The organism is Okibacterium endophyticum (assembly GCF_054780075.1).
In genome coordinates this window covers 1-56,354 of record NZ_BAAGXA010000004.1, presented here as the reverse complement: position 1 = coordinate 56,354, position 56,354 = coordinate 1, and the positions used below count along the sequence as shown (strand labels likewise).

General features: G+C 65.8%; 55 protein-coding genes (1 of these 55 running past the window's edge). 18 read left to right on the top strand and 37 right to left on the bottom strand.

Annotation, left to right across the window (positions count from 1 at the left end):
* Positions 1-928: the 5' portion of a 3-phosphoshikimate 1-carboxyvinyltransferase gene (aroA, locus tag ACYVF5_RS02710; RefSeq protein WP_460943072.1), read on the bottom strand. Its footprint begins 470 nt before the window's first position; only the first 928 of its 1,398 coding nucleotides appear in the window; its start codon is at positions 926-928; its stop codon lies beyond the left edge, outside the window.
* A 161-nt stretch (positions 929-1,089) separates the two neighbouring features.
* Here aroA and ACYVF5_RS02705 point away from each other — a divergent pair, with 161 nt between their 5' ends.
* Positions 1,090-1,821: a sigma-70 family RNA polymerase sigma factor gene (locus tag ACYVF5_RS02705; RefSeq protein WP_460943070.1), complete on the top strand. Its 732-nt coding sequence runs from the start codon at positions 1,090-1,092 to the stop codon at positions 1,819-1,821.
* A complete protein-coding gene (locus ACYVF5_RS02700; protein ID WP_460943068.1) occupies positions 1,818-2,060 on the top strand; it encodes a zf-HC2 domain-containing protein in 243 nt (80 codons plus the stop codon). Before ACYVF5_RS02705 ends, ACYVF5_RS02700 begins: the two co-directional genes overlap by 4 nt.
* A 241-nt stretch (positions 2,061-2,301) precedes the next feature.
* Here the strand turns inward: ACYVF5_RS02700 and ACYVF5_RS02695 are convergent, their stop codons facing one another.
* Positions 2,302-6,030, bottom strand: coding sequence for a multifunctional oxoglutarate decarboxylase/oxoglutarate dehydrogenase thiamine pyrophosphate-binding subunit/dihydrolipoyllysine-residue succinyltransferase subunit (locus tag ACYVF5_RS02695; protein WP_460943066.1), 3,729 nt, complete (start codon positions 6,028-6,030; stop codon positions 2,302-2,304).
* 133 nt (positions 6,031-6,163) lie between these two features.
* On the opposite strand from ACYVF5_RS02695, the gene guaB1 reads away from it, so the two are divergent.
* The 3 genes from guaB1 to ACYVF5_RS02680 all read left to right on the top strand — a co-directional run bounded on the left by guaB1 (position 6,164) and on the right by ACYVF5_RS02680 (position 10,199).
* Positions 6,164-7,603, top strand: coding sequence for a GMP reductase (guaB1, locus tag ACYVF5_RS02690; protein WP_460943064.1), 1,440 nt, complete (start codon positions 6,164-6,166; stop codon positions 7,601-7,603).
* A gap of 149 nt (positions 7,604-7,752) precedes the next feature.
* Positions 7,753-9,153 (top strand): hemolysin family protein, encoded by a 1,401-nt coding sequence (locus tag ACYVF5_RS02685; RefSeq protein WP_460943062.1) that lies wholly within the window; start codon positions 7,753-7,755, stop codon positions 9,151-9,153.
* Entirely contained in the window at positions 9,150-10,199 is a 1,050-nt protein-coding gene (locus ACYVF5_RS02680; RefSeq protein ID WP_460943060.1) for a hemolysin family protein, read from the top strand. Before ACYVF5_RS02685 ends, ACYVF5_RS02680 begins: the two co-directional genes overlap by 4 nt.
* A gap of 201 nt (positions 10,200-10,400) precedes the next feature.
* Here ACYVF5_RS02680 and ACYVF5_RS02675 read toward each other — a convergent pair whose 3' ends face one another.
* Positions 10,401-11,495 (bottom strand): NADH:flavin oxidoreductase/NADH oxidase, encoded by a 1,095-nt coding sequence (locus ACYVF5_RS02675; protein WP_460943058.1) that lies wholly within the window; start codon positions 11,493-11,495, stop codon positions 10,401-10,403.
* Positions 11,496-11,556: 61 nt separating this feature from the next.
* On the opposite strand from ACYVF5_RS02675, the gene ACYVF5_RS02670 reads away from it, so the two are divergent.
* Positions 11,557-12,399 (top strand): ADP-dependent NAD(P)H-hydrate dehydratase, encoded by an 843-nt coding sequence (locus ACYVF5_RS02670; protein ID WP_460943056.1) that lies wholly within the window; start codon positions 11,557-11,559, stop codon positions 12,397-12,399.
* Between the two features lie 41 nt (positions 12,400-12,440).
* Here the strand turns inward: ACYVF5_RS02670 and ACYVF5_RS02665 are convergent, their stop codons facing one another.
* Positions 12,441-12,602 carry a hypothetical protein gene (locus ACYVF5_RS02665; RefSeq protein WP_460943054.1) on the bottom strand — a complete coding sequence of 54 codons (162 nt, stop codon included), beginning with the start codon at positions 12,600-12,602 and terminating at the stop codon, positions 12,441-12,443.
* 57 nt (positions 12,603-12,659) lie between these two features.
* Here ACYVF5_RS02665 and ACYVF5_RS02660 point away from each other — a divergent pair, with 57 nt between their 5' ends.
* The gene (locus ACYVF5_RS02660) at positions 12,660-13,922 is read left to right on the top strand and encodes a glycosyltransferase 87 family protein (protein WP_460943052.1); all 1,263 of its coding nucleotides are present in this window, start codon (positions 12,660-12,662) and stop codon (positions 13,920-13,922) included.
* Between the two features lie 2 nt (positions 13,923-13,924).
* Positions 13,925-14,233, top strand: a complete 309-nt coding sequence (locus ACYVF5_RS02655; RefSeq protein ID WP_460943050.1) for a thiamine-binding protein — start codon at positions 13,925-13,927, stop codon at positions 14,231-14,233.
* 3 nt (positions 14,234-14,236) lie between these two features.
* Here the strand turns inward: ACYVF5_RS02655 and ACYVF5_RS02650 are convergent, their stop codons facing one another.
* From ACYVF5_RS02650 to ACYVF5_RS02630, 5 genes are all read right to left on the bottom strand, one after another.
* Positions 14,237-14,884, bottom strand: a complete 648-nt coding sequence (locus ACYVF5_RS02650) for a response regulator (RefSeq protein WP_460943048.1) — start codon at positions 14,882-14,884, stop codon at positions 14,237-14,239.
* Between the two features lie 26 nt (positions 14,885-14,910).
* A complete protein-coding gene (locus tag ACYVF5_RS02645; RefSeq protein ID WP_460943046.1) occupies positions 14,911-16,071 on the bottom strand; it encodes a hypothetical protein in 1,161 nt (386 codons plus the stop codon).
* On the bottom strand, positions 16,068-17,261 hold the full coding sequence (locus ACYVF5_RS02640; protein ID WP_460943044.1) for a sensor histidine kinase: 1,194 nt from the start codon (positions 17,259-17,261) through the stop codon (positions 16,068-16,070). The genes ACYVF5_RS02645 and ACYVF5_RS02640 overlap by 4 nt, the downstream gene beginning before the upstream one ends.
* A gap of 47 nt (positions 17,262-17,308) precedes the next feature.
* Positions 17,309-18,514, bottom strand: coding sequence for a homoserine O-acetyltransferase MetX (gene metX, locus ACYVF5_RS02635; protein WP_460943042.1), 1,206 nt, complete (start codon positions 18,512-18,514; stop codon positions 17,309-17,311).
* Between the two features lie 149 nt (positions 18,515-18,663).
* Complete coding sequence (locus ACYVF5_RS02630; protein ID WP_460943040.1) at positions 18,664-19,989, bottom strand: bifunctional o-acetylhomoserine/o-acetylserine sulfhydrylase; 1,326 nt, start codon at positions 19,987-19,989, stop codon at positions 18,664-18,666.
* Between the two features lie 155 nt (positions 19,990-20,144).
* Here ACYVF5_RS02630 and ACYVF5_RS02625 point away from each other — a divergent pair, with 155 nt between their 5' ends.
* From ACYVF5_RS02625 to ACYVF5_RS02610, 4 genes are all read left to right on the top strand, one after another.
* Complete coding sequence (locus ACYVF5_RS02625; RefSeq protein ID WP_460943038.1) at positions 20,145-20,933, top strand: SDR family oxidoreductase; 789 nt, start codon at positions 20,145-20,147, stop codon at positions 20,931-20,933.
* A 9-nt stretch (positions 20,934-20,942) separates the two neighbouring features.
* A complete protein-coding gene (locus ACYVF5_RS02620; protein WP_460943036.1) occupies positions 20,943-21,656 on the top strand; it encodes a Type 1 glutamine amidotransferase-like domain-containing protein in 714 nt (237 codons plus the stop codon).
* Positions 21,653-22,393 carry a uracil-DNA glycosylase gene (locus ACYVF5_RS02615; RefSeq protein ID WP_460943034.1) on the top strand — a complete coding sequence of 247 codons (741 nt, stop codon included), beginning with the start codon at positions 21,653-21,655 and terminating at the stop codon, positions 22,391-22,393. The genes ACYVF5_RS02620 and ACYVF5_RS02615 overlap by 4 nt, the downstream gene beginning before the upstream one ends.
* 147 nt (positions 22,394-22,540) lie before the next feature.
* Positions 22,541-23,119, top strand: coding sequence for a GNAT family N-acetyltransferase (locus ACYVF5_RS02610; protein ID WP_460943032.1), 579 nt, complete (start codon positions 22,541-22,543; stop codon positions 23,117-23,119).
* Between the two features lie 65 nt (positions 23,120-23,184).
* Here ACYVF5_RS02610 and ACYVF5_RS02605 read toward each other — a convergent pair whose 3' ends face one another.
* The 4 genes from ACYVF5_RS02605 to ACYVF5_RS02590 form a co-directional block, all read right to left on the bottom strand.
* The gene (locus ACYVF5_RS02605) at positions 23,185-23,985 is read right to left on the bottom strand and encodes a hypothetical protein (RefSeq protein WP_460943030.1); all 801 of its coding nucleotides are present in this window, start codon (positions 23,983-23,985) and stop codon (positions 23,185-23,187) included.
* Positions 23,982-24,899 (bottom strand): ABC transporter ATP-binding protein, encoded by a 918-nt coding sequence (locus tag ACYVF5_RS02600; RefSeq protein WP_460943028.1) that lies wholly within the window; start codon positions 24,897-24,899, stop codon positions 23,982-23,984. Before ACYVF5_RS02600 ends, ACYVF5_RS02605 begins: the two co-directional genes overlap by 4 nt.
* On the bottom strand, positions 24,896-25,258 hold the full coding sequence (locus ACYVF5_RS02595; RefSeq protein WP_460943026.1) for a GntR family transcriptional regulator: 363 nt from the start codon (positions 25,256-25,258) through the stop codon (positions 24,896-24,898). The genes ACYVF5_RS02600 and ACYVF5_RS02595 overlap by 4 nt, the downstream gene beginning before the upstream one ends.
* A 133-nt stretch (positions 25,259-25,391) precedes the next feature.
* Positions 25,392-26,255, bottom strand: coding sequence for an endonuclease domain-containing protein (locus ACYVF5_RS02590; RefSeq protein ID WP_460943024.1), 864 nt, complete (start codon positions 26,253-26,255; stop codon positions 25,392-25,394).
* 283 nt (positions 26,256-26,538) lie between these two features.
* Between ACYVF5_RS02590 and ACYVF5_RS02585 the strand changes: the two genes are divergently transcribed.
* Positions 26,539-27,969, top strand: a complete 1,431-nt coding sequence (locus ACYVF5_RS02585; protein WP_460943022.1) for an amidase — start codon at positions 26,539-26,541, stop codon at positions 27,967-27,969.
* A gap of 17 nt (positions 27,970-27,986) precedes the next feature.
* Here ACYVF5_RS02585 and ACYVF5_RS02580 read toward each other — a convergent pair whose 3' ends face one another.
* The 5 genes from ACYVF5_RS02580 to ACYVF5_RS02560 are packed head-to-tail and all read right to left on the bottom strand — an operon-like array spanning position 27,987 to position 33,005.
* Positions 27,987-28,775: an ABC transporter ATP-binding protein gene (locus ACYVF5_RS02580; protein WP_460943020.1), complete on the bottom strand. Its 789-nt coding sequence runs from the start codon at positions 28,773-28,775 to the stop codon at positions 27,987-27,989.
* On the bottom strand, positions 28,772-29,599 hold the full coding sequence (locus ACYVF5_RS02575) for an ABC transporter ATP-binding protein (protein WP_460943017.1): 828 nt from the start codon (positions 29,597-29,599) through the stop codon (positions 28,772-28,774). Before ACYVF5_RS02575 ends, ACYVF5_RS02580 begins: the two co-directional genes overlap by 4 nt.
* A complete protein-coding gene (locus tag ACYVF5_RS02570; protein WP_460943015.1) occupies positions 29,596-30,528 on the bottom strand; it encodes an ABC transporter permease in 933 nt (310 codons plus the stop codon). Before ACYVF5_RS02570 ends, ACYVF5_RS02575 begins: the two co-directional genes overlap by 4 nt.
* Complete coding sequence (locus tag ACYVF5_RS02565) at positions 30,525-31,475, bottom strand: ABC transporter permease (protein ID WP_460943014.1); 951 nt, start codon at positions 31,473-31,475, stop codon at positions 30,525-30,527. The genes ACYVF5_RS02570 and ACYVF5_RS02565 overlap by 4 nt, the downstream gene beginning before the upstream one ends.
* A 30-nt stretch (positions 31,476-31,505) precedes the next feature.
* Complete coding sequence (locus tag ACYVF5_RS02560; protein WP_460943013.1) at positions 31,506-33,005, bottom strand: ABC transporter substrate-binding protein; 1,500 nt, start codon at positions 33,003-33,005, stop codon at positions 31,506-31,508.
* Between the two features lie 237 nt (positions 33,006-33,242).
* Between ACYVF5_RS02560 and ACYVF5_RS02555 the strand changes: the two genes are divergently transcribed.
* Complete coding sequence (locus ACYVF5_RS02555) at positions 33,243-33,755, top strand: SIP domain-containing protein (RefSeq protein ID WP_460943012.1); 513 nt, start codon at positions 33,243-33,245, stop codon at positions 33,753-33,755.
* 49 nt (positions 33,756-33,804) lie between these two features.
* Positions 33,805-34,644, top strand: coding sequence for an aldo/keto reductase (locus ACYVF5_RS02550; protein WP_460943011.1), 840 nt, complete (start codon positions 33,805-33,807; stop codon positions 34,642-34,644).
* 7 nt (positions 34,645-34,651) lie between these two features.
* Here ACYVF5_RS02550 and ACYVF5_RS02545 read toward each other — a convergent pair whose 3' ends face one another.
* The 5 genes from ACYVF5_RS02545 to ACYVF5_RS02525 all read right to left on the bottom strand — a co-directional run bounded on the left by ACYVF5_RS02545 (position 34,652) and on the right by ACYVF5_RS02525 (position 40,316).
* A complete protein-coding gene (locus ACYVF5_RS02545) occupies positions 34,652-35,026 on the bottom strand; it encodes a Fe-S oxidoreductase (protein WP_460943010.1) in 375 nt (124 codons plus the stop codon).
* Positions 35,023-36,447, bottom strand: a complete 1,425-nt coding sequence (locus tag ACYVF5_RS02540; RefSeq protein ID WP_460943007.1) for a dihydrolipoyl dehydrogenase family protein — start codon at positions 36,445-36,447, stop codon at positions 35,023-35,025. Before ACYVF5_RS02540 ends, ACYVF5_RS02545 begins: the two co-directional genes overlap by 4 nt.
* A 53-nt stretch (positions 36,448-36,500) precedes the next feature.
* Positions 36,501-37,319 carry an arginase family protein gene (locus ACYVF5_RS02535; protein WP_460943005.1) on the bottom strand — a complete coding sequence of 273 codons (819 nt, stop codon included), beginning with the start codon at positions 37,317-37,319 and terminating at the stop codon, positions 36,501-36,503.
* Between the two features lie 135 nt (positions 37,320-37,454).
* The gene (locus ACYVF5_RS02530) at positions 37,455-38,186 is read right to left on the bottom strand and encodes a PspA/IM30 family protein (RefSeq protein ID WP_460943003.1); all 732 of its coding nucleotides are present in this window, start codon (positions 38,184-38,186) and stop codon (positions 37,455-37,457) included.
* A gap of 84 nt (positions 38,187-38,270) precedes the next feature.
* Positions 38,271-40,316 (bottom strand): TPM domain-containing protein, encoded by a 2,046-nt coding sequence (locus tag ACYVF5_RS02525; RefSeq protein ID WP_460943001.1) that lies wholly within the window; start codon positions 40,314-40,316, stop codon positions 38,271-38,273.
* A gap of 200 nt (positions 40,317-40,516) precedes the next feature.
* On the opposite strand from ACYVF5_RS02525, the gene ACYVF5_RS02520 reads away from it, so the two are divergent.
* A complete protein-coding gene (locus ACYVF5_RS02520; protein WP_460942999.1) occupies positions 40,517-41,359 on the top strand; it encodes a DUF3097 domain-containing protein in 843 nt (280 codons plus the stop codon).
* 68 nt (positions 41,360-41,427) lie between these two features.
* On the opposite strand, the gene ACYVF5_RS02515 is transcribed toward ACYVF5_RS02520, so the two are convergent.
* The 12 genes from ACYVF5_RS02515 to ACYVF5_RS02460 all read right to left on the bottom strand — a co-directional run bounded on the left by ACYVF5_RS02515 (position 41,428) and on the right by ACYVF5_RS02460 (position 54,502).
* The gene (locus ACYVF5_RS02515) at positions 41,428-44,250 is read right to left on the bottom strand and encodes a lamin tail domain-containing protein (RefSeq protein ID WP_460942997.1); all 2,823 of its coding nucleotides are present in this window, start codon (positions 44,248-44,250) and stop codon (positions 41,428-41,430) included.
* A 216-nt stretch (positions 44,251-44,466) separates the two neighbouring features.
* Positions 44,467-45,117, bottom strand: coding sequence for a hypothetical protein (locus tag ACYVF5_RS02510; protein ID WP_460942995.1), 651 nt, complete (start codon positions 45,115-45,117; stop codon positions 44,467-44,469).
* Between the two features lie 135 nt (positions 45,118-45,252).
* Positions 45,253-45,738 (bottom strand): SRPBCC family protein, encoded by a 486-nt coding sequence (locus ACYVF5_RS02505; protein ID WP_460942993.1) that lies wholly within the window; start codon positions 45,736-45,738, stop codon positions 45,253-45,255.
* 5 nt (positions 45,739-45,743) lie between these two features.
* Positions 45,744-45,908: a hypothetical protein gene (locus ACYVF5_RS02500; protein ID WP_460942991.1), complete on the bottom strand. Its 165-nt coding sequence runs from the start codon at positions 45,906-45,908 to the stop codon at positions 45,744-45,746.
* A 313-nt stretch (positions 45,909-46,221) separates the two neighbouring features.
* Positions 46,222-47,631: an aldehyde dehydrogenase family protein gene (locus ACYVF5_RS02495; protein WP_460942989.1), complete on the bottom strand. Its 1,410-nt coding sequence runs from the start codon at positions 47,629-47,631 to the stop codon at positions 46,222-46,224.
* On the bottom strand, positions 47,628-48,902 hold the full coding sequence (locus ACYVF5_RS02490; RefSeq protein ID WP_460942987.1) for an NAD(P)/FAD-dependent oxidoreductase: 1,275 nt from the start codon (positions 48,900-48,902) through the stop codon (positions 47,628-47,630). Before ACYVF5_RS02490 ends, ACYVF5_RS02495 begins: the two co-directional genes overlap by 4 nt.
* Complete coding sequence (locus ACYVF5_RS02485; protein ID WP_460942985.1) at positions 48,899-49,099, bottom strand: ferredoxin; 201 nt, start codon at positions 49,097-49,099, stop codon at positions 48,899-48,901. Before ACYVF5_RS02485 ends, ACYVF5_RS02490 begins: the two co-directional genes overlap by 4 nt.
* Positions 49,096-50,208 (bottom strand): aromatic ring-hydroxylating oxygenase subunit alpha, encoded by a 1,113-nt coding sequence (locus ACYVF5_RS02480; RefSeq protein WP_460942983.1) that lies wholly within the window; start codon positions 50,206-50,208, stop codon positions 49,096-49,098. Before ACYVF5_RS02480 ends, ACYVF5_RS02485 begins: the two co-directional genes overlap by 4 nt.
* 102 nt (positions 50,209-50,310) lie before the next feature.
* The gene (locus tag ACYVF5_RS02475) at positions 50,311-51,126 is read right to left on the bottom strand and encodes a helix-turn-helix domain-containing protein (RefSeq protein ID WP_460942981.1); all 816 of its coding nucleotides are present in this window, start codon (positions 51,124-51,126) and stop codon (positions 50,311-50,313) included.
* 90 nt (positions 51,127-51,216) lie between these two features.
* A complete protein-coding gene (locus ACYVF5_RS02470; protein ID WP_460942979.1) occupies positions 51,217-52,695 on the bottom strand; it encodes an APC family permease in 1,479 nt (492 codons plus the stop codon).
* Between the two features lie 68 nt (positions 52,696-52,763).
* Positions 52,764-54,167: a flavin monoamine oxidase family protein gene (locus ACYVF5_RS02465; RefSeq protein WP_460942977.1), complete on the bottom strand. Its 1,404-nt coding sequence runs from the start codon at positions 54,165-54,167 to the stop codon at positions 52,764-52,766.
* Positions 54,164-54,502, bottom strand: a complete 339-nt coding sequence (locus ACYVF5_RS02460; RefSeq protein ID WP_460942975.1) for a cupin domain-containing protein — start codon at positions 54,500-54,502, stop codon at positions 54,164-54,166. Before ACYVF5_RS02460 ends, ACYVF5_RS02465 begins: the two co-directional genes overlap by 4 nt.
* A 114-nt stretch (positions 54,503-54,616) precedes the next feature.
* Between ACYVF5_RS02460 and ACYVF5_RS02455 the strand changes: the two genes are divergently transcribed.
* Complete coding sequence (locus ACYVF5_RS02455) at positions 54,617-55,207, top strand: TetR/AcrR family transcriptional regulator (protein ID WP_460942973.1); 591 nt, start codon at positions 54,617-54,619, stop codon at positions 55,205-55,207.
* 30 nt (positions 55,208-55,237) lie between these two features.
* Here ACYVF5_RS02455 and ACYVF5_RS02450 read toward each other — a convergent pair whose 3' ends face one another.
* Positions 55,238-55,618 carry a hypothetical protein gene (locus tag ACYVF5_RS02450; protein ID WP_460942971.1) on the bottom strand — a complete coding sequence of 127 codons (381 nt, stop codon included), beginning with the start codon at positions 55,616-55,618 and terminating at the stop codon, positions 55,238-55,240.
* A gap of 132 nt (positions 55,619-55,750) precedes the next feature.
* Between ACYVF5_RS02450 and ACYVF5_RS02445 the strand changes: the two genes are divergently transcribed.
* Entirely contained in the window at positions 55,751-55,984 is a 234-nt protein-coding gene (locus ACYVF5_RS02445) for a hypothetical protein (protein WP_460942969.1), read from the top strand.
* 71 nt (positions 55,985-56,055) lie between these two features.
* On the opposite strand, the gene ACYVF5_RS02440 is transcribed toward ACYVF5_RS02445, so the two are convergent.
* On the bottom strand, positions 56,056-56,354 hold a 299-nt coding region (locus ACYVF5_RS02440; protein WP_460942967.1), incomplete at its 5' end, for a hypothetical protein.

Genomic DNA, 56,354 nt, shown 5'->3' with positions numbered 1-56,354 from the left:
CCGTGGCGCCGAAGCGGGGCAGGATCTCGGCGAGTGACGCACCGACCTGTGTTGTGGCATCCGGCCACCCGGGAATCGAGACCGAACCGCCGGCGACGAGCGCCGCTGTGAGGAAGGGCGCCGCGTTCGAGAGGTCCGGTTCGATCTCGACGTCTCGTGCACGGATCGTCGACGGCTCGACGATCCACTCGCCCTCCGCGGGCGAGGCGACGACGACGCCTCGTGCGGCGAGGGCGGCGATGGTCATCTCGATGTGGGGAAGACTCGGCAGGCGTTCGCCCTTGTGCCGCAGGTGGAGTCCGTTCTCGAATCGTGCGGCGGAGAGCAGGAGCCCGGAGACGAACTGACTCGACCGGGAGGCGTCGATGGTCACGTCTCCGCCGGCCACAGAGCCCGTGCCGTGCACGGTGAAGGGGAGCGCGCCGCGCCCGTCGTCGTTGATGTCGACCCCGAGTGCTCGGAGTGAGGCGATCATCGTCGACATCGGCCGGCCGCGTGCCGCGTCGTCCGCGTCGAAGGTCGTCGGGCCGAGCGCGAGCGCGGCGACCGGGGGGACAAAACGCATAACGGTTCCGGCGAGTCCGCAGTCGACCGTCGTCGACCCGCTGAGCTCTGACGGTGTCACCGACCAGTCATTGCCGAAACGACCCTGCGAGGGCACCTCGGTGACCTCTGCGCCGAAGGCGCGCAGCGCGTCGACCATGTTCTGGCTGTCGCGGGAGTGCAGTGGGGCACTGAGTGTCGACGGACCGTCTGCGAGCGCGGAAAGCACGAGTTCGCGATTCGTGAGGGATTTCGAGCCCGGGAGCTCGACGACCGCGTCGAGGGGCGCGGTCGCCACGGGAGCAGGCCACGGTCCGTTTGCCGACGTGGTGTCGCTGTCGCCGAAGATATCGAAGTCCGGCGCGGAATATTGAGACTCAAGCATCGTTGTCTAATGTATCGGCGTTTCAGACGAGGGAGGTATGCCGAGTGGCGATGAATCTTCTCGAACGCCCGATCGTGGCGCGGCCGGCGGTTCCGTTTGCCTCGCCAGGCGCCGTGTCATCGGCCCCCGACGTCGAGCTGCCGGAAGTAGACTGGCGGGCGATGACCGATTCAGGTGAGAACCCCACCCCACGCTCCGGCGAGCCGCAGGACGATCAGCCGGCCACCCGGACGCAGGCAGACATGCCCACCAGTCCAGACGAGCGGGCGGTGGATGAGCAGCGTGCAGCGCAGCCGCTGTCTGCGCGCGAGAGGCGTTCGCTCTTCGAAGAACAGGCACTTCCGTTCATCGATCAGCTGTATGGCGCAGCGATGCGGATGACCAAGAATCCCGCAGACGCGCAAGACCTCGTGCAAGAGACGTTTGTGAAGGCATTCGCCGCTTTCGCCCAGTTCACCCAGGGGACGAACCTCAAGGCGTGGCTCTACCGCATCCTCACCAACACCTACATCAACACGTATCGCAAGAAGCAGCGAGAGCCGTATCAGGGCACCATCGACGAGCTCGAGGACTGGCAGCTCGGCGGAGCAGAATCGACGACGGCGCGTGCGAGCCGTTCGGCAGAGGCAGAGGCCATTGACCGTATGCCGGACAGTGCCGTCAAAGACGCACTCCAGACGATCCCAGAGGACTTTCGACTCGCCGTGTACTTCGCGGATGTCGAGGGATTCGCCTACCAGGAGATCGCTGACATCATGAAAACCCCGATTGGAACCGTGATGAGTCGCCTGCACCGTGGCCGGCGCATGTTGCGGGAACTTTTGGCTGATTACGCCCAGGATCGTGGCATCAGCGCGAGCGCCGCCACGAAGGGGGCAGGAGCGAAACGATGAACGATTGCGGATGTGAGAAAGCCAGGCGGGACCTCGAAGAGTACCTGCGTCATGAGATATGCACAACGAGCGAGTCTGACATTCGTGAGCATTTGGAGCATTGCGCGGCCTGCCGTGACGAGGTTCTGCTCGCGCGCACCTTGACCGATGCGGTTGCGCGTGCGTGCCGTGAGAGTGCGCCCGAGGACCTCAAGGTGCAGGTGCTCGCGAAGCTGCGGGCCGCCCAAGCGACGCACTGACGCTCCAGAAGCTCGCGCGGCTCCAGGTGAGTCCGCGCGCGGCGCACAACAGAACACCCGGCCGCTGAACGCACCCGGGCGTCTGGTCTCGCTGTGTTCCTGGCGCGTGTGGCCTGCGGCTTCAGAGGCAGCTCAGGGTTTTTCAGAGGCTGAGCGTTTCAGAGGCTGAGCGTTTCAGAGGCTGAGCGTTTCAGAGGCACAGTGCTTTCAGAGGCACAGTGATCTCAGAGGCACAGTGCTTTCAGAGGCTCAGGGCGCGGTTCATGATGTCGCTCTGCTCCACGGCGTGGCGTTTCGCCGAACCGGTGGCCGGCGAGGCAGAGGCGTGCCGGCTGACGACGCTGATCGCCCTGGTGCCGAGGTGCTTTGACGCCTCGAGCGCGATGAACGGCCACGCCCCCTGGTTCTCGGGCTCGTCTTGCACCCAGACGAGTTCGGCATTGGGGTACGCGTTCAGGGTGTCGACGAGCTCTTGCTTCGGCAACGGGTAGTACTGCTCGAGGCGCACAAGCGCGATCCGGTCGTTCGGGTTCTTCTTGAGCTCTGCGACCAGGTCCCAGTGGATCTTTCCCGAGTGCAGCAGCACACGCTTCACAGCCGCTTTGTCCGTGATCCGCGAATCGTCGAGCACCGGGTCGAACCGGCCTGACGTGAAGTCGGCGAGGTCGCTTGTCGCACCGCGCAGGCGCAGCATAGCCTTCGGCGTGAACACCACGAGCGGCCGCCTGGGCCTCGCGTAAGCCTGCCGGCGGAGCAGATGGAAGTACGACGCGGGGGTCGACGGACGCGCGACCGTCATGTTGTTCTCGCCGCAGAGCTGCAGGTACCGCTCGATCCGCGCTGACGAGTGGTCGGGGCCCTGACCTTCATAGCCGTGCGGCAGGAGCAGCACAACACTCGAGCGCTGCCCCCACTTCTGCTCGGCGCTCGACACGAACTCGTCGATGATGGTCTGCCCGCCGTTCGCGAAGTCCCCGAACTGCGCCTCCCAGAGCACAAGGGCATCCGGTCGCTCGACCGAGTAGCCGTATTCGTAGCCCATCACCGCGTATTCGCTGAGCAGGGAGTCGTAGATCCAGAATCGGCCCTGGTTGTCAGAGACGTTGGCGAGCGGGAGCCATTCCTGTCCGTTCACACGGTCGTGGAGCACGGCATGCCGCTGCACAAAGGTTCCTCGACGCGTGTCCTGGCCGCTCATCCGCACGGGTGTGCCCTCGACAAGCAGCGATCCGAGCGCGAGGAGTTCGCCGAACGCCCAGTCGATGTTGCCGTTGCGGCTCATGTCGTGGCGCTTGTCGAGCAGCTGTTGCAGCTTGTTGTGCACGGTGAAGCCGGCCGGCTTGTTCTTGAAGGCATCGCCGATGGTATGGATGACCGATTCGGAGACACCCGTCGTCTCTGGCTCACCGCTGTAACCGTCGTCGTCCTGTTCGCTCACGATGACCGGTGTCGACGCCGTCTGTGCGGCGTGGGTCTCCATGAATGCACGCTCGAGGCGGTCCTGAAAGTCTCGGTGCGCCGCCTCGTATTCGTCTGGCGTGATGTCTCCGCGCCCGATGAGCCCTTCGGTGTAGAGCTTTCGCACACTTCTCTTCGCCTCGATGAGGTTGTACATCAGAGGCTGTGTCATCGAGGGGTCGTCGCCCTCGTTGTGCCCACGGCGGCGGTAGCAGACGAGGTCGATGACCACGTCTTTTTTGAACTCCTGCCGGTACTGGAACGCCAGCTCGGCGACGCGAACGACCGCCTCGGGGTCGTCGCCGTTCACATGCCAGATCGGTGCCTGGATCGTTTTGGCGACGTCGGTCGAGTACACCGAGCTCCTGCCCTCGCCGGGGGGAGTGGTGAAGCCGACCTGGTTGTTCACCACAACGTGGATCGTGCCGCCCGTGCGGTAGCCGCGCAGCTGAGAGAGCTGCATCGTCTCGAGCACAACTCCCTGGCCGGCCATGGCCGCGTCGCCGTGGACGAGTATCGGGAGCGTCGAGAAGCTGCCGATCGGCTGGCGGTCCTGCTTCGCCCGCACGATGCCCTCGAGCACACCGTTCACGGCCTCGAGGTGCGAGGGGTTCGCGGCGAGGTAGACCGGCAGCTCGACGCCGTTCAGCGCCTTATAGGTGCCCTCTGTGCCGAGGTGGTACTTGACGTCGCCCGAACCCTGGCTGCGGGTGTCGAGGGTTCCCTCGAACTCCTGGAAGATCTGGCCGTAGGTCTTTCCTGCGATGTTCGTGAGCACGTTCAGACGCCCGCGGTGCGCCATTCCGATCGCGGCGCCGTCCAGGCCGGCGTTCGCCGCGCTGTGCAGCACCGCGTCGAGCAGCGCAATCGTCGATTCGCTTCCCTCGAGGCTGAACCGCTTCTGACCGACGTACTTCGTCTGCAGAAAGGTCTCGAAGGCCTCTGCCTCGTTGAGCTTGCCCAGGATGCGCAGCTGTTCCTCGTGCGTCGGCTTCGCGTACGGACGCTCGACCTTCTCCTGGATCCACCTGCGCTGCGCCGGGTCCTGGATGTGCATGTACTCGAGGCCGATGGTGCGGCAATAGGAGTCCCTCAGCACGCCGAGGATGTCACGGAGCTTCGCCTGACGTTTGTCGCCGAAGCCGCCCGTGACGAACTCGCGGTCGAGGTCCCAGAAGGTGAGGCCGTGGCTCGCGATGTCGAGGTCGGGGTGCGAACGCTGAACGTACTCGAGCGGGTCGATGTCGGCCATGAGGTGGCCGCGAACGCGGAACGAGTTGATGAGCTCCTGCACCCTGGCGGTCTTGTTGATGTTGTCGCTGAGATCCACCGAGATGTCTGGCGCCCAGTGGATCGGCTCGTAGGGGATCCTGAGGGCGGCGAAGATGTCCTCGTAGAAGTTCCGCTGGCCGATCAGCAACTCGTGGATCTTCTTGAGGAACTCTCCCGAGCCCGCGCCCTGGATGACCCGGTGGTCATAGGTGGAGGTGAGGGTGATCGTTTTGCCGACGCCCATCTCGACGAGGGTGCGTTCGCTCGACCCCTGGAAGGCGGCCGGGTACTCGAGCGCGCCGGCGCCGATGATGCATCCCTGGCCCTTCATCAGCCGCGGCGTCGACGACACCGTCCCGATCCCGCCCGGGTTCGTGAGAGAGATCGAGGCGCCCGAGAAGTCGTCTGCCGTGAGCTTGTTGTTCCTGGCGCGGGCCACGAGGTCTTCGTAGGCGACGAGGTACTCGCTGAAGCTCAGGCTCTCTGCGCGCTTGATGGCGGGGACGAGCAGGGCGCGGGTCCCGTCTTTCTTCGGGATGTCGATGGCGATTCCCAGCCCGACGTGTGCGGGGGCGACAACACTCGGCTTGCCGTCGACCTCGTCGTAGTAGACATTCTGGCTCGGGAACTCCTTGAGCGTCTGGATGATCGCCCAGCCCAGCAGGTGGGTGAAGCTGACCTTGCCGCCGCGTGCGCGCTTCAGATGGTTGTTGATGACGATCCTGTTGTCGATCATCAGCTTGGCCGGAATCGTGCGGAGGCTTGTCGCTGTCGGAACCGTCAGGCTGGCATCCATGTTGGCCGCGAGCGTCTTCGACATTCCGCGCAGGGGAGTGACCTGGCTCTCGGCCGGCGCCGTCTCTGGTTCCTCGTCGCCGTTCGTCGTCTTCTGCGGCGCGGTCACGGGAGCGTCGGCCGGGATCGGTGCCGACTTCGGCTTGACCGACGTCGTTCTCGCCACCGGCTGCGACGCGGGGGGCTGGGCTGCGGGCGGCTGCGGGGACGACGCCGAGGCCGGATCTCTCTGCCCGTTCTGGTTTTCTGCGGTGCCCTCGGGGGCATCGGTCGCCCTGTCGCCGCTCACGGGATGGTAATTCTCGAGAATCGGCCACCACGATTTGTCGACGGAGTTCTTGTCGGCGAGGTACTGCTCGTACATTTCGTCGACAAGCCACTCATTGGCTCCGAATTCGCCGGAAGCACCGTCGTCGGTACCCACACCGGTCAACTGGCTTGACACCGCCAGACCACCACTCTCTCGATCGCTGTTCGCTGCGGCGCCCATGTCGGGTGGCACCGCCTGACCCGTCTTCAAGCCTAATCGCATTACGGAGGGGCTGCACCGGGCGCCGCGGGTCTGTAGCGTTAAATACATGGAGTTTTATGGCCAAGAGCCGAATTACGATCTCACCTACTCGGATGTGTTCCTCGTGCCGTCACGTTCGGCGGTCGGCTCACGGCTCGACGTCTCGCTCGCACCGGATGACGGCACGGGCGCGACACTGCCGATCGTCTCGGCGAACATGAACTCGGTGACGGGGCCGACCCTCGCGGCCACGCTCGCGCGCAGGGGCGCGCTGGGGGTGCTGCCGCAAGACATGCCGCTCCAAGATCTGGATGCCGCCATCCGCTGGGTGAAAGAGCAGCCTGTCGCGTTCGACACCGCCATCTCGTTGACGGCCGATGCCACTGTCGCAGATGCGCTCCGTCGTGTTCCCGCTGTCGAGGGGCACGGGGTGATCGTGACGGATGCCGACGGCGGCTACCTGGGGTGCATTCCGTCGCGCCGGCTCGGCTCGACGCTCCCGGACGCCAGGCTCGGTGACCTGCTGCACGGCGCTGTCGCATCGATCGATGCCGAAGACGTCACAGAGGGCCGTGCCGCGTTCGACCTGATGGTCGCTGCAGACATCGACTTCGCACCGGTCATGCGCCACGGGCACGTCGTCGGGACACTGAGCCGCACGAGTGCGCTGCGATCGACGCTCTATCAGCCGGCGACCGACCGGAACGGCCGGCTCACCGTCGCTGCGGCGATCGGCATCAACGGCGACATCGCAGCCAAGGCCAGGGCGCTGGCCGGCGCAGACGTCGACGTGCTCGTCATCGACACGGCACACGGGCATCAGGACGCGATGGTGCGCGCTCTTCGCGAGGTCAGCGCTCTCGGCCTCGGCATTCCTCTCGTTGCGGGCAACGTTGTGACGGCAGACGGCGTGTCCGACCTCGTCGCCGCAGGGGCAGACATCGTCAAGGTCGGCGTCGGCCCCGGTGCGATGTGCACCACCCGCATGATGACAGCCGTCGGACGACCTCAGTTCTCGGCCGTGCTCGAGACGGCCGCCGCCGCCCGTGAGCACGAGGCCACCGTCTGGGCCGACGGGGGAGTGCGCTATCCGCGTGATGTCGCCCTCGCTCTCGCGGCCGGCGCATCGAGCGTTATGATCGGCTCGTGGTTCTCCGGCACCATCGAGGCGCCGGGCACACTCGAGACGGATGAAGACGGCAGGCTCTACAAAGAGAGCTGGGGCATGGCATCCACGAAGGCGGTGAAGCAGCGCTTCGGACGCCTCGACGCCTACGAACTCGCCCGCAAGACACTGTTCGCCGAGGGGATCTCGTCGTCGAAGATCTATCTCGATCCTCTGCGGCCGTCCGTCGAAGACCTTCTCGACATGATCACCTCTGGCGTGCGCTCGTCTTTCACCTATGCCGGTGCGACGAGCGTGCCGGAGTTCCACGAGCGGGCACGGGTCGGGCTGCAGTCCGACGCGGGATACGAAGAGGGCAAGGCGCTGCCGGTCTCCTGGTAGCTGCCACACCCGCGAACCGATAGCGGGTTCACCCATCACGGTTCGCCTCCAGCTCGTGCTGCGTATAATTGTGCGCACGATGGACGATCCTCCCCCTGCCGCCTCTCCAGACCCCCATAGACCCAGCCTCCTGATGAAGGAGGACCCGGATGTATGAGTGGGTGCTGCTCGGCGTCGGCCTCGTGCTGACGGTCGGCACCGGATTGTTCGTCGCCAGCGAGTTCGCGCTCGTCAACCTCGATCGCTCTGACCTCGAGGCGAGGCGGGATCGTGGTGAGACGCGGCTCGGAATGACCATCGCCGCTCTCAAGATCACGTCGACACACCTGTCGAGCGCGCAACTGGGGATCACCCTCACCACGCTGCTCACCGGCTACACCATGGAGCCGGCGATCACAACGCTGCTCACGGCGCCGCTGACCGCGCTCGGACTGCCAGAGGCAACGGTCAGGCCGATCGGCACGGTTCTCGCCGTCACGATCGCGACCCTGTTGTCGATGATCATCGGTGAACTCGTTCCGAAGAACTTCGCCCTCGCGCTGCCCGTCGCGACGGCGAGACTCGTCATCCCGTTCCAAACGGTCTTCACCACCGTGTTCAAACCCGCGATAGTGCTCTTGAACGGCAGCGCGAACGGGCTGTTGCGGATGATCGGGGTCGAGCCGAAAGAAGAGCTGTCCGGCGCGCGGACGGCCGAGGAGCTCTCGAGCCTCGTGCGCAGGAGCGCAGGCGCGGGCACCCTCGAGAAAGACACGGCCACCCTGCTGCAGCGCACCCTGATCTTCTCGAGCCACAATGCGTCAGACGTGATGACACCTCGTCCGCGGGTGTCGTCTGTGCGCCGCGGCGACCCGGCGCAGACCGTCATCGACCTCGCGCGCGTGACCGGGTATTCGCGGTTTCCGGTCATCGATGAAGACCTCGACGACATCATCGGTCTTGTGCACGTCAAACAGGCGGTCGCCGTGCCTCGGGAACGACGGTCGGAGGTTCCGGTCTCTGCGCTCCAGTCAGACATCGTGCGGGTGCCCGAGACCATGCGGCTCGACTCGCTTCTCGTCGAGCTCAGGGGGCGTGGTTATCAGATGGCGGTCGTCGTCGACGAGTACGGCGGAACCGCTGGCGTGGTGACGCTCGAAGACCTCGTCGAAGAGATCGTCGGCGAGGTGTCAGACGAACACGACCGATCACGGGCGGGTGTCGTGCGGAACAACGACTCGATCGTGTTCCCCGCCAGCCTGCGCCCTGACGAGCTTCTCGAGCGCACGGGGATCGCTGTTCCGGACGACGGCCCGTTCGAGACGGTCGCCGGTTTCGTGATGAGCGAACTCGGACGGCTGCCGCTGATCGGAGACGAGGTGTCGATCGACGCAGGAACGCTGCGGGTCGAACGCCTCGACGGGCGACGCATCGACAGGATCCGCTTCGTGCCGTCCCCTGAGCCCGACACCGGTGAACAACCGGTGATCTCTGACCACGCAGACGCAGACGCGGGTGCAGATGCAGACCCAGACACGGATGCAGACACGGAAGGGCGTGGCCGCCGATGAACGACTGGGCGGGAATCGCGTGGCTCGTTGTGCTGCTCATCGGCAACGCCTTCTTCGTCGGCGCCGAGTTCGCGGTGATCTCTGCACGCAGGTCGCAGATCGAACCCCTGGCCGAACGAGGCAGGTCGAGCGCGAAGACCGCGCTCTGGGCCATGGAGCACGCCACCCTGATGCTGGCGACGAGCCAGCTCGGCATCACCGTCTGCTCTCTGCTCATCCTCAACGTCTCTGAACCGGCGATCCATCATCTTCTCGAGGTGCCCCTGTTGCTGACCGGCTGGTCAGAAGAGGTCATCGGCACCATCGCGTTCGTGATCGCCCTGCTTCTCGTGTCGTACCTGCACGTTGTGCTCGGCGAGATGGTTCCGAAGAACCTCTCGTTCTCGATGCCGGACCGCGCCGTGCTGATCCTCGCACCGCCGCTCGTGCTGATCTCGCGTGTGTTCAAGCCGGTCATCTGGGCGCTCAACGGCACGGCCAACGTGGTGCTGCGGATGTTCGGGGTCGAGCCGAAAGACGAGGCGACGTCGACATACACCCTCGACGAGGTGGCGACCATCGTCTCTCAGTCCACCCGCGAAGGAGTGCTCACCGACGCATCCGGAGCACTCGTCGCCGCGTTCGAGTTCACGACCAAAACGGTCAAGGACGTCGCGCTGCCGATCGACGCGCTCGTGACCCTGCCAGAGGACACGACGCCGGCCCAGGTGGAGCGTGCCGTCGCGAAGAACGGGTTCTCGCGGTACGTGATCGTCGACGAGGGCGCCCAGCCCACCGGCTACCTGCACCTCAAGGATGTTCTCCGGCTCGAGGCGGACACCGAACCGGGGGACGAGAACAAACCGGTGCCGGCCAAGCGCATCCGGCAGATCGTCTCGATCTATGAAGAGACCGAGCTCGAAGACGCCCTGGCGATCATGCGTCGGTCCGGTGCGCACCTCGCGCGCGCCTTCAACCCGAATGGAGACACCACGGGGGTGCTGTTCCTCGAAGACATCATCGAGGAACTCGTCGGAGAGGTGCAGGACGCCACGCAACGACGCTGATCGCAGCGCGGCTCGGCTAGCCGCACGCTTCGTCACGCGCTACTCCATTTGTGACGCGCCACACGATATAGTGGCGCGCGTCACAAATGGAGTAGCGCGTGATGGTACGGCGTGATGGTACGGCGTGATCGTACGGCGTGATCGTACGGCGTGATGGGTGCGATGTGACGGATAGCGCGTGATGTGTCGGCGCGAGCGCGCTCAGTACGCGCGTTCGTACTGCCCGGGGATCGGGATGTTCTGTGCTCCGAGCTCCCGTGCCATGCGCAGGGGTGCGTGCGGGTCCCTGAGTGCCTCGCGGGCGAGCATCACGGCATCCGCTCTCTGGGTGCCGATGATCTCGTCGACCTGGGCGGAGTCGGTGATGAGGCCGACGGCGCTCGTCGGCGCGCCCGTGCGCTTGCGCACACGCGTGGCGAACTCGACCTGGTATCCGGGCCCGATCGGAATGCGGGCGCCGGGCAGGGTGCCGCCGGATGACAGGTCGAACGCATCCGCGCCGGCCTCGTGCGCCCAGGCGGCGACCGTGGCGCAGTCCTCCGGATTCCATCCGTCGACGCCGTCAGGCGCCCAGTCCGTTCCCGAGAACCTCACCATGAGCACACGGTCAGGCACGGCTGCCCTCACCGCCGTGACGATCCGCAGCAGCAGCCTCGCCCTGTTCTCGAGCGAGCCGCCCCACGCGTCGTCCCTGGTGTTGCTGAGCGGCGAGAGGAACTGGTGCAGCAGGTAGCCGTGGGCGGCATGGATCTCGATCACGTCGAAGCCGGCGGCCGCCGCACGCGTCGAAGCGCTCGTGAAATCGTTCACCACCTTCTCGATGCCGCTCTCGTCGAGGGCCGTCGGCACCGCGTAGTCACCGAAGGGGACCGCGGACGGAGCAACCGTCGACCACCCGCCGTCGACCGGGTCGATCGTGCCGCGTCCGTCCATTCCCCACGGGGCGACGGTCGACCCCTTGCGACCGGCATGGGCCAGCTGGATGCCCGCCGTGGCTCCCTGCGCGCGCACAAGCCGGCAGATCCTCGCCCAGGCATCGGCCTGTTCGCCGTTCCAGATGCCGGTGTCCCGCGGCGAGATGCGCCCCTCGGGGCTCACAGCTGTCGCCTCGGTGAAGACCAGGCCTGCTCCGCCCGCCGCGAACTGACCGAGGTGCATCAGGTGCCAGTCGGTGGGAACACCGTCTTCGTCCGGAACGGAGTACTGGCACATCGGTGCGATCCACACGCGATTGCGCACCTCGGTCGCGGCTGAAGATCCGTCGGCGAGAACGATGGGGTCGAATGGTGCGGTCACGGATGCCTCCGGTGTGTTGTTGCTTGTGCGCGGGCAGGACTTTCAACATATCGTGAACGGTATGAGCACATGGACCTCACCGACGGCAGACGACGTGCGCCGGTGGATTCACATTCCCGGCGCGGGTGACGACAAGTACACACGGGGTGTGCTCGGCATGGTGACGGGGTCACAGCTGTACCAGGGAGCAGCAGTGCTCGGCGTCGAAGCGGCTGTCCGCACCGGGCTCGGGATGGTGCGTTATCTCGGCGACGCGAGCGCCCTCGTGCTGCAGCGCCGCCCCGAGGCGGTGACGCAGGCCGGTCGGGTGCAGGCCTGGCTGATCGGGTCCGGTATGGATGCCGGTGCCCTCGGTGAAGCTGAACGGCTGTTCTCCGAGGCGCTCACGTCTGGCCTGCCCGTCGTCGCAGACGCCGGCGCGCTCCCGATGGTGGCATCCGGTGTGCCAGAAGACAACCACATCGTGGTCACACCTCATGCGCGTGAACTCTCACATATGCTCGAGTCGGCTGGACGCCCCGCTTCGGCGGGTGACATCGCCGCCCACCCGCAGCGCTGGGCCGCGAACGCGAGCGAGGTACTGGGTGTCACGGTGCTCCTCAAAGGATCGACCACTCACGTCGCTGCGCCGAGCGGCGAGCGGTTCGCCGTGGCGGATGCCCCGGGCTGGCTGGCCACGGCGGGCACCGGAGACGTTCTGGCCGGCATCATCGGCGCCATGCTCGCCACCAACGCGCACCGCATCGCACATGAGCCCGGTGCCATCGCGGCGATCGCGGCATCCGCTGCGCTGCTGCACCAGACAGCCGCCCTCCTGGCATCTCGCGGGGCGCCGATCGCCGCCCTCGACGTCGCAGAAGCCCTTCCGGATGCCATCAGGGCGGTATTCAGAAGGCGGGCCTGAAACGAGTGCCCCTCGAGGGAGCCCCGGCGTTCCGAGCCGTGTCAGAGGGTGCCGGTGAACCGGACGAGGAACTCTCGGGCGCGCGGTTCGCGCGCCGCGGTGAACAGCACCTCGGGCGAACCCTGCTCGACGACGACGCCCTGGTCGAGAAGAACCACCTGATCGGCAACATCGCGGGCGAAGGCCATCTCGTGCGTCGCCATCAGGATCGTGGCGCCGTCGTTTGCCGGTCCGCGGCCGTCTGGCGATAGGTTTGCCTGGTGGGCAACAGAGGATGGCTGTGGGGGGCGTTCGCTCTGGTTCACGCTCTCGTCGCCTGGCTTGCCGTGAACGCAGACGGTCTTCCGCAGGGCGACCTGATTCTCGTGTACCAGCCGTGGGCACAGCAGATCCTCGATGGCGGGTCCGTCGTCGGCATCGACGAGCCCTGGGTGTATCCGATCGTCGCACTGCTTCCAATGCTCCTCGCCACGGTGGCTGGCCCGGCTCTCTATGCGGAGTGCTGGCTGCTGATCGTCGCACTGCTCGATGCGGCGGCGTTCGCCATGCTCATCGGGCGGGGGCGCTCCCGGCCGCGTCTGGCGGCGGCCTGGTGGTGGATCGCGTTCATCGCGGCACTCGGCCCCATCGCCTTCACCCGGATCGACTCGATCACCGTGCCGCTCGCCGTCGTCGCCCTGCTGCTCGTGGCGAGGCATCCGCGCGCCGGCACGGTGCTGCTCACGCTGGCCGCCTGGATGAAGGTGTGGCCCGCAGCGGTTGTCGCGGTCCTCGTGGTCTCGAGTCGCAGGCGATGGGCGGTCATCGCGGCCGGCGCCGCGACCAGCATCGTTGTCATCGTCGTCGCCCTCGTGCAGGGCAGCGGCCTGAACGTGCTGAGTTTCGTCACCGCGCAGACCGAGCGTGGCCTGCAGATCGAGTCGCCCGTTGCCACGCCGTACATGTGGCTCGCTTCGTCCGGCGTCGACGGCGCCTTCGTCTATTACGACCCAGACATCCTCACCTACCAGGTCACCGGTCCGAACATCGACGTGGCGATCGCCGCGATGACGCCGGTTCTCGCGGCTGCCGTTGCCACGACCCTGCTCATCGGATTGTGGGCGGTGAGACGCGGCGCATCGTTCGTGTGTGTGTTCCCGTCGCTCACGCTCGCGCTCGTTGTGGTGCTGATCGCGTTCAACAAGGTCGGTTCCCCCCAGTTCACCACCTGGCTCATCGCCCCCGTCGTGGCCGGCATCGTGCTGCGCGGGCGACGATTCGCCGCGCCGGCGGTCATCGCCCTGGTGATCGCCGCGCTCACACAGCTGGTCTATCCCTACCTGTACGGATGGCTGCTCGTCGAGAACCCCGCGATGGTCTTCGTTGTCTCGCTGCGCAACCTCGGGTGGTTCGTGCTGCTCGGCTGGTCCATCATGGATCTGTGGCGCGGCGGCTCATCTGCGCGAATCAGGCGTCTGCGCCCACGCGGACAACACACACCACAACACCTGCGGGAGGACACCCCACCCGCTGCAGAGGAGTAAAGATGCTTGTCGCATTCAGCGTCGCACCATCCGGCGGAGACAACCCGGACGCATCGGTTCACGACGCGGTGGCCGCGGCCGTGAAGGTGGTCAGGGAGTCCGGGCTGCCCAACAGGACCAGTTCCATGTTCACCGAGATCGAGGGGGAGTGGGACGAGGTGTTCGACGTCGTCAGAAGAGCGACGGATGCCGTCGGCCGATTCGGTCCGCGCGTCTCGCTGGTGCTCAAGGCAGACATCAGGCCAGGACGCACCGGCGAGATCGATGCGAAGGTCGAGAGGCTCGAGCGGGCGCTCGAGAGCGCTGACTGATCCTCAGTCGACGATGATGCCGTCGAGGATGGCCCGCTTGCGCAGCGCCACCTTCGTGCCGACGTCGTAGCCAGACGCACGGTACTTCTCACGGATCCTCTTGAGATAGCTCTTGGCGGTCTCATCTGAGATGCTCAGCTCGAACGCCACAGATTTGACCGGCTCGCCCGCCGCATACAGTGCCATCACCCGGCGCTCCTGTGCGCTGAGACGCGGTGCGCCGCTCTCAGAGGTCGACAGCGCCAGATCGAGTTCGTGCGAGATGAACGATTCTCCCCGTGTGGCGGAGCGGATCGCCTCGACGATCATCGACGCCTCTTCGGTCTTGACCAGATAGCCGAGCGCGCCCGAGGCCAGTGCCTCCCTGACCACCGCCGGGTCTGAGTACGTGCTCATCAGCACGGTCTTGGCTCCTGCCGTCTTCAGCGTCGACAGCTTGACCGAGATCGGAACGTTGTCTTTGAGATCGAGGTCGAGCAGCACAACGTCGACGGGGAACTCGGGGTGGGCGAGCAGCTCTGTCCAGGTGGGCACGGCCGCGACGACGCGGATGTCCGTGGCGGCGCCGCCGATCCACTCGCTGAGCGCTCCCAGCAGCATCCGGTGATCGTCGACGATCGCCAGGTCGATCTGTTCAGCTGCAGTGCTCATGCATCTCCCTCATCGGCCCCGCACGATCAGCGATCCGCGGGATTCACGACAGTGCATTCAATTTCTACATGAAACGCGTGTGCGCTCGCGGTATCGACATAGCTTCCCACACGACCGAGGTGGTCCCAGGTCGCGGGGTCGACGTCCACACGCCGCAGACCGCCGATATCTATCGATATCGAGAAGACCACGTCGTGATGGGGCCCCGATGCGGGCTGGTGTGCCTCGTCGAAGGTCACAACGGCCGCGCGCTGGTTCTTCACGTCATTGTGCATCATAAGCCACAGAGCCGAGAGCAGGCCGTCGCGCTGACTCTGGTCGAGGAGCGCCGCGTTCGCCTGAGGGTCGTGCAAGGTCACCGACGACGCGAGAAAATCGGATTCATTGACCGCGTGGTGCAGCCACGTGTGATTGCGGCCGGCAACGAGGGTGAGTCGCAGCGCCGTGGCCAGATCTGCGGCCTGTGCCGCTCGTTCGGACGAAAGCGGGAGCGGCTCCCTCCCGGATGCGACATCGTCGAAAAGCTGCTCGACCTCGCGGTCGAGCTCCTGCAGCTCTTCGGAGTCGGCGAGGCTCACACCGAAAGCCGGCGCAGTGACAGTGCTCTGGATGAGCACCCTGTCGATGGCCATCATCACCATTCTGCGATACGACGCAACGATCGCGCAGGCCACACACGCCGGCCCGACGGCGAGCACAAGCAGCTGGACCCCCACAGCGGACCCGGTCTGAAGCGGCCCGGGCAACACGAGCATCCCGACGGTGAGAACAACGGCGAGAGCGATGACGGCCGTGAGCACCTCTTGGACAGGGCGCAGGGTGACGACTCCCATCAGCACACTGCCGACGGCGACGGCTGCCGTCGGGTAGAGCGCGACAGACGAGCCCGACGTGGCAGTGAGATCGAGTGCGACGACAGCGGCGAGGGCCGCTGCGAGTGCGAAGAACTGCCCGCTCGAGAGGATGTATCCGCCGCGCCTTGCGACGACGGTTGTCGTTGTGATGATGACCAGCAGCAGCACCCAGGCCGCTATCGAGAGCCAGAGCAACGGATGCGCCGTCGCATTCAGCACAAAGCGCCAGAGGCTGGCGCCGATGAGAATCGCGCTCGCAACGGCCAGCCCCGTGCCGAGTTGCGCGGTGCCGCGCATCGACCGGGCGCGCCCTGTTTCGATGTGGATGGTCATTTGGGCACCTCGAGCATGACCGTCGTTCCCGCCCCGGGGGCGCTGAAGACGCGCACGCTTCCGCCGGCATCGTGCATGCGTCCGACCACCGATTCTGCGAAGCCCAGGTGGTCGCCGGGGATGGCATCCGGATCGAAGCCGACGCCGGCATCCGTCACAACCGCTCTCACATTGCGGCCGTCGTCGCTCAGCGTGACGTGCGCAGCGGTCTCGCCCGAGTGGCGTCTCACGTTCTCGAGACACTCGGTGAGGGCGAGGACGAACGCGTCGAGCTTGTCTGCAGGCAGGCCGAGCTGACCCGAGCCGTGCCAGTCGATCTCGAGACCCGTTCCGGTGAACCGATGTCGCAACGAATCGAGGGTCACACCGAGATCGAGCTCCGCCGTGTTCGTGAGCGCGTATTCGCCGGAGGTGTGCGGGCTCGGGGTCTCGCCCAGGCGCAGGCGCCTGAGCAGCAAACCGTCTGACGCCGCCTGCGCGCGGAGGGAATCGTGTGAGACTCCGACACCTGAGTGTGCAAGCAGGGTGAGCGTAGCCAGAGCCGTGTCGTGCAGCAGGCGGGCGTTCCGATGCCGCTGGGCTTCGGTCTCGCTGGCTCGCCGTTCGACGTTGTATGCGCCGCCGATGTTGGCCACCCGCCGCATCACGCGGGGAAAGCTGACGGTGAGCCAGACGCCGAAGACCGCACAGACTCCCCAGCCGACCGGCAGGAACATCACAAGCATCGCCGTGCTCCACGACGGCCAGCCGACCAGGCCAACGGCCAACACCGCCGTGGTGAGAAAACCGGCTGCCACAACGAGCAGCTGACCGCGTGTCTGCATCAGCACCGTCGCGAGCGACCCGTTCGCGCCCGCCGCGATCGCTGTGACCGCGCTCATGGTGGCGAGGTTCTCGTGCGTACCGGGGAGCACGGCGATGGCGACCATGCTGCACAGGTTCAGCGAGAACGTGCCGACGAGCCACAGCGGGCGAGGATGCGACGTGAACGCGAGGTGAGACACGACGCAGGCGGAGAGCAGCAGCGTGAGGGTGACGAGCGCCGACAACTCGACAGCACCCGGCATCAGAAGACAGACGAAGGCGGTGGCGAGCGACAACAGCCCGAACAGGCGTGTGGTGCGATAGAGGAGGAACGACAGCTGCCAGGCGAATCTCGCTCGTTCTTCGCGACTCAGCCGGGACGGCACGCTGCCCCCGCCTTCTGAACCGCCATGCCGGCGAGTCTACCGGCGCATCAGTCGTCGAGCAGGCGGCGCAGATGCGCCGTGACGGCATCGTGCTCGATGAGGAACCCGTCGTGACCGAAATCCGAGGCGATCACCGCCGGCCGGTCACCGTCGATGTTCGTGCGGATGCCCTTGGCGATCTCGATCTGGCCCTCGAGGGGGAACAACCTGTCTGAATCGATGCCGAGCACGAGGGTGCGCGCGGTCACACGCGCCAGTGCCGACAGCACCCCGCCGCGGTCGCGGCCGATGTCGTGTGAGTTCATCGCCTCGACGAGCGTGATGTAGCTGTTCGCGTCGAACCGGCGTGTGAACTTGTTGCCGTGAAAATCGAGGTAGGACTCGACGGCGAACCTTCCGCCGTCGCCGAGGGGAGAGATCTGCGACTGCCACGAACGTGTGAAACGCGCGTTCAACTCGTCTGGACTTCGGTAGTTGAGCAGGGCCATTCTCCTGGCCAGTGCGAGACCCCGGTGCGGGCCGTCGCCGTCCTGTGCGTCGTAGTAGTGCCCTCCTGCCCAGAGCGGATCCATCCGCACCGCCTCGATCTGCACGGAGTTCAAGGCGATCTGGTCTGCTGTTGTGAGCGGGGGAGCAGCCAGCACAGCGAGGCGTTCCGCTCGCTCCGGACGCCCGATGCCCCACTCGAGGGCGTGCATGCCACCCATCGAACCGCCGACGACGGCTGCCCACCTGTCGACGCCCAGGTGGTCTGCGAGCTTCGCCTGCGCCTCGACCTGGTCTCTGATGGTGATGTACGGAAACCTGACAGACCACTCGTATCCGTCGGGAGCGAACGATGCGGGACCTGTTGACCCCTGGCATCCGCCGAGCATGTTGGGAACCACCACGAACCACCTGTCCGTGTCGATCGCGAGGCCGGGGCCGACGATCTCTGACCACCAGCCGGCCGTGGGATGCCCGTTGCCGGCTTGACCGGAGACATGGCTGTCTCCGGTCAGGGCATGGCTGATGAGAACGGCGTTGTCACGCGCCGGTGAGAGTGTGCCGTGTGCTTCGTAGGCGATCCGGACGTGCGGAAGACTGGACCCGCTCGGGAACTCCATAGGACCGAGATCCGCGAACCGGCGGCTGCCGGAGGGGTCGCCGTCACGCCAGGCGCCGGTGGCGGGTGGCTTGCCGAGCAGAAGCCGCGCCTGGGCATCCGTCACGAAACTCGACGGCACCGTGTCTTCTGGGGTCTGCCAATCCATCCACCCATTCTCTCGGACGGGCGCGCGACGTGCTGACGTGTTACGAGTCGCGCGCTCAGAACGCCCGAGTCTCTGTGACCTTTCCGGACGAAAGTGCGCGGCGCAACGGCCACATCCGTCCGGAAAGGTCACAGAGAGCGGGAGGTTGCTTACGCGCGAGCGGCGTCGACGACCTTTCGCGCCGCGGCGAGACCCTGCTCGAGGTCTGCCTTGAGGTCTTCGACGTTCTCGAGCCCCACAGAGAGACGCACGAGTCCGGGCGTCACACCCGTCGTGAGCTGCTGCTCTGGAGTGAGCTGCGAGTGCGTCGTCGACGCGGGGTGGATCACAAGCGAACGCACATCGCCGATGTTGGCCAGATGCGAGAACAGCGAGAGCGTGTTCACCAGCTCGCGGCCGGCATCCACACCGCCCTTGAGCTCGAACGAGAGCACCGCTCCCACACCCTTCGGGGCATAGGTGTTGGCCGCTGCATACCACGGGCTCGAGGGCAGACCCGAGTAGTTGACGCTCGCGATGTCGGGGTGTGCGTCGAGCCACTCCGCGATCTCCTGCGCGTTCTGCACGTGCCGTTCGATTCGCAGCGAGAGCGTCTCGATGCCCTGGATGAGCTGCCAGGCGCTCGCCGGTGCGATGGCGGACCCGAGGTCGCGAAGCAGCTGAACGCGCGCTTTGATGATGTAGGCGATCGAGTCGCCGAGCACCGTGGTGTAGCTCGCGCCGTGGTATGACGGGTCAGGCTCGGTGAGGCCGGGGAACTTCTCGACGTTCTTCGACCACTCGAACGTTCCGCCGTCGACGATGACACCGCCGATGACCGTGCCGTGACCGCCGAGGAACTTCGTCGCCGAGTGCACGATGATGTCCGCACCGTGCTCGAACGGGCGGATGAGGTACGGCGTCGCGATCGTGTTGTCGACGATCAGTGGGATGCCGTTGTCGTGAGCGACGTCTGAGACGCCCCTGATGTCGAGGATGTTGATCTTCGGGTTGCCGATCGTCTCGGCGAAGAACGCCTTCGTGTTCGGGCGCACCGCGCGCCGCCACTCGTCGAGGTCGTCCTGATTCTCGACGAACGTGGTCTCGATGCCGAGCTTCGCGAGGGTGTACTTGAACAGGTTGTACGTGCCTCCATAGATCGACGACGACGAGACGATGTGGTCGCCGGCCTGCGCGATGTTGAGGATCGAGAAGGTCGACGCGGCCTGGCCTGAGGCGAGGAGGAGCGCGCCTGTGCCCCCTTCGAGAGCGGCGACGCGCTGCTCGACGACATCCTGTGTCGGGTTCTGGATGCGTGTGTAGATGTTTCCGAACTCGGCGAGCGCGAAGAGGTTCTGGGCGTGCTCTGCGCTGTCGAACACATAGCTCGTCGTCTGGTAGATCGGGGTGGCACGGGCCTTCGTCACGGGATCCGGCTGCGCGCCGGAGTGGATCTGCTTGGTTTCGAACTGCCAGTTCGCATTCGGCTCGGTCATGGTTGTCCCTCACGTCTCGGGTAAGCGGTCACGAGCGGCGATGCCCGTCACTATGAGCGTAGAGACCGGGCTGTGGGGCGGCAAGCATGTGTGACACATTGCGTAATCGGGTGACGTGTGGGCGGCGCCCCGTGGTCGTTCTCTAGGCTGGTGTTATGAGTGTGAGACGCGCGGTTGTGACAGGTGCGAGTTCCGGAATCGGTGCCGCCACGGTCAAGATGTTCAGAGAGCACGGGTGGGATGTCGTCGGTGTCGCCCGGCGGGCCGACCGCTTGCGTGCGCTCGCAGCCGAGACCGGGGCCGAGGTGTTCGCAGCCGACCTGACGGTGCAGGCCGATGTGGATGCCGTTGCCGCGTTCGTGCGGGAGTCGGGCGGAGCCGACGTGCTCGTGAACAATGCGGGAGGCGCATTCGGCCTCGACACGGTCGAAGCAGGCGACGTCGACGACTGGGCACGGATGTACGACATCAACGTGCTCGGCACGAAGCGGATGATCAGCGCGTTCCTTCCGATCCTCCGCGACACCGTGCCAGAGGGGGACGCGGCGAGCATCGTCGGCATCACGTCGATCGCCGGCCACGTCGCCTATGAGGGCGGCGGAGGCTACAACGCCGCCAAGTTCGCCCAGCACGCGATGCTCGAGGTGCTGCGGCTCGAGCTCAGCGGCGAACCGATCAGGGTCATCGAGGTGGCCCCAGGCATGGTGCACACCGAGGAGTTCTCTCTCGTGCGGTTCGGCGGCGACCAGGCGAAGGCCGACGCGGTCTATAGGAACGTGCCGGAACCGCTGTCGGCTGACGACGTCGCAGCGGCGATTGTGCACGCTGTCGAACTGCCTCACCACGTCAGCATCGATCAGATCACCGTGAAACCCGTTGCCCAATCCGCGCCGTACAAGGTCGCGCGCGGCCCCCTGCGCATGAAGCGCGACGGGCGCGGATAGGGTCGGGGGATGAGCATTTATCTCGTCGGAGGCCCGACGGATGCCGCTGTCGACGCCGAGCTCTGGCCGGAGTTCGTGCGAGATGCCGCCGCGTTCGCGAGAACCAACGATCGCGTGATGCCGCGCATAGCCGTTGTGCAGGTGCACGAGGGCGACGGCGACGAGCAGATCGACATGATCGCCGCGAAGCTCGGCGAGGAGTGCGCCGTCGTGCGGCTGCCCGTTCCGGCGGGTCGTGAGGTGCAGTCGCACGACCTGTCAGGCGTAGACGGCCTCGTTGTGGGCGGCGGGCTCACACCGGCCTACCGCCAGGCCATGCACACGGTCGAGGGCGAGGTGCGCCGGCTCGTGAGCGGCGGGATGCCGTACCTCGGAGTCTCGGCTGGAGCCCAGATAGCCGCTGAGCGGGCGATCGTGGGCGGATGGCGGATCGGTGGTGTTCCTGTCGCTCCGGAGCGCGCGGGTGAAGATCTCGACGAGGTGACCATCGAACAGGGGCTCGGCCTCGTCGACATCTCGATCGACGTGCACGCCGCCCAGTGGGGAACACTCGGGCGCCTCGTCGCGGCTGTCGAGGCGACGATGGTGTCCGGTGGCGTCGCCATCGATGAGAACACCGCTCTGATCGTCGAGGGCGGCGGACTGCGTATCGTCGGGGCGGGGAGCATCTGGCAGGTGATGGCGGGTGAGAGCGGCGTGAGCGTCTCGACCGCTGGAGCATGAGCGGCGTGTCTGAGCCGGTCGATGGCGGGGCGGCCCGGCCGAGTGGAGGGCGCGACCTGGCCTCGCTCTCACAACGCGGGCTCATCGACGCGGGATGGGCGACGGCTCTCGAACCCGTGGCGGACGACATCGCGGGTATGGGCGACTGGCTGCGAGCGGAGGTCGCCGCCGGGCGGCCCTATCTTCCGGCTGGGGACCGTGTGCTCCGAGCGTTCTCCTACCCGTTCGACCGGGTGAGAGTGCTGATCGTCGGTCAGGACCCCTACCCGACACCCGGCCACCCCATCGGGCTTTCCTTCGCGGTCGACGCGCACGTCAAACCGCTGCCGCGGAGCCTTGTCAATATCTACACCGAGCTGAACGACGATCTGGGAATCGCACCCCACGCATCCGGTGACCTGACCCCATGGGCAGAGCACGGTGTGATGCTGCTCAACCGCGTGCTGACCGTGCGGCCGGGCGCACCGGCCTCGCACAGAGGCAAGGGGTGGGAACGGGTGACCGAGCACGCCATCAGGGCGCTCGTCGCGCGGAAGGCGCCGCTCGTCGCGATCCTCTGGGGACGTGACGCCCAGAACCTCGCTCCGCTGCTCGGCGACACCCCTCGGATCGCCTCTGTCCACCCCAGTCCGCTCTCCGCATCGAGGGGCTTCTTCGGATCGAGGCCGTTCTCCCGGGCGAACGAGCTCCTGGTCGCTCAGGGCGCTGAACCGGTGAACTGGTCGTTGCACCGGTGACCGGATAGACCGGACACGTCGACTGCGCGATCTAGATCTAGACCTCACGACACGGGGTCAGGCTCGCGGAGTGCTCACCCACTGGTGGACTTGGACACCACACCGGCCCACCAGGGCCGTGTGATGCACCCCCATTAGACTCATAACGTGCTTGAAGAGGAATACCAGCCGAGGCGCGTCTTGCCGCCCCACCTGCGCAAGAAGCCTGCGCCGGCGCCGGAGTTCGAGTACACCATCCGCGACGCGCGACCGGAGGATCTGCCCGAGATCCGCGAGATCTACAACTACTACGTCACGAACAGCGTCGTCACGTTCGACGAAGACAGGATGAGTCTCGCGAAGTGGCGGTCGAAGTTCGCCATGCTCCAGAAACTCCGGTTTCCGTTCATCGTCGCCGAATCGCCGTCCGGGCAGATTCTCGGGTATGCGCTCGTGGCGCCGTGGAAGCAGAAGCGTGCGTATCGCTTCACCGTCGAGAACTCGATCTACCTCGGCCCGGCGTCAACCGGCAAGGGTCTCGGGCGTGCACTGCTCGGTGAGCTCATCGAGCGATCGCGGGCGGCCGGGATCAAAGAGATCCTCGCCGTCATCAGTGATAGGGGAGCGGAATCGTCCATCGCACTGCACGAGGCGTTCGGGTTCACCGAGATCGGGCGTATGGGCCGTGTCGGGTTCAAGTTCGAGCGCTGGCTCGGCACCGTGCTGCTTCAGAAATCGCTTAAGTAGCCCCGCACGAGTGAGCGCACACCGGGAGAGATGTGCGCTCACCGTCGGTCACTGTTCGGTCCCTGTCAGCTCTTCGGCGTCGCCCGGCTGAGCGCGAGGTATCCCGCGAGGGCGCAGAGCAGGATCGGCACGATCATCCATGCCACCACACCCGTCGGGCCGGATGCCACGAACCACTCGCCGACGAGCGGCCAGCTCTGTGTGAAGCTGATGAGTGCGGCCAGGCCGAGCAGGAGTATGGCGAACAGTGCGCCGGCGACGAGCATTCCGTTCATACGCCAGCGCATGTAGATGGTGCCGCCGAGTGTGCCGGCGGCGACGAAGAACAGCAGGCCGACGAAGAACACGAACAGGCGCTCGAAGAAGCCGCCCTGGCCGAAGTACACCGCCGAGAACATCGTTCCGCCGAAGCCCCATCCGTTCGTCGCGTCTTCGAGCAGAGACAGTACGGTGAGGAGCAGACCGTAGACGAGCGCGAGGCCCGCGAAGGCGAGCATGGAACCGAGGTAGAACTCGCGTCTGGTGATGCTCAGGCCGAGGGCGAACGGAAACGTCATGCTCATCGCCTGTGCAGCGATGACCGTCATGTAGACGAAGATGAATGATGCCGACCCGCTCCACTGCATACCCTCCCGCGCAGAGGTCGACAGGCTTTCGCCCTGGGTCGCCGCCGAAAAGATCCACCAGATGGCGACGTTGACGAGCCAGATGAACGCGAGGATCATCAGGGGGATCCAGAAGATCGTCCAGGTGTTCACGACGTGCAGCCTGGCCACGTTGACGAGGCGTTTCATGGGGCGTCCGTTCTGTGTGCGTCGTTCGTTCATCGGAGTGCCGGTTGCGTGTGGTGCGGTGAGCGTGCTCATGGCTGGTTCTCGAATTCCTGTGCTGGCGCGTTGGTCTTGCGCACGATGAGCTGTTGAAGGGAGACGGGCGACAGCTCGATGCCGGCTGCTGCGGCAGCCGCACGGTCGTCGTCCGAGAGGCGGGCCACCGTCGTCGAGAGGAATCCGCCGATCGCCTCGTGGTGCAGCACCTCGCGGTGTGCCACGAACGGCTCGACGGCCGACCTCGGACCCACGAGGGTCGTGGCCGACCCGCGAAGCGTCTCGGCGTCTTCGTCGATGATCATGCGGCCCCTGTCGATGACGAGGACATGCTCGAGCAGGTTGGACACCTCGTCGATGAGGTGCGTCGACAGGATGATCGTGCGCGGGTGCTCCGCGTAGTCCTCGAGCAGCCGGTCGTAGAACAGCTGTCGTGCCACGGCATCCAGCCCGAGATACGGCTCGTCGAAGAACGTGAGCGGCGCGCGCGAGGCGAGTCCGACGATCACGCCGACGGCACTCAGCTGACCACGCGACAGTTTCTTGATGCGGCGTTTCACCGGCAGCCGGAACTCGTCGACGAGCTGGTCGGCGAAGTCGGCATCCCAGTTCTCGAAGAACCAGGGGGCGCTGTCGAAGACGTGCTTCGGCTGAAAGTCGTCTGGGTACTTCTGGCTCTCTTTGATGAAGCTGATGTTGCCGACCACGCGCGGGTTCTCTGCGGGAGACTCGCCGAAGACACGAACGTCGCCCGAGGTGGCGAAGTCCTGGCCGGTCAGCACCTGCATGATCGTGGTCTTGCCCGCTCCGTTGCGGCCGAGCAGGCCGTTGATCGTGTTGGTCTTCACGTCGAAGCTGACGTTGTCGACGGCGGTCAGGCTGCCGAAGCGTTTGGTGAGGCCGTTGACGCTCACGACCGTGTCGGAGGCTGCGGCTCGGCTGAGTGTGGTCACGAGGTGACACCTTCTTTCTGAATCATGTGTGTGAGTTCCTCTGGGGTGATGTCGAGCTTTGCTGCTTCATCGATCAGCGGTCGAAGGTACTCGTCGCGAAAGCGTGTGCGGCGAGCGTCGATCAGGCGGGTCCTCGCACCGGCGGCGACGAACATCCCGATGCCCCTCCGCTTGTAGAGGATGCCGTCGTCGACGAGCCGGTTCACGCCCTTTCCGGCTGTCGCCGGGTTGATGCGATAGAACGCGGCGAACTCGTTCGTCGACGGCACCTGGCTCTCTTCGGCGATGGCGCCTGAGATGATGTCGTTCTCGATCTGCTCTGCGATCTGAACGAAGATCGGCTTGCCTTCTTCGATCACATTCCCTGGCCTTCGTTATTCGGTTAGTTACTCTACTAGTTAACCAACCATCTATGGTTCGGGATGTCAAGCCGGTGTGAGGAAATAGTCACGGCACGAGGATGAATCCGTTTGTTTGATCCTCGCGCCGTGACTATTTCCTCACACCAGTTGACCGGTGAAGCCCCTGCGCCATCGCCCGCACGATCGTCGCCTCGACCTCGCTCCATCCGAACATCACCTGACGGTAGTTGAACCGCAGCACCGTGTATCCGCGCAACGACAATTGCGCGTCGTGCCGGATGTCTCTCTCGCGTTGGGCGGGATCCAGATGGTGTTCGTTCCCGTCGATTTGGAGAACGAGCCGATCGCCGATCAGGCCGTCGACCGGGCGTCCCTCGATCCGCACCTGCTGGCGAACGGTGATGCCCAGTCGACGCAGCCGGTGTATCGGCAGCGACTCGATGCCGGAGTCGGACAGCTCGCCGGCCTGAGCGACCACATCCGCGAACGCCGCCGACCGCACACGAAGCCGCACAAGCTCGTCCTGCGTGACCATACGCTTGTTCAACGCCGACTCGAAAACGACCACTGCGCGCTCGAACGTCTGGCATCGCGCGGTGTGTATGAGCACGTTCACGACGGGTTCGACGAGAGCGTAGCCGGACACCGGCGCCGGCACCCGTGCCCAATGCAGGGCGACGTCGGGTTCGCGGGCCGCGACGGAGGCGTTGCTGCGGACCGAGAGGTGAACGCGGCCATCGTCGACCACCCACAGTCCGTGGTGCTGCGCTCCCGTCAGGCACGTCAGCCGGCCTCCAACGGATGCCGCCCTCACGAGGGGCGCCGGGCAGGAACGGGTGTAGAGCCACCAGCGGCGAAGCACACGAACCTCATCCGCTGCCATCGCCGCCAGGATGGCGTATCGGGTGAATCCGCCGCGGACGACATCGCGGCGATGGGCGATGCCACCGTGTTCGTTCAACCACAACGCGAGCCCGACTGCTTTCTGCTCCATGCGGTGAGCATGCCGGGTGCCGGATGCCGACGGGTCACCGCGCCGAGATATGTGGAGAGCCGGGCGTTCCCCGACCGGGTGTGGAGAAACCCGATGGGGGAAAAGTCATGGCGCAAGGATGCGATCAGAGAATCCGTCCTTTCCTCGCGACTCTTTCCTCGCCCTGGGCCGCCCGGCCCAGACTCGTGGACCCCGCGCCTGTCGTGGACCCCGCGCTTGGACCCCGCGCCTGCCGTGCGCATCGCGCGACGAAACGGGATAGCGGCGGGCGTAGGCTCGAGGGGTGAGCGAACTCCACGATGAATCCGCTGTCGACCAGTGGCTGGCCCTGCAACGAGGTGAGGTCTCACCGACAGAACTCGCCTCCCATTACCTCGACCGCATCGAGCGTCTCGACCCGTCGGTCGGCGCCTTTGTCACGGTGACGGCAGAGCGGGCGCTCGAACGAGCACGTGTCGTCGAGACGAGCATCCCGCGCACGGCGCCGCTCTGGGGCCTCCCGCTCGCCGACAAAGACCTCAACGCCAGGGCAGGGGTGCCGATGTCGTTGGGGTCGAGACCGTTCGCGGGGACGATTCCCGACGAGGACGACGAGATCGTGAGTGTTCTCGACGAGGCCGGGTCGATCAGCCTGGGGAAGACGAACACCCCCGAGTTCGGCATGCACGGCTACACCGAGTCGTCTGTGGCCCCACCCGCACGAAACCCGTGGAACACAGACCTCGGCGCCGGCGGGTCGAGCGGGGGAGCAGCCGCGGCTGTCGCCGCCCGCCTGTTGCCCTTCGCGCCCGGGAGCGACGGCGGCGGCTCCATCCGCATTCCCGCCGCTGCATGCGGCCTCGTGGGGATCAAACCCTCACGGGGGCTGGTGCCGGCAGGGTCAGGAATCGACGCGCTCGGCGGGCTCCCTGTGCAGGGACCGATCGCTCGGACCGTTGCAGACGCCGCCATGCTCCTCGACGCGATGATCGCCCGCAGGAACGGACGCGTCGAGCACCACTACGCGCTGCGGGCGCCCGGCCCCGATGACGGCGACCTGCTCGGTGCCGCCGTCCGCGGTGAGGGCCGGTTCAACATCGCCGTGCTCCATGGCGAGCCCTGGGGTGACGGGTACGCCGTCGAGACGGCACCAGAGGCATCCGCTGCCCTGTCGGATGCGATAGCTCACCTTGCGTCCATCGGTCACGGGATCGACGACCTCGACTTCGACCACGGTGGACACTACGCGGAGGCGTTCACAGCGGTCTGGCGCGCCTCGGCGGCGACCATCCCCATCGCCGACGACCGCATCGATGAGCTCGAGCCGCTCACGGCGCGGCTGGTCAGGGAGGGCCGCACGATGACGGCAGTGCAGCTGGCTGAGGCGCTGCGGTCGTTCGCCGCGTTCGAGCGACGTGTGATCGCGCAGTTCGCGCCCTTCGACGCCGTGCTCATGCCGACTCTCGCGCAGCCGCCCCGCCCGATCGGGTCGTATGACCGCGATGACCCAGAGGTGAACTTTCGGCAGCAGGTGCAATACTCACCGCTCACGTCGTTCGTCAACGTGGCGGGCCTTCCCGCTGTCACGTTGCCCGTCTCGGTCACTGCAGAGGGGCTCCCGATGGGTGTCCAGCTCGTCGGCAGGCCCGGCGGAGAGGCACCTCTGCTGTCGATCGGCGCACAGCTCGAGCGGCGCATCCACTGGCAGGATCGGGTGCCGGCTCTCGCACGCTGACGGGGTCGGGACAGGGGTCAGCCCAGAGTCGGCACGGCTCCGAGCAGCTTGCGGGTGTAGGAGTGCTCCGGCTGGGTGAGCACAGCCTCAGAGGTGCCGCGTTCAACGATCTCGCCGTCTTTCATCACGGCGACGCTCGTGCAGAGGTCCTGAACAACGCCGATGTCGTGAGACACGATGACCAGGCTGAGTCCGAGTGACCGCCTGAGCTCCTGCAGCAGCTCGAGAATCTGGGCCCTGACCGTCACGTCGAGTGCGCTCAACGGCTCGTCGCCGACGAGCAGTTTCGGCCTGTGCACGATCGCGCGTGCGAGCGCTATGCGCTGACGCTGGCCGCCGGAGAACTCGTGGGGAAGACGGTCGGCCATCTCGGGTTCGAGGCCGACGCGTTCAAGCACCGACTGCACGCGTTCCCGGCGATCGCACCTGACGTCGAGCCCGATGAGCGGTTCAGCCACGATCCGGCCGACGGGCATACGCGGGTCGAGCGATGCGTACGGGTCTTGAAAGACGATGCCCGTCTCACGCCGCATCCACATAACACGCGCCCGGCTCATGCCCGTGACCCGGTGCCCCCTGAACTCGACGTGACCGCTGGTCGGGGTATCGAGCGCGAGCAGCAGGCGCACAAGCGTCGACTTGCCCGACCCCGATTCGCCGATGATGCCGAGGGCGTCACCGTCGTTCACCTCGAGGCTCGTCTCGTGCAGCGCCCGCGTGACTCTCACCGGGCTGAACAGTGTGCGGCGGGGCAGCCGGTATTCGCGTGAGAGCGCGGTGGCACGCAGCAGGGGGGCAGCTGTCATCGGTGTGGCCCTCTCTGTGTGGGTCCCTCGGCGGGTCGGGTTCCCCGTGCGCCGCGCCATCCGGTGGCACGGGCCGCATCGACCAGGTTCCGGGTGACGGATGTCGCCGGCTCGCTGAGCAGGCGACTCACGGGAGCCGCCTCGACGACACGTCCCTGATCCAGCACAACGGCATCCGTCGCCACCTGGCGCAGCACGGCGAGATCGTGCGTGATGAAGACCAGGGTGGTGCCGAGCTCGGTGACGAGGCGGTCGAAGAGCGAGAGGATCTCGGCCTGGATGGTCACATCGAGGGCTGTGGTGGGTTCATCGGCAATGAGGATCCTCGGTCGTGCCGCCAGGGCCATGGCGATTCCGACGCGCTGGCGCTGACCGCCTGACAGCTGGTGCGGGTAGCGCCCGATGACGGTTTCAGGGTCGCGCAGCGACACCAGGCGCGCGAGCTCGATCGCGCGGGCCTGGGCCTGGCGTCTGCTGAGCCCGCCGTGGATGCGCAGCGGCTCCGTCATCTGGCGGCCGACCGTTCGAATCGGGTTCAGCGCTGTCCGCGGCTCTTGGAAGACGATGCTGATGTCGTTGCCGCGCATCGCGGCGAGTTCTCGTTCGCCCCGTCCGACGAGTTCGCGTCCCTCGTAGCGGATGCTTCCGGTCAGACCGGCGCCCTCGGGCAGAAGCCCCAGGATGGCCAGGGCCGTGAGGGACTTGCCGGAGCCGGAGCTGCCGATGATTCCGAAGCGCTCACCCTGCTGCACGCTGAAGCTCACCCCGTCGACGACCGCGCGTCCGTCTATGGTGATGCTGAGATCTGTGACGTCGAGGCTCACATCTGCACCGGTTCTCTCGAGAGTGCCGCCCGCGACCGGGGGTCTGTGCGCATCAGGCGCGGGTCCGTCGCATCGCGCAGTCCGTCGCCGAGCAGGTTGAAACCGAGCACCGTCACCGTGATGGCGAGTCCGGGCCAGAGCACCGAATAAGGGTGCACGCCGATGTACAGCTGGAGCTCGGCGAGCATACGACCCCACGAGGGTGTCGTCGACGGTGCTCCGTAGCCGAGGTACGAGAGCCCGGCTTCGGCGAGCACGGCGACGGCTGCCGCCCACGACAGCTGCACGATGAACACCGGCGCGATGTTCGGGAGCAGGTGCCGGGTGAGATTGCGGAACGGGCCGAGTCCGGCCGCCCGGCCGGCGAGCACGAAGTCCGCGCGAGAGACCCGACGGATCTCCGGACGGGTGACGCGGCCGAGGTTGACGCCGAAGCTCACACCGACGGCGACGATCACGACGAGCAGCGAGCCTCCGAAGTTGGCGGCGAGCATCATCGCGATCAGGAGGGTGGGGAACCCGATGAGCACGTCGATGAGCACCGCTATCGACTCTCGCACCCATCTCGCCGTGAGGGATCCGAGCGCGGCGAAGATGACGCCGACGATCGCCGCCACGATCGGCGAGCCGACCGCGACGAGAACCGTCACCCGTGCGCCGGCGAGGAGCATGCTGAACATGTCACGGCCGACGTTGTCTGTGCCGAGCAGGTGCTCGGCACCGGGGGACTGCCAGGCGCCTGGAACGTCGACCGTGCGCGGATCGTATGGCAGCCAGAGCAGCGAGAGCCCGGCAGAGGCGAGCACGAGCAGTGCGACGACGACGCCGAAGACGCCCGCCGGGTTTCTGAGCAGGGCTCGCAGCCAGCCCTCACGATGCGTGCGACGCCGAAGACGCCGACTGGGCGCGTCTGCCCGATACACGGTCATAGGATCTCCCGCTGACGGGGGTCTATCAGCCGGTGCACGATGTCGAGAACGGCTCCGAGCACGAGCACAACACCGGTCATGGCGAAGATCTCTCCCTGCACCTTCTCGAGGTCACGGTTGCCGACGTCTGCGACGAGCATCCGCCCGATGCCTGGCAGGCTGAACAGCTGCTCGATGATGACCGCACCGACGAGCAGGCCGGCCAGCTGCAGTGCGAACACCGAGATCACGGAGAGCGCGGCGACGGGCACACCGTGTGTCAGGAGCGCCCTGGTTCTGGTGAGCCCGATCGCGGCCGCCGTGCGCACGTAGTCCTGCCCCTGGGCCTCGAGCACTGCCGAGCGGATGAAGCGCAGCAGCACGGCGCCCTCGACGACGCCGATCGTGAGTGCGGGCAGCAGCAGCGATCTGAACGCGCGCAGCGGGTCGTCCCATCCGTCGCGCGGAAACCCCTGCGGGGGCAGCCAGCCGAGCGTGACAGCGAAGACGATGACGAGCAGCATGCCGGCCCAGACCACGGGAACGGCGGCGACGGCCTGCGCGCCGGCGTTCAGGATGGCGCCAGAGGGACGCGCGCGCCGCAGGGCGGAGAGGATGCCGAGCGGCACACTGATCAGAAGCGCTATCGCGAGCGACATAACGGTGAGCGGCACCGTGACCTGTGCCTTTTCAACCAGTTCGGTGGCAACCGGCGAGCCGGTGATGAGCGAGGTGCCCAGGTCTCCGCGCATCAGGCCGCCCACCCAGTCGGCATACTGGACGAACACCGGCTGATCGAGCCCGAGCTGCTCGCGGATCAGGGTGATCTGCTGCGGCGTGCCATTTGTGCCCGCGATCACCTGCGCGACATCCCCCGGCAGCACCCTCAGGGTGAAGAAGATGAGCAGCGTCGCAATGACGAGCCCGCCCGCGAGCAGCAGCACGCGGGTCAGGATGAATCGCATCATGCGGTCAGCCGGATCACTGGAGTCTGCCGGCTATTCTGCGGCGAGCTGCCCGAGGTCGATCCTGGCGTTCAACGAATCGGTCGGAAAACCGGTGATCCCTTCGCGGACCGCCGTGAGCGTGGTCGCGTTGTAGAGCCAGTCTGCCGCGTGGTCTTCTGCCACGATTCTCGCAGCCTCCCTCAGCTTCTCGTCTGCCACGCCGGGATCCACAGCGGAAACCGACTCTGCATACAGGGCCTGGACCTCGGCGTTGTCATACCCGAAATAGTAGTCCGGGTTCGCCCAGTTGCCGAAGTCCCGCGCCTCGACGTGGTCGACGTAGCTCAGGTCGTAGTCCTTGTTGGTGTACACATCGTTCAGCCAGGTCGCGAACTCGACATTGTTCACGTTCAGGGTGACGCCGACGTCGTGGAACTGGGAGACGAGGATGCTCGACACTGTTGTGCCGTAGAAGCTCGGAATGGTGAGGGTCAGCTCGAGCGAGGGATGACCGGCCTCGGCGAGCAGGGCGCGGGCGCGGTCCGGATCGAACTCGCGCGTGCCGGTGAGGTCTTCGTAGCCGGGGTCGAGCTCCGGGATCGGACCGCCGATCTCGGAGCCCGCGCCTCCGATCGCTTCGATGATCGCGTTGTGGTCGATGGCGAGGCGCAGTGCTTCTCGCACTCGCACGTCGTCGAAGGGTGCGCGCTGGTTGTTGAACGCGAGAGTGAATTTGTCTGTTGTGCGGCCCTCGACGAGGGTGACGTCGTCGAGTTCGTCGATTTGCGAGCGCAGGTTCGCATCGACGGAGACCTGCACGTCGACGTCACCGGCGATCACGGCGTTGACCGCCGCTGTGAAGTCGGGGATGTACGCGAGCACCACCTCGTCGACCTTGGCGGCCTCGCCCCAGTAGTCGTCGTATCGGGCGAGGGTGATGCTGTCGCCCTGTTTCCACTCGGCGAGCGTGAACGGGCCTGTGCCGTTCGCGCTTGTGGCCAGGTCGTTCGTCGCCTGCTCCTCGAGCACGAGGCCCGCGCGTGAACTGAGGTTCCAGAGCAGGTTCGCGTCTGGAGACGAGAGAGTTATGGTGACAGTGCTCTCGTCTGCGGCTTCGATCGTCTCGACCAGGGACAGGTTGCCGTGCTCGACCAGGGACGCGTCGTCTTTCACCTGGGTCAGCGACCATACAACGTCGTCGACGGTCATGTCGTTGCCCGAGTGGAAGGTCACACCCTCGGCGAGGTGGAAGGTGTACTCAAGCCCGTCGTCAGAGACGTCCCAGCTCTCGGCGAGGCTCGGTACGATCTCACCGTCTGGCGTCCGTGAGACAAGACCCTCGTAGACGTTGTCGATGAGCACCTGTTCGAGAGCAGCTCCAGAGGTCGCGCGGATATTGAGGTTGTCCGGCGCCAGGACGAGCCCGACAGTCACCGAGGCGTCCTCGTGGCCGCCATCGCCGCCGCCATCTGGCGCACAGCCGCTCAGAAGCACCGCAGAGACGGCTGCAGTCGCGAGGGCGAGGGTGAGGGAACGTGTGGAGCGACGCATAGAAATGCGGTCCTTTCGAACAGGGATGGCGGCGCAGAATGCCGCGGTTGTCCTTCATTCTCTCGTGCGCAGGGGCTCTGCCCCGAATCGTTACGAAAGAGGTCGGTGTCATCGTGACACGCAATGGTGATTCGGCATGTTCTGCGACGCGCCGATCGGAGTCACCGTCGGCTGTCACGTGGCGTTGCGGCCGAACACTGGTTATTCACGGTTAGGCATGCCTATACTAACTACGATATGACGATCCACGACCAGGCCGGTGCGCAGAGTCCCGGAACGCTGAGCCCCACCAGGCCGAGCCCGCGCCGACGCGCCGCCAGGCGGCCGGCGGCGTCGAAGGTGCAGTACCTTCTCGCGTGTGATGAGAGCGGCCTCGCCGAACTCGAAGCCGCCCTGTCGACCCTGCCCATCTGTGCAAAGGGCCGTGTGTTCATCGAGGTCGACTCACCCGCCGACATCGGCACCGTCGACGTGCCGACCCGTATGACGGTGACCTGGTTGACCCGGTCGACCAGAACCGGAGCACCCGGCACCGCGGAGCGCTGCACGAATGGCATCGCACTCACCCGTGCCGTGACCGCCTGGTCGAACGAGATGCTCTTCGAGGCCGATGCAACAGACGCTCACGTCTGGCTCGGCGGCGGCTACCGCTCGGTCAGCGGATGCTTCGAGCACTTGACCGCTGCGCTCGGCGTCGACGAATCACGCATCACCGTTCCCTCGGAGTATTGCCTGCACGGTCGCCGCTGAGCCCGTGAGGGTACTGCCGTCGGCAGCGTCCTGACGCCATAATGGAGCGATGACGGCCGCTCCGCTTGCTTCCGCGCCCCTGCTCGACCTGAACGACGGCGGGCGGATTCCGCAGGTGGGTCTCGGCGTCTACAAGGTTCCCGCACGGCAGACGGCAGATGTCGTCGCCACGGCGCTCGCGTCCGGGTATCGCCACATCGACACGGCGGCCCTCTATCAGAACGAACGAGCCGTCGGTGAGGGCGTTCGCCGGAGCGGCGTCCCACGGGGCGATGTGTTCGTCACCTCGAAGGTCTGGAACAGCGATCACGGGTATGACAGCACGCTGCGGGCGTTCGACGCGACGATGGATGAGCTCGGCTTCGACTACCTGGACCTGTACCTCATCCACTGGCCTGCCCCCCGGCAGGATCGCTACGTCGACACCTGGCGAGCGCTCGAGCGCCTGAGCGACGAGGGGAGGGTCAAGTCCATCGGGGTGAGCAATTTTCACCAGCACCACATCGAACGACTGCTCGCCGAGACGGATGTGGTTCCCGTCGTCAACCAGGTCGAACTGCACCCGTGGCTCCCGCAGGCAGAGACCCGCGCGTTCAACGCCAGGCACGGCATCCGCACCGAAGCCTGGTCGCCGTTCGCCCGCGGCCGGCTCTTCGGAAACCCGACTCTCGATGCCGTCGCCCACAGGCACGGCGTCACGGTCGGCCAGGTGATCGTGCGCTGGCATGTGCAGCTCGGCAACATCGTGCTGCCGAAGTCGGTGACGCCCGAACGCATCAGGAGCAATCTCGACGTGTTCGGCTTCGAGCTAGGCCAGGATGACATGACGGCGATCGCGACGCTCGAGAGCGGTGAGCGCACGGGCAGCGACCCTGACGACCTGGACTGAGCCGTTCTCAGCCGGTGCGCTTCTTTCGCAGATAACCGCCTTTTTCGAGCCCGGCCTCCCTCTCGAAGCGGTTCTTCAACGGGTCGCGCCCGGCAATGAGATATGCGAAGGGGAACAGCATGCCGTACCGCTTCCACTGCTGCTTGTGCACGGCCTCGTGGTCGAGGATGTCGGGTGAGACATTCCCGTCTGTGAGGTAACACGAGCCGACGCATGAGCCGCCGCGGCCGAATGTCCATCTGGGCATACCGCGAAAGATCCACAGCCCGTTCTCGCGTTCGACGCGGCCGGTCGACCAGATCGATCCCCAGACGAGCCCGACGAGCGTTGCATACAGGTAGCCGAGCCTGCTGATCGGCGAGTCGAGCAGCAGGCGTCTCATGCGTCTGCCCGGTAGGTCTCGAGCAGGCGCAGCCACACCTCGCTCATCGTCGGGAACGCCGGCACCGCGTGCCACAGCCGGTCGAGGGGAACCTGGCCGACGACGGCGATCGTCGCCGCGTGGAGCATCTCGGTGACGTCCTGCCCCACAAAGGTGATGCCGACGAGCACTCCGCGATCCTCGTCGATCACCGCCCTGACCGTCCCGGTGTAGCCGTCTGCGAGCAGCGCAGAGCCCGAAACCGAACCCAGATCGTAGTCGATCACGCGGGTGCGCAGACCGGCTGCGGCCGCTGCAGCGCTTGTGAGGCCCACAGCGGCGACCTCCGGATCGGTGAAGACGGCAGCCGGCACCGCCGTGTGGTCTGCGGATGCCACGGTGTCGGTCCAGGGGAGGGGATCCGCGTGATCTCCCGCAGCACGTGCGGCGATCGCCCGCCCCGCAGCCCTCGCCTGGTACTTGCCCTGGTGTGTGACCAGTGCGCGGTGGTTCACGTCGCCCACCGCGTAGAGCCAGTCTCCGTCGACGGCCGTGACGCGCATCGAGTCGTTCACGTCGAGCCAGGACCCCGGCTTCAGCCCCACGGACTCGAGGCCGATGTCCGACGTGCGCGGCACACGACCGGTGGCGACGATCAGCTCCGCTGCGATCACGGTCTCTCGGTTGTCGAGCTCGACGTGCACCGTGCCATCGGTGTCGCGCGTGACGTCTGTGGCGTTCGCGGTGAGCACTGTCGCTCCGCGCTCGCGCAGTCGGGCGGCGACCGCGTCTCCGGCGATGTCTTCGTGCCCAGACAGCAGACGCCCTCTCACGATGAGCGTGACCCGGGAGCCGAGCGATGTGTACGCGGTGGCCATCTCGGCACCGACGACTCCGCCACCGAGTATTGCCACGGATTCGGGAATCTCCTGTGCCGAGGTGGCCTCTCTGCTCGTCCACGGGTCAGCCTCGGCGAGACCCGGGACGTCGGGGATGAGCGCTGCCGACCCGGTGCAGATCGCGACGGCATGACGGGCCCGGAGCGTCACCGCCCCGGTCTCTGTCTCGACCTCGACAGTCTTCTCACCAGCGAGGCGTGCGTGGCCGCGGACGAGCGCTATGCCCGCGCCGTCGAGCCAGGCCGCCTGGCCGGAGTCGTCCCAGCTGCTCACGAAACCGTCTCGTCGGGTGAGCACGGCTCCACCGTCGAGGCTGCCGGTCACAGATTCAGACGCTCCCTGAACCCGCAGGGCGGCATCGCGTGCGGCGCCGGGGCGCAGGAGCGCCTTCGACGGGATGCACGCCCAATACGAGCATTCTCCGCCGACGAGCTCACTCTCGACGACGACGCACGAGAGGCCGGCCTGAGTCGCGGTGTCTGCGACGTTCTCGCCGACCGGACCCGCGCCGATCACAACGACGTCATACCAGGTGTCGGTCATGATTCGAGGCTACTGCGTGCTCTGTCGCTTGCGATAGGCCGCCGCCGGCTCCATCAGCGTGCGAGTGCCCCGACGATCCGCAGGATCGTTCCCATGTCATCGGTTGCGGCCTCAGCGCTCGACGGCGCGAAACCCGTGATTCCGCCGCCCGCGAACGCGAACTCCGCCTTGAGCGCTGTGATGGCCTCGACGAGGACCGCCGGGGCGATGCCGAACGGCTCTGGATGTGTGACTCCGATGATCGTGTCGGGGTCGAGCACGTCGAGGTCGACGTGCAGATAGACCGATTGCGCTCCAGCAGCGGTGACCGCCTTCACCACGGCATCCGCTGTGAAGTCACCCACCGGTATATGCGTGATCCCCGCGTCGGCGATGTCGTGTGCCTCGGCCTCGTCGAAGGCGCGTGCTCCGGCGAGCACCAGGCGCGAGGGTTCGATCGGGTGGGACGAGGCGAGCAGCTCGGGGCCGTCCCCCAGAAGCGATCGCACCACCATCCCGTGGAACGCCCCCGACGTCGACGTCTCGACGCGGCCGAGGTCGGCGTGAGCGTCGAACCAGACCAGGGCGACATCGTCGAAGACGCCTGCAGCGTGCTCCACAGCACCCAGTTCGACTCCGCAGTCTCCGCCGATCGTGATCACCGGCTCGGTCCTGCCCTCGAGCCTGTCGGCGAGCCGATGCCGGATCAGGTCGACGGATGAGACCCGCTGCACACCTGTCTCGAGCGAGGAGCCGGCCTCGAGGGGAACATCGATGAGCTCTGACGACGCGGCCGGCAGGTCGCCGAGAATCGTCTCGGCTCCGGTGATGAGCTGCATAGCCCGCGAAGAACCCGAGCCCTGCCACTGGGGCACAACAACAAAAGACGCCATCTGACAAGTATGGTGCCGCGCACCGAGATGTCGGGCGGGCTCGACGGACGTTCGCCAGAGGAGAAACGGATGCCCGTGTGCCCGCCGGCACACGGGCATCCGTTCGCTGTTCGCTGCCTTACGCTGTTCGCTGCCTTATTGGCCGATGGACGACTGCCCGCCCGACTTGAGGGCTGCGAGCCGCGCTTCGACCTCGGTGAGCTCGCCGAGATCGTCGAGGGATTCGAACTGGGCGTCGAGGCTCGACGCCGCCAGCTCCTGCTGACCGCGCACCTTCGCCTCTTCGCGGCGGATCTTGTCTTCGAAACGACCCACCTCGCTCGTGGGATCCATGATGTCGATGCTCTTGACCGCGTCTGCGACCTTCCGCTGCGCCTCGGCGGTCTTCGAACGCGCCACGAGCTCGTTGCGCTTCGACCTCAGCTGTTCGAGCTTCTGCTTCATGCCGTTGAGGCCGGCCTTGAGCTGCTCGACGACCTGCGTCTGCGACGCGATCTGGGGCTCCGCCTCTTTCGCCTCGTTCTCGGCCGAGATCTGACGCTGCAGGGCGACCTTCGCGAGGTTGTCGAACTTGTCTGCGTCGGCGATGCTCCCGGCCGCGCGGTACTCGTCTGCCTTGCGGCTCGCCGCGAGGGCCTTGTTGCCCCAGTCCTGGGCGACCCGGCGGTCCTCAGATGCGTCCTCTTCGAGCATCCGCAGGTTGCCGATGGTCTCGGCGATCGCGGACTCTGCCTCGGCGATGCTGTTCGTGTAGTCCCTGACCATCTGGTCGAGCATCAGCTGCGGGTCTTCTGCCTGATCGATGAGCGAGTTGATGTTCGCCCTCACCAGTGTCGAGATCCGCCCGAAGATCGATTGTTTCACCATGTGTTCTTCCTCTTTCTCTGTGCCTGTTGTTCTCTGTGCCCGTTGTCTGTCTGAATAGGTCTTTCCACGGCGTGAGACCGGCTCTCAGAACCTGCCGCCGCCGCGCCTGGATCGTGTGCCTCCACCGCCGAAGCTGCCAGTGCTGCGAGAACGCGTGCCTCCGAAACCGCCGGCGGAACCGCGGCGGCTCGAGCCGCCGAATCCTCCGCCGAATCCGCTGCGCCTCGACCCGCCGCCGCCCATCACTGAATTGATGAGGATGCCGCCGAGTATCGCACCGACGGCGCCACTGCCGCTCTGCGTCGTCGACTGGCCATACCAGTCTCCAGAGGTGTCCGGGCGGAAACCCTGCACGTCGCGACGCGCGGCTTCCATCGCCTGGCCGGCGAGCCGGTTGGCGACGTCGGCCTTCGACAGGGCCGCGACCGCATCCGATTCCTGCAGGCCACGTGCCTCAGCCAGTGCACGACCCGCCTCGGTGAACCGTGTTCTCGCCGTGCTCCCGATCGCGCCTCGTCTGGTCGAAATATAGTCGTCCGCTGCGCTCAGCTGGGTTTCGGCGAGCATCAGCGAGCGGCCGAGAGCGGACCGAGCGCGCCTGCGCTCCTCTTCAGCCTCGCGAGCCCCCTTCAGAACGCCATCGATCTCGGCGTTCACGGTGGTGAGTCGTTCGAGCAGGCGTATGGGGGAGTAGGGGATGGCGGCGTTCAGCCGTGTCTCGACGTCGACGAGTGTGGTCTCGGTCGAGGCCGCCGCCGCTGCGGCGTTTCCGCTCTCATCGTTGAGCTCTCGGGCGGCGGCGATGTCGGCGCGAAGATCGTCGATCATCGGGCGGATGGCCTGGTCCGCGGTCTCGAGGTCTGCCGAGAGACGGTCGATCGCGTCAAGCAGCACACCGGCCTGGTCGATCGCCTCTTCGGCGGCGCGGATGCCGACGGCTGCGTCACCCGTCTCGTTCGCGCTGAGCTTCTCGGCCGCCGTGTCGAGAGTCGTGCGGGCGAACTGCAGCCGGTCACGCGCCTGGGCGACGTTGTCTGTGACCGGTGCCGTGGCATCCGGTGCGAAGCGGGTCGCCAGCGACACGATCGACTTCTCGGCGGCCGTGAGCCTGGCGGCCACCTGGTTGTGCTCGGCGTTCTGCGCAGCCATGGCGGCGGGGGCATCGCGTTCGAGCTGGCGCAGCTCGTCGAAGGCCTCGGCCTCACGGTCGAGCAGCTCGCCTGCTTCGTCGCAGAGGGCGATGATTCTGCTGTTCCCCTCGCGCACCTGCTGCTCGGTGTCTTGAACCTCGTCTGCGAGCTGCTGCTGGATCGCGAATGCCTGCGACAGCCTGGACTGCGCCTCGTCGATGGCCGTGCGAAAGCGGACCACGGCATCCTCGCCGAACTGGGCGACGGCGAAACCGAGTTCCTGCTTGCTCGTTCTGAGCGCGTCATCGGTCTCGACGAGCGCTGCGCCGGCACGCTGCTGCAGCTCTTTGACCGGCATCGCCTCGGGTTTGTCTGCGGTCTGCCGCGAGCGCTTTCTGCCGACGACAAAGAAGACGATGACGCCGATGACGACAACGGCGATGACGAAGAACCAGAAGAAACCGAATCCCGAGCCACCGCCCGTCACGGACTGCCCGTCCACGGCGCGCTGCAGGCCGGTTGCCGCCGCTGCTCCCGCCGCGGCGAAGTCCTCGTCGCGCAGTTCGGGACCGATGAGCTCCTGCTCGATCTGGTCGAGCTGCTCGAAGCTCGCCGTGCCTTCCGAATCGCCGGAGAGAAAAAACGTCCTGCCCTCTGTCGCGATGGCGAGAAGATACTGAGTGGGGCCGAGCCCGCCCGCCTGTGCCGTCTGGTCGGCCCAGGACTCCGCGTCACTCGGACTCGTGAACTCGTCGACGTAGACGACCCAGAGGTCGGTCTGCGTCTCTGAATACAGGTCGTCGATCGCCTGCTCGACCTCACCGACCTCGGAGTCGTCGAGGACTCCTGCCTCGTCGACCACACGAGCCGAACCCAGGTCGACGGGGTCCGTCGCAGAGGCGCTCATCGGCGCGGTGAGCACAAGCATCGCCGCCGCCGCAGTTGCGAGCAGGCCGACCGTCGTGCGTCTCGACGAGACTCCCGTGCGCCCTGCCCCCATCAGCCTGCCTCTCGCTCGGTCGTCTCGCTCGATTGTGCGGTCGACGGGGCGCCCGAACGGCGGCCCGTCATCCGCACTCCGAGTCTATGGGCGTCATCTGTGAGGGTCCACCGAGATGTCAGCTCGTGGACGTTCGATATGCCTCCTCGCTCGTGGCGTGGCTCCCGTGGCGGCATCGTTCGGCTGCCTAGTGTGGACGCGTGGATTTCGACCGATACGGAACAGACGTGCTCGCCGGGGACTGGCGACGCCGCAACAAACCGGCTCAGGAACGACACGAGGCGATTCTCGACCTCGTGGTCGAAGAGGCCTCGACCGGGTGGTGCGGTGCGATCACACGCGTCGAGGGACGAACCGTCGAGCTCGAAGACCGCCTCGGCAAGAAGAGGGTTTTCCCGCTCGGTCCCGGGTTTCTGATCGAGGGAAAGCCGGTCGAGCTCGTCATTCCCGTGCGCACCGCCGGCGGCCCGGCCAGAACGGCATCGGGGTCGGTGGCTGTGAAGGATGCCCGTGCGCGGGTTGCCAGGGCCAGCCGCATCTTCGTCGAGGGCAGGCACGACGCCGAGCTCGTCGAGAAGGTGTGGGGTGACGACCTGCGGGTCGAGGGAGTCGTCGTCGAGTACCTCGGCGGGATCGATGATCTGAGTGCGATCGTGCGCGACTTCGCCCCGACCGGAGGACGACGAATAGGCGTTCTCGTCGACCACCTCGTTCCAGGTTCCAAAGAGAGCCGCATCGCCCAGGCGGCGATCGCCCAGGCGCCCCCGGGGACCGTGCACATCGTCGGGCACCCCTACGTCGACGTCTGGCAGGCCGTGAAACCCGAGCGACTCGGGCTTCGCGAGTGGCCGCAGATTCCACGCAGCGTCGAATGGAAGAAGGGCATCTGCGCGTCGCTCGGATGGCCGCACGAATCCCAGACCGATATCGCCCACGCGTGGAAACGCATCCTGGGCCAGGTGCGCACCTTCGCCGATCTCGAACCCGCTCTGCTCGGGCGTGTGGAAGAACTCATCGACTTCGTCACGGCGCCGGCCGTCTGAGGGCCGACGTAGCCCGTCGCCCTGCACCCTGATGTGCAGAGCGACTCGTCGTTGTGTGGTGTGAATGCCTATTTCGCTGACGAACGGATGCGCCTGAGTGTGTACACGCCCCCTCCGAGCAGCAGGCTGACCAGTGCGAGCGCGATGAGGTTCACGGGGAGTTCTGTCCCGGTGCTGCTCAGTTCACCCGGTGTGTCTGCCGCGGCGCCCGGCGTCTCGGCAGGGGGCTCGCCGCCGGCCGGCGACTCCGGCTCTGTCGGCTGTTCTCCGTCTGCCGTGCAGGCGATGGTGCCCTGCCGCAGGGCATGCCCCTCCGTCTGCCCGTCGTCTGACCACACCACGGGTTTCACACCGTCGACGCACTGGACGTCCGGCGCGATCGCGAGGCCCTCGTTGTTGAGATTGGGCATGTCAGCGGGTCGCTCGAAGACAGAGACGCGTGTGAACGACCCGGCGTTCTCGCCGCCTCCGGCGATCTCGAACACCGCGCTCCGGCCGTCACAGGTGTCGTCGCAGACCACCCAGAGCGCGTTCGTCGACCCGTTGTACTCGAGTTCCATCACTCCGGGAAAACCGCTCTCGAACGCCGCGATCCGGGTGAACCCGGCTCCTGACTGATCGAGCGCGTAGGCATAGACCATTCCGTTCGCCTCGACGCCGACGAAGAACAGCCCGTCGCCGTGACCGGCATACGCAGACGGGTCATAGGCATCCATCGTGTTCTGGTCGACGAAGCCGGATGCCACCAGGTCGCCGTCCGGAATCCACGCGATGCCCTCGAGACCGGCGTTCGCGCCGAGAGCGGGAAGGTCGGCCGCGAGGTTCCACTCGGCGATGGCGGTGAGCTCGGCGCCGCTGCCGCTGACGTCGTAGAGCAGAACGGAGGGACGGCTCCCGCCTGCGCCTGCGCCGGTGTTGCGCTCAGAGGACACGAAAACACCACCGGACGAACCCGCAGAGGTCACCGCGACGCCCTCGGCGTCCACGGTTCCTGTGCCGTCCGGGTAGCGGAGGGTCTTGCCCTCAGCCCAGCCTTCGCCGGTGTCGTTCGCCCAGACGCCGTCGGAGCGGCTCAGCCGGTGGAGTGTGCCGTCGCCGTTGTTGACCGCCCAGAGTGTGCCCGTGCCCGGTGTGGTCTGCGGTTCGAAGGCGAGACCGCTAATGTCTGAGCCGAACGCCTCGGCCGTGTCGGCCTCGGTGACCGAGGCCCCGCCCGGCCATGCCGACGTGATGAGGTCACCGGCGCAGGCATTCGCCTGGCCCTTGGTCGCCTCGCGCGTCTCGGCGAACTGGCCGGTGCCGTCCGGGCAGCGCCCCAGGCTGGTGGCAGCGTGCGCCGTCCAGCTGTGCTGGTCGATGATCGTGCTCTCATCGGCGGCGAGAAGACGAATGGAGTCCGCGCCTCCCAGACCGAAGGAACCCTCGACGTCGAGGGCGAGGAACCCGCCCGCGTCGATGACCGTGCCGTCGGCGATCACAAACGGGCCCGTGTCGCTGTCGTCGCGCAGGAGCATCCCTGAGACATCGACAGACGCTGATCCGTTGTTGACGAGCTCGACCCAGTCGCCGGGGTCACCGTTCTGCGTCTCGATCTCGTTGATGCGGATCGCTGCACCGCAGTCGTTGCCCGCACCCTTCGTCGACGTGGTCGTCACCTGCCAGTCTCCTGTGCCGTCCGGGCAGCGGCCGAAGGTCGTCGGAGCGTGCGCGTTGCCGGCGACTGCCGTCCAGGAGTGCGAGTCGACAAGAGTGTGCCCGCCGGGCAGGTAGACACGCGCCGAGTCCTCTTTGCCGAGCCCGTAGCCGAGCACGGCCTCGTCGACCACGAAGAAGCCGCCGGCGGCGATGCTGCTGCCCGCGGGCAGGACCGCCGCGTGGTCTGCGCCGTCATCGCTGTCGCGCACGACCCAGTTGCTGAGGTCGACGTCTGTCGCGCCGGCGTTGTACAGCTCGATCCAGTCGCCGGGGGTCCCGCCGCTCGTCTCGATCTCGTTCACGGCGATCGCGGGCAGGTCGGGAGTGGCGCAGTCGTTTGCCGAGCCGGGTGTGGCTTCCAGCGTGGCGGTGACGGGGCCTACACCGTCTGGGCAGCGCCCGTACGTGGCATCCGCGTGGGCTGTCCAGGAATACGAGTCGATGACCGTTGTGCCGTCGGTGTCGAACAGCGTCAGCGAGTCGCCGCCGCCGAGGCCGAACCCGAATTGCGCCTTCTCGAACACCACGAGGCCACCGGCGCCGAGTGTTGTTCCCTCCGCGATCGTGAACGGTTCGTCGCCGGGCGCATCTGCCACGACGAGGCCGGAGAGGTCGACGGTGCTTGTGCCGATGTTCATCAGCTCGAACCAGTCGTCCGGCGAGCCGCCGCTCGACTCGATCTCGTTGATGACGATGTTTCCCGCGGCAGGGGCATCGCAGAGGTTCGCGGAGCCGGGCGTGGCAGCCGCTGTCACGATGAACTCGCCTGCGCCGTCCGGGCATCGGCCGTATGACGTCGGCTGGTGGCCAGACCACTCGAAGGAATCGATGAGTGTTGTGCTGTCGGCGGCGAAGATCCGTGCGGTGTCGGCCTTGCCGAGACCGAAGCCCGTCTCGAGGCTGTCGTCGTCTGTGACGATCGCATAGAAGGCACCGGGGGCGAGGATGGTGGCCGGTGGCACACGCAGATCGCGCTCGTCGTTGTCGTCTTTGACGACCCAGCCCGAGATATCGGCTTCTGTGCTGCCCGTGTTGATGAGTTCGACGGTGTCAGGGATTGTGTCGTTGTCTTGGATCACCTCGTTGATCTTCACGTCGTCTGCCGGTGCGGCGCTCGCCGATGTGGTGAGGAGCAGGGGACCGGTGAGCGCGAGTGCGAGCGCGGCGGCGGCGAGGCTCCATGGTTTTGTGCGCACGAATGACATCCTTCATCGGGTTGAGTGGCGGCGGCCGGGGTCGCGGCTGACGCAAGGTTGTCAAGTGCGAGCGAACGAGCGGTGAACGCGGGGCAAACGCGAGCGGTCGGTCGTGGCGGCCCGCCGGCGGCATCCGCTGGGATCTCTGGGCGGTTCAGCCGTCGCCAACGCACGTTATCGCCGCGGCGGAGCGTGCTTAAGCGCCGGATGAAGGCGTTATGGCAGGCGGCCGATGCCGACGTGGAGCCTCAGTGCCATCACCAGGCTCACACACGCGACGGCCGCACCGAAGACGGTGCTGGGTTCGAGAGCGACTCCGACGATCACGAGCACCAGCGCGATGCCCGCGCAGGCTGTACTCCACAATCGCGAACGCACGGATGCCGACACCCACGACGCAAGCATCGCCGGCGCGAAGCAGAGAACGGAGGGGAGCATGATCTCCGCCCACGACTCCGGGGGTGGTTCTCCCCGCTGCCCGCTCGCTGCAGCGAGCGAGATCACCACAACCAGAGCGAGCGAGAGAGGCGCGATCGCGGTGTGAAACCGCGTCGCGCGCGCGGCATCGCGCCACCGGACGACGAGGGCGAATGCGGTGACGAAGAGGAGCGGTGCCAGCAGCACGATCACAAGCGATCCGGGCAGGATGTACGCGATGCCGTCTGGGCACGACCAGCCCCTGCCTTCGCCCGCCGTCGCGTACCAGCACAACGTCTGAAAACGGTCCCGGATCATCAGCAACGACATCAGAGCGAGCACCGGCGAAAGAACTGCCGTCGCCGTCAGCGCAACCCAGACGGCGCCCGCCTTCGACATGCCGGGGACGAATCCATACTCGTCCTGGCCGATCAGATGTCGTCTGCTCATCTGTTCTTATGGGTCGAGTTCGTCAGAGATGGTCATCGTTCGAACGTAGCAGGCGGGTTGATCCGTCGCTTAAGCACGTTATCGCCGCGTCGGAGCGTGCTTAAGCGCCGGATGAAGGCGGAACGGATGCCGTGGTCAGGGTTTCGCGGCGCCAGCGGCACCGTCGGCGCCAGCGGCGCCAGCGGCGAGGTATTCGTTGCGCTGCTCGATCAATCGGCGCATGTACCGGCTGAGCACCAGGCGTTCGGCGATCAGGCCGAGCGGGCCCAGCGGCGCGGTGAAACTGACTCGATCGATCATCGTCGTTCCACCGTTTGCAGTCGGCTCGAAGGAGTGCTCGTGGCGGAAGGAGCGAAACGGTCCACGCACCTGCTCGTCGACGAAGAAGGCGGGTTCGCTCATACAGGTGATCCGGCTGGTCAGACGGAAGGGAATGCCGAAATGGCGAGCCCTCCAGGTCACTTCTTCGCCCAGCGAGATGAGCCCGGAGGTCACACCGGAGACGGCGCGTTCGTGTGAGCGCGCCATTGAGCCGACGTGCGCGTCTATGCTCCTGGCACGATCGAATGCCTCCTGAACGGGTAGGTCAAGATCGGTGAGGCATTCGAACTGAACACTCACGGTTCTTACTCGTCGAGCTCGACCGGTCGCTGCGAGGCGATCTGCAGCCGGGTCTTCACGATATAGATGTTGAGAGCCCTGATAGCGGTGATGGCGAGCCAGAACACGACGATGACAGCGGCGAGCGCGGAGATGATGTAGAGGATCGTGAAGACGTTGTAGAAGGCCATGGCTCGAACGTATCAGGGGCAGCAGAGCTCGGATGCCGAGGCGGACAGGGGAGCGAACGCGAGCAAGGGAACGGGAAAGTCCTGCCGGCCATCTCCGTCGACAGGCCGAGACTTTCTGCCCTCCCGTCGAGGACTCTTCACGGCGCGACGACGCGCCGTCCCCGGGCCACGACAGACCGTGGTTTGCGATGCCTCCCCCGTCGCCCCGGCCGCAGCGCGGTCATCCGGCGCTTGAGCACGCTTCCACCAGATCCCTGAAACGCCGGCTCACCGCCCGCCCGCCGCCGGACCCATCCCGGAAAGGCGGGCTGTGTTATCGGCTAATCACTTTCGGTGCTGCGACGGCCTTGAGGCCGGCAACACCGAACTCCTGACCGTAGCCGGATTGTTTGGTGCCGCCGAAAGGGACCATCGGGTTAAGCGCGCCGTGCTGATTGATCCACACCGTGCCGGCCTGGATCCGCTTGGCCACATCGATGGCTGCGGAGGGATCGTTCGCCCAGACGGATGCGCCGAGACCCTGCTCGGAGTCATTCGCGCGGCGGATGGCATCGTCGACATCGGTGTACCGAATGATCGGAATGGCAGGTCCGAACTGCTCCTCGTCGACGAGAGCCGCACCATCGTCGATGTCGGCGACGACAGTGGTGCGGTAGAACAGCGGCCCGAGTTCGGGAGCGGGACGCCCACCGGCCACGACGCGCGCTCCTCGGACCCGGGCGTCGTCGACGAGCCTGGCGACGATGTCGAACTGGCTCTGGTTCTGCAGCGGACCGAGTACCACGCCCTCGTCGAGCCCGCGTCCCATCGGCATCGTCTCTGCCATCGCGGCAAGCTTGCTCACAACATCGTCGTACACCGAGTCATGTACGTACAGGCGCTTGAGTGCTGCGCATGTTTGCCCGGTGTTGATGAAGCATCCCCAGAAGAGGTTCTCGGCGATGGCATCGATGTCGGTGTTGGGCAAGATGATTCCTGGGTCGTTGCCACCGAGCTCGAGGGTGAGCCTGGCGAGGTTCTGAGCCGACGATTCGACGATTCGGCGGCCGGCGGCGGTCGAGCCAGTGAACATGATCTTGTTCAGGTCGCCGTGCGCAGCCATCGCCGATCCGATTTCGCGGTCCCCCGAGATGACCGTGAGTACTCCCTCGGGAAGGTGGCGGTTGAAGATCTCGGCCAGGGCAAGCACCGATAGCGGTGTGAAGCTGCTGGGCTTTACCACGACGGTGTTGCCCATCCGAAGGGACGGGGCGATCTGCCAGACCGTGATCATCATGGGCCAGTTCCACGGTCCGATCGCGCCGACGACGCCGAGCGCGCTGTAGTGAACCTCGGCCTTGGCGGTTCCCGATTCAAAGACGACCTCGGGTTCGAGCGGTGTGTCCGCAGCGCTCCGTGTCCACAAAGCGCATGCGCCGATCTCAAATCGGGCGTTGGGGCCGTCCAGTGGCTTTCCCTGTTCGCGGGACAGAATCGACGCGAGCTCTTCGGTGTTCGCCTCGAGATCGTCTGCGATCGTGTTGAGGATGCGGGAGCGCTCGGAATGCCCGAGTGCGTCCCAGACCGGTTGGACGGCACGCGCAGTGATGATTGCGGATTCCAGGTCAGCCAGTCCATGAATGGGGGCGTACCCGATGACCTCTCGTGTCGCTGCGTCGGGAATCGCCCTGCCTTCGCTTTCGGGCACGGTGATGGTGTCGAGGATCGAGGTCGGCATGGTCATTTCAGAGCCTCCGTTAGTGACGTTGGGGTTTGGACCTGGTGATGTTGTTCGGATCGGCCGCTTGGGGGAGCGGGAGCCAGCTTCACCGCGAGCTGACGGGCGTCGTCGAGCGTTCCGCCGTGAGCGAGGAGAGCGCGGAACTGAGCGACGAGGCGGGGCGCATCGAATCCCAGGATGGCGGTCAGAACATCGTCTTGAGAGTATGCGGCGAGAAATCTCCCTTCTGGAAGGGAACCGTGCAACACCGTCAGGTCGTCGGTGTCTGACGCGGTGCCGGCCATCTGGATTTTGACCCCGTGCTGGTCAGACCAGAAGTAGGGCGGGCTGACGAGTTCGGGGGGCTCCGCGCCCGCGATGAGCTTGCCGATGTGGTTCGCCTGGTCGCCTGCCGAGGTCCAGTGCTCGTGACGGACATGTCGTCCGGTGCGGGGGTCCCACCATGCAGCGACATCGCCGAGTGCGAATACCCGCCCGCTTTCATCGGCGCGACCACCGGCGTCGCAGAGGACGCCGTTGGCGATGGTCAGCCCAGAGCCGTAGAGCCACTCGACGTTCGGTATGGCGCCGATGCCGACCACAACGAGATCCACCGGCAGTATTCCGTCGTCGAGGACAACACCCGTGACGCGGTCGCTCGATGTGAAGCCGACGACGCGGCCGCGGGTGAGGACGTTGACGCCTCGTGATTCGTGTAAGGCGGCGCAGTGGACGCCCATTGTTTGGCCGAGTGCTCTGACGAGCGGGACACGGCCGGATTCGATGAGTGTGACGTCGCAGCCCAGTGCGCGTGCGGTGGACGCGACTTCGAGTCCGATGAACCCGGCGCCGACGACGGCTACTCGTGGCCGGTATGCCAGCTCGGCCGATATTTCGAGGCTGTCCTCTATAGTGCGGATGGTGTAGACGCCGGGTGGATGGTCGAACGGGAGGGTACGTGCGCGTGCACCGGTGGCGATGGCCAGGTAGTCGTAGTAGACGTCGCTTCCATCGTGCAGCCGGACGGCCATACGCCCGCGGTCGAGGCTTTCTGCTCTTGTGTTCAGCCGGTACGTCACATCGAGTTGTTCGAGTTCGGCGGTGCTGCGCGGGAACAAGATGCGCTCGTCGTAGTTGCCGGTGAGCACCTGCTTCGAGAGCGGTGGTCGTTCGTAGGGAGGGTGGCCCTCGTCGCTGACGAGGGTGATATGGCCGGTGAATCCGGCCGCGCGGGCGGATTCGATTGTGCGGATCGCGGCGACGCCGCCTCCGACCACCACCATTCTCTCGGTCACGGTGTCTCCACGAGTCGCAGCGCCCGGACGGGACAGCTCTCCACGGCTTCTCGGACCAGGGACGCGTCGGCGTCGGTGGGCTGACCGTTGAGGATCGAGACCTTGCCGTCGTTGTCGAGGTCGAAGTGGTCTGGTGCGGTAACGAGGCAGTTGGCGTACCCCTGGCAGATCTGGGTGTCTGAGAGGATGCGGATCACTGTGGTCCCCGCCCCTGGAGTGCCGCGGCCAGAGCATCCCAGGTTCGGCGCTGGAACATGCCGATTGACGATTCATTGGTCTGCATCAGGCGTCCTTGGGAGATCATGCCCGAGTCGTAACCGGCTTGCTGGGCGCTGACGACGGCTTTGTCTTCCTGGAAAGTCTGGTCGTACATGGTCATCCAGCTCTTCAGCACGGCCGGATCGACTCCGGGCTTTTCGAACACGTCCACGACCCACGCACACCGGGTCGGACCGAGTGGCGCGAGTCGGGTGATAACGCCGGCATATTCATCGACTGAGAAGGCGGTGGTGGGCCACACGTAGAGCATCCTGAACTTCTCCAGATCCTCAAGCGACCGTCTCTCGGTCTCGGGGGCGTGCTGGATGGGGGCGACCTGGGTGAGGACGTTGATGTAGTTCTCGCAGATGTAGTCTTCGGGACCCGTGGCGATCGCGGTGGCGAAGGTGTCGTGGTGTACGAGGTCACAGTGGTAGCACTCGAGGGAGTTCTCCATAAAGAGTTTCCAGTTTGCGTCGACCTCGTAGCGGTACGACCCTGCGTGATTCCAGCCGCTGAAATCGAGCGCCAGCTTGGTGACCAGCTCAGGCGCTTCGCCGAGATAGTCCATAAGCGGAGGGGCGTCGGGATCGGCGTTGCCGAACAGGAACGCACCGAAGGCTTCGATTCGGACTGTGGGGAGCTTCATCGATGCCCGATCGAAGTCGGGCTCATGCTGCGAACGGGGCGCCGTCTTCAGCGCGCCGTCCAGCCCGTACGTCCATCCGTGGTACTTGCACTGCAGCAACCGCGAGCATCCCTCGCCGCTGGCGATGGGGTGCAACCGGTGGAGGCAGGCGTTCACGATGCCGCGCACGGTGCCGTCCGTGTCGCGGGTGACGACGATGGGGATGTCTCCGAGCTCGGCAGTGAAGTAGTCGCCGGCCTTCTGCAGGTTCTCGGCGAGGCCGACGTAGAGCCAGCCTTTGCGGAAGATGAGCTCTCGCTCCAGCTCATAGACGGACGCGTCTGAGTAGAGGTAGGCGGGAAGCTGCCACCCCGCCCGCATCGAAGCGGTCACATCGTTCAGTGAGACGGTGCCTGTCATAATTCCTCTCCTGGGAGACATCGGTGGTTTCGGGGTTATCCCATTGTTGAAAAGCCTGCCGTCGCGTTCTTGCGCGCACAGCACCAATCGTTGATCGTGCGCTCACAAACCGTCCGTCGTGGCTGTTCCGTCGCCGTGGGAGCGGACCCGACGCATCGCAGCGGACCTGTACTCGCGGGGAGTGAGACCGTAGTTCTTCACGAACACTCGCGAGAAATGTGCTGCGCTCATGAATCCCCACCGCTCGGCGATCGACGCGATCGGAGTATCTCGCTGAGAAGGATCGGAGAGGTCACGACGACAACGCTCGCAACGTCGTTCCCTTATCCAACCGCTGACAGCGTGCCCGTCGGCTGCGAAGAGCTTCTGCAGGTAGCTGATCGAGATGTGGTTGGCTGATGCGACCATCTTGATTGTCAGTCCCGGTTCTCCGAGGTGTTCTTCGATCCATCTGCGCGTGGCGAGAAGGACCGCGTCGGCTCGCGCCATCGGTGCTCCGCCTCTTTCCGCGGCTGCTTCGATGAGCGTCGCGGAGAGCAAGGCGGTGACCGCATCGCTGAGATGCAGTGCAACCTGCGCGTGGGACGTTGTCATCGATGCATCCGCCAGCGACCGGAGAAGCGACGCGAACGCGGCGGCTACTCCCTCCGAAGCGTTCAGTGGGCGCCCGATGGAGGCTCGGAGTCGAGCACTTCGGACGTCGACGATCGATCTCGGGAAGGAAAGCGCGATGACAGCACCCTCGTTGTCGAATCGGACTCTGGTCGCCTGCTGCGGTTGGATGACCAGACAGTGTTCCGGTGGCAGGCGTATGGGTTCGTCCCTCTGCAGCTCGACAGTTCCCGCGGAGTGCAACAGGAGATGAAATGTCTCCTCCGGGGCGTCCCACCGGGGGAGGGTGATGATCTCCTCGGTCATGCTCACCACCGCGATCCGAGCATGCCTGTCGATGAGAGGAGCGCTCGGATGCGCGGTGACGCTCTCGGCGATGAGCACGGTGATCAGCCGCTACTCATGGGCGAGAGCGGCCTCGGGTGTGTCAGGCACAGGGATGCTGCGATCCCGCCACACGAGCTTCTTCTTGTCTTGGACCGTCTGTCTGAACACGTACAGCAACACGGAGACAAGCAGAATTCCGATCCCGATGAACGTCTGGGTGTGATCGCCGTATCCGGCGAGCTCTGGATGGGTGACGCCGATGGCGATGACGAACACATTCAGGACCACGCAGAACCATGCGACCCCCGTCCACGCCGCCGCCAGACGAATCGGTCGGGGCCAGTCGGGGCGGTCTTTTCGCAGAAGGAGGAACGACGCGACACCGAGCGTGATGGCTGTCAAATAGCCGAGGTTGCTCGCCAGCAGGATGCTGATGGGGTTGGCCAGCAGAATGAGGATAACGATGTTGAGGATCGCGTCGACAGCGAGCCCGCGCCCCGGCACGCCGTGGCGGTTGAGGTAGTCCAGCTGCCTTACCGTCATGCCTTCCTGTGCGAGGCCGAACAAGGCTCGAGCGCCGTCAGCGGTGCCGGACATCATCGCGATGAACATGTTCGCGGCGACGATGACGACGCCGATCCATGCGCCGCCCCCCAGCAGGGCCTGGAACGACTCGCCGATGTATCCGACCGGGTTCGCCGCGACACCATCCTCGCCGATCGTGCCGACGACGCCCATGGGCACGAAGGTGAACAGCGCGAGCATGAATGCAGAGGAGGTGATGAGGGCTTTCGAGGTGTCCCGCGCGGTGTCTTTGTACTCAGGGGCGAACGAGGCGCAGATCTCTGTGCCGTAGGTCACCCATGACGTCACGTAGTAGACCACGACGATCGTCATCCAGCTGCCCTCGACATGCCAGGTGAGCCGCGATGCATCCCACAAACCTCCCTGCAAGACGTAGGGGCCGAAGGCGACCACGAAAAGGCCGGCGACGACGAGTACGCCCAGCCACTTGTTGACTCGGGCGCCCAGCTTGATGCCGCGACGATTGAGCATCCAGGCGAGCAGGATGGCTGCGATCCCGATCAGGTGCGCGACGCCGAGATCGTTGGCGAGGAAGGGGATGGTGCCGGTCGCCGCGGGGAGGAACGACGTCTGGACGAGGAAGCCGAACGCGACCGCCGTCACAGAGAGCGACAATGACCATCCCATCCAGTAACCGAAGGATGCGACGGCACCGGCGGGGACGAAGTACTTGCGCCAGCCCTCGATGGCGTATCGTGCGACACCACCGGATTTGCGCGGGAACATCGCCGCGAGTTCGCCGAAGAGAACGTTCTGCAAGACGGACACGGCGGTCGCGACGACCCAGATTGAGATCGCGGTCCACGCTCCGACCGCCCCGATCAGGTACCCGAAGGTGACGAACAGACCGTTGGGAATCACGAGGGCGAGTGCGAATCCATCTTTCCAGGTGAGCGTTTTTCGCAGGTGTCCGGGGCTCTCGATGCGATCAGCGGCGGGCTCGTCAGTGCGTGGTGTGGACATGGTATTTGCTCCTTGACATCATCGGCAGGGGGGCGAAGTTCAGGTTCGGGTGTTCTTAGCCTGGAGGTCTATCCAGACAGGTTGTTGACTACCGGCTCACGTTTCTTGACGACACGAGCGGTCGAATGAGTGTCTTCGAAATGCATAGGGCGGCGTTCCGTGGACGCGTCGGCGATGATCCGTCGCGCGGCTGTCAGGCCGCTCTCGATCGCCCCGTCGATGAACCCGCCCCATCCGCTGGCGATGTCAGAACCCGCCAGCTGTATGCGACCATGCCGCTGCTGCAGCGCAGAGAGTGACCGAGTGAGATACCCCGTCCGGTGCATCGGCCACGTCTCTTGTGCATACTCGTCCGCCACCCAGTTGTGCCCTGCGCTTTCGAGGACGCGGTAGCCGGGAACGATGCGATCGAGTGCGGCCTGCACTGCGGCGACGTCGTCGACGTCAATCGCGCGCGCGTCCGGGCCGAAGCCGATGACATACGTCTTTCCGTCGTTGACGTACTCGGATTGGAAGAAGTTCAGCGGCCACTCCGCAGCACCGAAAGCGACGAACGCGGAATGTTCCCCTTCGACGGTGAACCAGACTTTGGATCCCAATCCGAGCTGCCCTCGCTCGGCCGCATCGGTGACGGCGGCCGGAAGTTCGGGCCGGAAGCTGATCCGGGGAAGCGTCTGCAAGGGTACCGCGAGGATAACGTCATGCGCGGTGTAGACCGATCCGTCCGTCGTCGCCACGCGCGCGAAGTCGTGGCCGGACTCGACAGCGGTCACGTCGGTGCCCAGCATAAGCCGCGCGGAGGAGTCACGTTGAATGGCTTCGGCGAGAACACGGGTGCCTCCCGCGATCTTGTATGTTGCGCATGCCTCGAAGCAGAGTTTCCAGTCGCCGTTGGTGAGTGCCACCCAGCGCAACGCCTGGCTGAACGCGGCGTCGTCCACGTTGCCGTTGAAGTTCAGGGTCCAAAAGGACTCAAGCACGGTCCGCTGAGAAGCGGTGAGGGGAAGGCGGGTGAGCGCGTCGCGGAGGGACGTCTCATCGATGTCTTGGAGTCCCCGGCTGTGAAGGGGCTCGTACGGGCGCGGGAAGATCTCACGGGCGCGGGAAGTCAGAAGCTCGTTCGGGTAATCGAGGAGCTCGAGCAGATCCTCCGGCGAGCCGGCCTGCGTCCGCTCGCCGTCCCACCAGTGCGCGTTCTGCGGTTCCGGACTCGGTACGACGCCGATACCATATCGGGTCAGCTCTGCCCACACGTGCGGTTGCGTCCAATGCACCCACGTCCCGCCCAGCTCGAGCGGAAGCCCCATCCGTTGATCGAGCCAGGTTCGCCCGCCCAATCGGTCCCGAGCCTCCAGAACGAGAACGCTCTTGCCGGCAGAGGAAAGCTCCCTGGCCGCAACGAGGCCGGCAAATCCGGCGCCGACCACAACGACGTCGTATTGCATGCCAGACGACGTGGCCACACCCGTCATGAGTAGACGAAGAATTCGACGGTCGGCTCAAGCACGGTCCACGTGGCGACAACGCCCTTGTTCAGCGTCACAGCCGTCCCCGCGATGAGCTCGAATGCGTCTGAACCCTCCGGCTCGATGCGGAGTCGTCCCTCGATGACATACACAGACTCATCCGCGTGACTCACCACACGGATAGGTTCCGGTGCCTCCTCTGGCGAGATGAACCAGTACCCAGCCGCAGCGACTTCGGATTCGCTCGCTGGTTTGCGTACCCAGTGCACGTTGCCCACGTCGAAGGGCACTGCCATTGCTCGGTCTGGCGCCTGAGGGGCGGTGAAGCGATTTGTGCTCATGTTCCATCCTCATCTTTGAGTCCGAAGACCAATGTAAGCACTTGCTGACTTTTGCGCAATGCCTGAGGCGACCTTTACGCAATATCCGCACCCCTGAGCCCATACGATGAAGACATGACGAAGCGCGTTGCGTATGGCGAAGGTCGCGAGCTTCTCATCCGGGCCACCGTGTCGGTGGTCGCCGAGAAAGGGCTCAGGGGACTGACCTTTCGAGCTGTCGCCGAGCACGCGGGTGTCAACAACTCGCTGGTTGCCCGACATTTCGGTACCCGCGAGTCGCTCCTCGTCGCCGCATTGGACTGGGCCACAGAGCGAACGATCGAGAACACGCACTTGCTCGATCTGAGCTCCGAACGGGTGTTCGCCGATGCTCTTATCTCCTCGCTCTCGTCGGAGTCCGAGCTGCAGGCCTTTCAGTACGAAATGGCTTTGGAGGCGCGGCGGAATCCTGTTTTTCGCGAGCCGGTGTCGAGGTTGTACCAACGGTACAACGACGTGGTCTCGGAGAGCCTGCGGCAGTTCGGAATTGTGGAAGACGTCGAAAATGTGGCGCGCGAGGTGTTTGCGTCGATGGATGGTCTCGTCCTCCAGCATGTAGCTGGGGTCGTCTCGGGCCGCAATCTGCGAAACGGCCTTCACCAGGTCTGGTCGACCCTCGAGCAGGCCAAAGCGAAGCAGCATGGCATCGCCTCCGCATCGCCGTAGTCTCGTTCGTGAACGGCCGCGAGACAGGCATCACTCTCGCGCCCTGCCGTTCGCGCTGATCAGGTGAATCCGCTGCATGCCGTACCTGCTCGCGGCGACCTCGATGCTGTCTGATCCGAGCGGGAACCGGACCGGCAGGTCGGCGGTCTGAACATGGCGCTCGTCCCGGTAGAGAGACGCCCGGCCCGACATGTGATCGACATCGACCGTCGACGACGACGCATCGGGCAGGTCGACGGAAAATCGTGTGCGCTGGAGCGCGAGGGAGGGGCGGAACGGTGGCAACGGTGAACCAGGCTGTGGAGCGGGCGTCGACCACGCCTCCGCATCACCGTCGAGGTCTTCGAGCCCGTCGAAGCCGTCAGGGCCCTCGCCCGTCGAGCCGGGCTGGGGGTCGTCCCAGCCCTTCATGCCTTGCCCCGTCCGGAGCCGCAACGGGAAGGGGCGCCGCCACGAGGTGTATTTAGCACGCCCATGCCAGACGATCTAGCATGCCGATGCTAGAAATCGCTACGATGGGGGTCATCTCTTGAGGGCGCAGAAGTGATCCGCTCGCTGCTGCGCGACGCGCTGGCCGACCGCATGATCGACGAGGAGGCGCTGTACCGCGAAGGCCTCCTGCTGGTCACCCTGGTCGAGGGCTTCTCGTTCAGTGCGGCGTTGGCCCCCGCCCCGCTGCACGAGACGGACGTCCGCGTCGTCGTGGCGGCGGTCATGCACCGTCTGCGCGACGCCTACCCACCCGCCGAAGAAGCCGCCGAGGTCGCACGGGACTAGAACCGATGCCGTGACGTCAGAGCGTGCAGGCTGGTGTCAGGTCTCGCGTTCCATCGTGATGGTTGCGCGTGTCAGGCAGGTGCCCCCGCAACCTCGCGACCGAAGTCGTCATCCACGTCGGCGAGCACAAACAGATCGACGTGGCAGCTGCCAAGCCCTTCAACGTCATTCTTGACCCGGACATCCACCTCGAAGCACTCGACAACACGAGCCCGGCCAATGACGAGGAGGGAAGAACAAAACTCCGACACGCTTTCACGTGTCGGAGTTTCGAACATCGTCGATTGGGTGCCCCCGGAGGTGTCTGGTGTCACGACATAGGCGACAGATGATCGGCGACACGTGAGTCGGGTCATAGGCGACAGACTCG

Excerpts from the sequence above, each read along its gene's own strand:
- ACYVF5_RS02705 (WP_460943070.1), top strand. The coding sequence starts at position 1,090 with ATGACCGATTCAGGTGAGAACCCCACCCCACGCTCCGGCGAGCCGCAG.
- ACYVF5_RS02700 (WP_460943068.1), top strand. The coding sequence starts at position 1,818 with ATGAACGATTGCGGATGTGAGAAAGCCAGGCGGGACCTCGAAGAGTAC.
- guaB1 (WP_460943064.1), top strand. The coding sequence starts at position 6,164 with ATGGAGTTTTATGGCCAAGAGCCGAATTACGATCTCACCTACTCGGAT.
- ACYVF5_RS02685 (WP_460943062.1), top strand. The coding sequence starts at position 7,753 with ATGTATGAGTGGGTGCTGCTCGGCGTCGGCCTCGTGCTGACGGTCGGC.
- ACYVF5_RS02680 (WP_460943060.1), top strand. The coding sequence starts at position 9,150 with ATGAACGACTGGGCGGGAATCGCGTGGCTCGTTGTGCTGCTCATCGGC.
- ACYVF5_RS02670 (WP_460943056.1), top strand. The coding sequence starts at position 11,557 with ATGAGCACATGGACCTCACCGACGGCAGACGACGTGCGCCGGTGGATT.
- ACYVF5_RS02665 (WP_460943054.1), bottom strand. The coding sequence starts at position 12,602 with ATGGCGACGCACGAGATGGCCTTCGCCCGCGATGTTGCCGATCAGGTG.
- ACYVF5_RS02655 (WP_460943050.1), top strand. The coding sequence starts at position 13,925 with ATGCTTGTCGCATTCAGCGTCGCACCATCCGGCGGAGACAACCCGGAC.
- ACYVF5_RS02650 (WP_460943048.1), bottom strand. The coding sequence starts at position 14,884 with ATGAGCACTGCAGCTGAACAGATCGACCTGGCGATCGTCGACGATCAC.
- ACYVF5_RS02645 (WP_460943046.1), bottom strand. The coding sequence starts at position 16,071 with ATGACCATCCACATCGAAACAGGGCGCGCCCGGTCGATGCGCGGCACC.
- metX (WP_460943042.1), bottom strand. The coding sequence starts at position 18,514 with ATGGATTGGCAGACCCCAGAAGACACGGTGCCGTCGAGTTTCGTGACG.
- ACYVF5_RS02630 (WP_460943040.1), bottom strand. The coding sequence starts at position 19,989 with ATGACCGAGCCGAATGCGAACTGGCAGTTCGAAACCAAGCAGATCCAC.
- ACYVF5_RS02625 (WP_460943038.1), top strand. The coding sequence starts at position 20,145 with ATGAGTGTGAGACGCGCGGTTGTGACAGGTGCGAGTTCCGGAATCGGT.
- ACYVF5_RS02620 (WP_460943036.1), top strand. The coding sequence starts at position 20,943 with ATGAGCATTTATCTCGTCGGAGGCCCGACGGATGCCGCTGTCGACGCC.
- ACYVF5_RS02615 (WP_460943034.1), top strand. The coding sequence starts at position 21,653 with ATGAGCGGCGTGTCTGAGCCGGTCGATGGCGGGGCGGCCCGGCCGAGT.
- ACYVF5_RS02605 (WP_460943030.1), bottom strand. The coding sequence starts at position 23,985 with ATGAGCACGCTCACCGCACCACACGCAACCGGCACTCCGATGAACGAA.
- ACYVF5_RS02590 (WP_460943024.1), bottom strand. The coding sequence starts at position 26,255 with ATGGAGCAGAAAGCAGTCGGGCTCGCGTTGTGGTTGAACGAACACGGT.
- ACYVF5_RS02580 (WP_460943020.1), bottom strand. The coding sequence starts at position 28,775 with ATGACAGCTGCCCCCCTGCTGCGTGCCACCGCGCTCTCACGCGAATAC.
- ACYVF5_RS02570 (WP_460943015.1), bottom strand. The coding sequence starts at position 30,528 with ATGACCGTGTATCGGGCAGACGCGCCCAGTCGGCGTCTTCGGCGTCGC.
- ACYVF5_RS02565 (WP_460943014.1), bottom strand. The coding sequence starts at position 31,475 with ATGATGCGATTCATCCTGACCCGCGTGCTGCTGCTCGCGGGCGGGCTC.
- ACYVF5_RS02560 (WP_460943013.1), bottom strand. The coding sequence starts at position 33,005 with ATGCGTCGCTCCACACGTTCCCTCACCCTCGCCCTCGCGACTGCAGCC.
- ACYVF5_RS02555 (WP_460943012.1), top strand. The coding sequence starts at position 33,243 with ATGACGATCCACGACCAGGCCGGTGCGCAGAGTCCCGGAACGCTGAGC.
- ACYVF5_RS02550 (WP_460943011.1), top strand. The coding sequence starts at position 33,805 with ATGACGGCCGCTCCGCTTGCTTCCGCGCCCCTGCTCGACCTGAACGAC.
- ACYVF5_RS02545 (WP_460943010.1), bottom strand. The coding sequence starts at position 35,026 with ATGAGACGCCTGCTGCTCGACTCGCCGATCAGCAGGCTCGGCTACCTG.
- ACYVF5_RS02540 (WP_460943007.1), bottom strand. The coding sequence starts at position 36,447 with ATGACCGACACCTGGTATGACGTCGTTGTGATCGGCGCGGGTCCGGTC.
- ACYVF5_RS02535 (WP_460943005.1), bottom strand. The coding sequence starts at position 37,319 with ATGGCGTCTTTTGTTGTTGTGCCCCAGTGGCAGGGCTCGGGTTCTTCG.
- ACYVF5_RS02530 (WP_460943003.1), bottom strand. The coding sequence starts at position 38,186 with ATGGTGAAACAATCGATCTTCGGGCGGATCTCGACACTGGTGAGGGCG.
- ACYVF5_RS02525 (WP_460943001.1), bottom strand. The coding sequence starts at position 40,316 with ATGGGGGCAGGGCGCACGGGAGTCTCGTCGAGACGCACGACGGTCGGC.
- ACYVF5_RS02510 (WP_460942995.1), bottom strand. The coding sequence starts at position 45,117 with ATGAGCAGACGACATCTGATCGGCCAGGACGAGTATGGATTCGTCCCC.
- ACYVF5_RS02500 (WP_460942991.1), bottom strand. The coding sequence starts at position 45,908 with ATGGCCTTCTACAACGTCTTCACGATCCTCTACATCATCTCCGCGCTC.
- ACYVF5_RS02495 (WP_460942989.1), bottom strand. The coding sequence starts at position 47,631 with ATGACCATGCCGACCTCGATCCTCGACACCATCACCGTGCCCGAAAGC.
- ACYVF5_RS02480 (WP_460942983.1), bottom strand. The coding sequence starts at position 50,208 with ATGACAGGCACCGTCTCACTGAACGATGTGACCGCTTCGATGCGGGCG.
- ACYVF5_RS02475 (WP_460942981.1), bottom strand. The coding sequence starts at position 51,126 with ATGACCGAGGAGATCATCACCCTCCCCCGGTGGGACGCCCCGGAGGAG.
- ACYVF5_RS02470 (WP_460942979.1), bottom strand. The coding sequence starts at position 52,695 with ATGTCCACACCACGCACTGACGAGCCCGCCGCTGATCGCATCGAGAGC.
- ACYVF5_RS02465 (WP_460942977.1), bottom strand. The coding sequence starts at position 54,167 with ATGACGGGTGTGGCCACGTCGTCTGGCATGCAATACGACGTCGTTGTG.
- ACYVF5_RS02460 (WP_460942975.1), bottom strand. The coding sequence starts at position 54,502 with ATGAGCACAAATCGCTTCACCGCCCCTCAGGCGCCAGACCGAGCAATG.
- ACYVF5_RS02455 (WP_460942973.1), top strand. The coding sequence starts at position 54,617 with ATGACGAAGCGCGTTGCGTATGGCGAAGGTCGCGAGCTTCTCATCCGG.
- ACYVF5_RS02450 (WP_460942971.1), bottom strand. The coding sequence starts at position 55,618 with ATGAAGGGCTGGGACGACCCCCAGCCCGGCTCGACGGGCGAGGGCCCT.